Annotated in this window: 57 protein-coding genes and 1 pseudogene (2 of these 58 only partly in view); 35 read left to right on the forward strand and 23 right to left on the reverse strand. The window is 68.0% G+C overall.

Annotation, left to right across the window (positions count from 1 at the left end; translation table 11 throughout):
* Positions 1 to 108: the 5' end (the start) of a threonine ammonia-lyase gene (locus EAH84_RS06600; RefSeq protein ID WP_140869585.1), read on the reverse strand. It extends 1,134 nt beyond the left edge of the window; the window shows 108 of its 1,242 coding nt (coding positions 1–108); its start codon is at positions 106 to 108; its stop codon lies off the left edge, out of view.
* A 77-nt stretch (positions 109 to 185) separates the two neighbouring features.
* Between EAH84_RS06600 and EAH84_RS06605 the strand changes: the two genes are divergently transcribed.
* Positions 186 to 1,853 carry an amidohydrolase gene (locus EAH84_RS06605; protein ID WP_140869587.1) on the forward strand — a complete coding sequence of 556 codons (1,668 nt, stop codon included), beginning with the start codon at positions 186 to 188 and terminating at the stop codon, positions 1,851 to 1,853.
* 216 nt (positions 1,854 to 2,069) lie between these two features.
* On the opposite strand, the gene EAH84_RS06610 is transcribed toward EAH84_RS06605, so the two are convergent.
* The 4 genes from EAH84_RS06610 to EAH84_RS06625 all read right to left on the reverse strand — a co-directional run bounded on the left by EAH84_RS06610 (position 2,070) and on the right by EAH84_RS06625 (position 5,690).
* Entirely contained in the window at positions 2,070 to 2,468 is a 399-nt protein-coding gene (locus EAH84_RS06610; RefSeq protein WP_140869590.1) for a hypothetical protein, read from the reverse strand.
* A 227-nt stretch (positions 2,469 to 2,695) separates the two neighbouring features.
* Positions 2,696 to 3,391, reverse strand: coding sequence for a response regulator transcription factor CtrA (ctrA, locus tag EAH84_RS06615; RefSeq protein ID WP_140869593.1), 696 nt, complete (start codon positions 3,389 to 3,391; stop codon positions 2,696 to 2,698).
* Between the two features lie 102 nt (positions 3,392 to 3,493).
* On the reverse strand, positions 3,494 to 4,600 hold the full coding sequence (locus EAH84_RS06620) for an AI-2E family transporter (RefSeq protein WP_140869596.1): 1,107 nt from the start codon (positions 4,598 to 4,600) through the stop codon (positions 3,494 to 3,496).
* Between the two features lie 190 nt (positions 4,601 to 4,790).
* Entirely contained in the window at positions 4,791 to 5,690 is a 900-nt protein-coding gene (locus EAH84_RS06625) for a LysR family transcriptional regulator (RefSeq protein WP_140869599.1), read from the reverse strand.
* 115 nt (positions 5,691 to 5,805) lie between these two features.
* On the opposite strand from EAH84_RS06625, the gene EAH84_RS06630 reads away from it, so the two are divergent.
* Both EAH84_RS06630 and wrbA read left to right on the forward strand, forming a co-directional pair.
* Positions 5,806 to 6,522, forward strand: coding sequence for a pirin family protein (locus EAH84_RS06630; protein ID WP_140869602.1), 717 nt, complete (start codon positions 5,806 to 5,808; stop codon positions 6,520 to 6,522).
* 39 nt (positions 6,523 to 6,561) lie between these two features.
* On the forward strand, positions 6,562 to 7,164 hold the full coding sequence (gene wrbA / locus EAH84_RS06635; RefSeq protein WP_140869605.1) for an NAD(P)H:quinone oxidoreductase: 603 nt from the start codon (positions 6,562 to 6,564) through the stop codon (positions 7,162 to 7,164).
* Between the two features lie 29 nt (positions 7,165 to 7,193).
* On the opposite strand, the gene EAH84_RS06640 is transcribed toward wrbA, so the two are convergent.
* Positions 7,194 to 7,967 carry a M15 family metallopeptidase gene (locus EAH84_RS06640; protein ID WP_140869608.1) on the reverse strand — a complete coding sequence of 258 codons (774 nt, stop codon included), beginning with the start codon at positions 7,965 to 7,967 and terminating at the stop codon, positions 7,194 to 7,196.
* Between the two features lie 49 nt (positions 7,968 to 8,016).
* On the opposite strand from EAH84_RS06640, the gene EAH84_RS06645 reads away from it, so the two are divergent.
* From EAH84_RS06645 to EAH84_RS06660, 4 genes are all read left to right on the forward strand, one after another.
* Positions 8,017 to 8,700 carry an RluA family pseudouridine synthase gene (locus EAH84_RS06645; RefSeq protein WP_140869611.1) on the forward strand — a complete coding sequence of 228 codons (684 nt, stop codon included), beginning with the start codon at positions 8,017 to 8,019 and terminating at the stop codon, positions 8,698 to 8,700.
* Positions 8,697 to 9,122 (forward strand): alternative ribosome rescue aminoacyl-tRNA hydrolase ArfB, encoded by a 426-nt coding sequence (gene arfB / locus EAH84_RS06650; protein WP_140869614.1) that lies wholly within the window; start codon positions 8,697 to 8,699, stop codon positions 9,120 to 9,122. The genes EAH84_RS06645 and arfB overlap by 4 nt, the downstream gene beginning before the upstream one ends.
* A gap of 195 nt (positions 9,123 to 9,317) precedes the next feature.
* Positions 9,318 to 9,800: a GAF domain-containing protein gene (locus tag EAH84_RS06655; RefSeq protein ID WP_140869617.1), complete on the forward strand. Its 483-nt coding sequence runs from the start codon at positions 9,318 to 9,320 to the stop codon at positions 9,798 to 9,800.
* A gap of 127 nt (positions 9,801 to 9,927) precedes the next feature.
* Positions 9,928 to 11,076: an RcnB family protein gene (locus EAH84_RS06660; RefSeq protein ID WP_241656494.1), complete on the forward strand. Its 1,149-nt coding sequence runs from the start codon at positions 9,928 to 9,930 to the stop codon at positions 11,074 to 11,076.
* A gap of 198 nt (positions 11,077 to 11,274) precedes the next feature.
* Here EAH84_RS06660 and EAH84_RS06665 read toward each other — a convergent pair whose 3' ends face one another.
* Together EAH84_RS06665 and EAH84_RS06670 are read right to left on the reverse strand one after the other, a co-directional pair.
* The gene (locus EAH84_RS06665) at positions 11,275 to 12,561 is read right to left on the reverse strand and encodes a M20/M25/M40 family metallo-hydrolase (RefSeq protein ID WP_140869620.1); all 1,287 of its coding nucleotides are present in this window, start codon (positions 12,559 to 12,561) and stop codon (positions 11,275 to 11,277) included.
* Positions 12,562 to 12,668: 107 nt separating this feature from the next.
* Positions 12,669 to 13,253 (reverse strand): hypothetical protein, encoded by a 585-nt coding sequence (locus EAH84_RS06670; RefSeq protein WP_140869623.1) that lies wholly within the window; start codon positions 13,251 to 13,253, stop codon positions 12,669 to 12,671.
* A gap of 273 nt (positions 13,254 to 13,526) precedes the next feature.
* Here EAH84_RS06670 and aat point away from each other — a divergent pair, with 273 nt between their 5' ends.
* Positions 13,527 to 14,261, forward strand: a complete 735-nt coding sequence (gene aat, locus EAH84_RS06675) for a leucyl/phenylalanyl-tRNA--protein transferase (RefSeq protein ID WP_140870035.1) — start codon at positions 13,527 to 13,529, stop codon at positions 14,259 to 14,261.
* A 35-nt stretch (positions 14,262 to 14,296) separates the two neighbouring features.
* Here the strand turns inward: aat and EAH84_RS16585 are convergent.
* The 5 genes and pseudogenes from EAH84_RS16585 to EAH84_RS06700 all read right to left on the reverse strand — a co-directional run.
* A pseudogene (locus tag EAH84_RS16585) lies at positions 14,297 to 14,734 on the reverse strand (DUF2155 domain-containing protein); the annotation flags it as partial.
* Positions 14,731 to 15,126, reverse strand: a complete 396-nt coding sequence (locus tag EAH84_RS06685; RefSeq protein WP_140869626.1) for an NADH:ubiquinone oxidoreductase subunit NDUFA12 — start codon at positions 15,124 to 15,126, stop codon at positions 14,731 to 14,733. The gene EAH84_RS06685 and the pseudogene EAH84_RS16585, both read right to left, overlap by 4 nt.
* A gap of 57 nt (positions 15,127 to 15,183) precedes the next feature.
* Entirely contained in the window at positions 15,184 to 15,711 is a 528-nt protein-coding gene (locus EAH84_RS06690; RefSeq protein WP_140869629.1) for a DUF192 domain-containing protein, read from the reverse strand.
* Positions 15,708 to 16,322, reverse strand: coding sequence for a cold-shock protein (locus EAH84_RS06695; protein WP_140869632.1), 615 nt, complete (start codon positions 16,320 to 16,322; stop codon positions 15,708 to 15,710). Before EAH84_RS06695 ends, EAH84_RS06690 begins: the two co-directional genes overlap by 4 nt.
* Before the next feature lie 64 nt (positions 16,323 to 16,386).
* Complete coding sequence (locus EAH84_RS06700; RefSeq protein WP_140869635.1) at positions 16,387 to 16,926, reverse strand: RecX family transcriptional regulator; 540 nt, start codon at positions 16,924 to 16,926, stop codon at positions 16,387 to 16,389.
* 97 nt (positions 16,927 to 17,023) lie between these two features.
* Between EAH84_RS06700 and EAH84_RS06705 the strand changes: the two genes are divergently transcribed.
* A complete protein-coding gene (locus EAH84_RS06705) occupies positions 17,024 to 18,763 on the forward strand; it encodes a fatty acyl-AMP ligase (RefSeq protein ID WP_140869638.1) in 1,740 nt (579 codons plus the stop codon).
* A gap of 121 nt (positions 18,764 to 18,884) precedes the next feature.
* Entirely contained in the window at positions 18,885 to 21,215 is a 2,331-nt protein-coding gene (locus EAH84_RS06710) for a putative bifunctional diguanylate cyclase/phosphodiesterase (protein WP_140869641.1), read from the forward strand.
* A 25-nt stretch (positions 21,216 to 21,240) separates the two neighbouring features.
* On the opposite strand, the gene EAH84_RS06715 is transcribed toward EAH84_RS06710, so the two are convergent.
* Positions 21,241 to 21,708, reverse strand: coding sequence for an MAPEG family protein (locus EAH84_RS06715; protein WP_161978347.1), 468 nt, complete (start codon positions 21,706 to 21,708; stop codon positions 21,241 to 21,243).
* A gap of 56 nt (positions 21,709 to 21,764) precedes the next feature.
* Between EAH84_RS06715 and EAH84_RS06720 the strand changes: the two genes are divergently transcribed.
* The gene (locus EAH84_RS06720) at positions 21,765 to 22,217 is read left to right on the forward strand and encodes a GFA family protein (protein WP_140869647.1); all 453 of its coding nucleotides are present in this window, start codon (positions 21,765 to 21,767) and stop codon (positions 22,215 to 22,217) included.
* Positions 22,218 to 22,318: 101 nt separating this feature from the next.
* Here EAH84_RS06720 and EAH84_RS06725 read toward each other — a convergent pair whose 3' ends face one another.
* From EAH84_RS06725 to EAH84_RS06745, 5 genes are all read right to left on the reverse strand, one after another.
* Positions 22,319 to 22,804 carry a hypothetical protein gene (locus EAH84_RS06725; protein WP_140869650.1) on the reverse strand — a complete coding sequence of 162 codons (486 nt, stop codon included), beginning with the start codon at positions 22,802 to 22,804 and terminating at the stop codon, positions 22,319 to 22,321.
* A gap of 260 nt (positions 22,805 to 23,064) precedes the next feature.
* Positions 23,065 to 24,474, reverse strand: a complete 1,410-nt coding sequence (gene lpdA, locus EAH84_RS06730; protein WP_140869653.1) for a dihydrolipoyl dehydrogenase — start codon at positions 24,472 to 24,474, stop codon at positions 23,065 to 23,067.
* A gap of 237 nt (positions 24,475 to 24,711) precedes the next feature.
* The gene (locus EAH84_RS06735; protein ID WP_140869656.1) at positions 24,712 to 25,095 is read right to left on the reverse strand and encodes an acyl-CoA thioesterase; all 384 of its coding nucleotides are present in this window, start codon (positions 25,093 to 25,095) and stop codon (positions 24,712 to 24,714) included.
* Complete coding sequence (locus tag EAH84_RS06740; RefSeq protein ID WP_140869659.1) at positions 25,092 to 25,289, reverse strand: hypothetical protein; 198 nt, start codon at positions 25,287 to 25,289, stop codon at positions 25,092 to 25,094. The genes EAH84_RS06735 and EAH84_RS06740 overlap by 4 nt, the downstream gene beginning before the upstream one ends.
* A 4-nt stretch (positions 25,290 to 25,293) precedes the next feature.
* Complete coding sequence (locus EAH84_RS06745; protein ID WP_140869661.1) at positions 25,294 to 26,628, reverse strand: pyruvate dehydrogenase complex dihydrolipoamide acetyltransferase; 1,335 nt, start codon at positions 26,626 to 26,628, stop codon at positions 25,294 to 25,296.
* A 122-nt stretch (positions 26,629 to 26,750) separates the two neighbouring features.
* Here EAH84_RS06745 and EAH84_RS06750 point away from each other — a divergent pair, with 122 nt between their 5' ends.
* Positions 26,751 to 27,206, forward strand: coding sequence for a universal stress protein (locus EAH84_RS06750; RefSeq protein ID WP_140869664.1), 456 nt, complete (start codon positions 26,751 to 26,753; stop codon positions 27,204 to 27,206).
* 106 nt (positions 27,207 to 27,312) lie between these two features.
* Here EAH84_RS06750 and EAH84_RS06755 read toward each other — a convergent pair whose 3' ends face one another.
* The 3 genes from EAH84_RS06755 to EAH84_RS15895 form a co-directional block, all read right to left on the reverse strand.
* Positions 27,313 to 27,696, reverse strand: coding sequence for a hypothetical protein (locus EAH84_RS06755; protein ID WP_140869667.1), 384 nt, complete (start codon positions 27,694 to 27,696; stop codon positions 27,313 to 27,315).
* A 146-nt stretch (positions 27,697 to 27,842) separates the two neighbouring features.
* A complete protein-coding gene (locus tag EAH84_RS06760) occupies positions 27,843 to 28,331 on the reverse strand; it encodes a DNA-deoxyinosine glycosylase (RefSeq protein ID WP_140869670.1) in 489 nt (162 codons plus the stop codon).
* On the reverse strand, positions 28,331 to 28,468 hold the full coding sequence (locus EAH84_RS15895) for a hypothetical protein (protein WP_161978348.1): 138 nt from the start codon (positions 28,466 to 28,468) through the stop codon (positions 28,331 to 28,333). Before EAH84_RS15895 ends, EAH84_RS06760 begins: the two co-directional genes overlap by 1 nt.
* Before the next feature lie 46 nt (positions 28,469 to 28,514).
* On the opposite strand from EAH84_RS15895, the gene EAH84_RS06765 reads away from it, so the two are divergent.
* From EAH84_RS06765 to EAH84_RS06865, 21 genes are all read left to right on the forward strand, one after another.
* Entirely contained in the window at positions 28,515 to 29,483 is a 969-nt protein-coding gene (locus EAH84_RS06765; protein WP_140869673.1) for a cysteine synthase A, read from the forward strand.
* Positions 29,484 to 29,528: 45 nt separating this feature from the next.
* On the forward strand, positions 29,529 to 29,816 hold the full coding sequence (locus tag EAH84_RS06770; RefSeq protein WP_140869676.1) for a hypothetical protein: 288 nt from the start codon (positions 29,529 to 29,531) through the stop codon (positions 29,814 to 29,816).
* 294 nt (positions 29,817 to 30,110) lie between these two features.
* Positions 30,111 to 30,611: a division/cell wall cluster transcriptional repressor MraZ gene (locus EAH84_RS06775; RefSeq protein WP_140869679.1), complete on the forward strand. Its 501-nt coding sequence runs from the start codon at positions 30,111 to 30,113 to the stop codon at positions 30,609 to 30,611.
* Positions 30,608 to 31,564: a 16S rRNA (cytosine(1402)-N(4))-methyltransferase RsmH gene (gene rsmH, locus EAH84_RS06780; protein WP_140869682.1), complete on the forward strand. Its 957-nt coding sequence runs from the start codon at positions 30,608 to 30,610 to the stop codon at positions 31,562 to 31,564. The genes EAH84_RS06775 and rsmH overlap by 4 nt, the downstream gene beginning before the upstream one ends.
* A complete protein-coding gene (locus tag EAH84_RS06785; RefSeq protein ID WP_140869685.1) occupies positions 31,561 to 32,190 on the forward strand; it encodes a hypothetical protein in 630 nt (209 codons plus the stop codon). The genes rsmH and EAH84_RS06785 overlap by 4 nt, the downstream gene beginning before the upstream one ends.
* A complete protein-coding gene (locus EAH84_RS06790; RefSeq protein ID WP_140869688.1) occupies positions 32,187 to 33,902 on the forward strand; it encodes a peptidoglycan D,D-transpeptidase FtsI family protein in 1,716 nt (571 codons plus the stop codon). The genes EAH84_RS06785 and EAH84_RS06790 overlap by 4 nt, the downstream gene beginning before the upstream one ends.
* A 25-nt stretch (positions 33,903 to 33,927) precedes the next feature.
* Complete coding sequence (locus EAH84_RS06795; RefSeq protein WP_140869691.1) at positions 33,928 to 35,343, forward strand: UDP-N-acetylmuramoyl-L-alanyl-D-glutamate--2,6-diaminopimelate ligase; 1,416 nt, start codon at positions 33,928 to 33,930, stop codon at positions 35,341 to 35,343.
* 142 nt (positions 35,344 to 35,485) lie between these two features.
* On the forward strand, positions 35,486 to 36,856 hold the full coding sequence (locus tag EAH84_RS06800; RefSeq protein ID WP_140869693.1) for a UDP-N-acetylmuramoyl-tripeptide--D-alanyl-D-alanine ligase: 1,371 nt from the start codon (positions 35,486 to 35,488) through the stop codon (positions 36,854 to 36,856).
* Entirely contained in the window at positions 36,857 to 37,927 is a 1,071-nt protein-coding gene (gene mraY / locus EAH84_RS06805; RefSeq protein WP_140869695.1) for a phospho-N-acetylmuramoyl-pentapeptide-transferase, read from the forward strand. It abuts the gene before it with no gap.
* Positions 37,924 to 39,300, forward strand: a complete 1,377-nt coding sequence (gene murD / locus EAH84_RS06810; RefSeq protein WP_140869698.1) for a UDP-N-acetylmuramoyl-L-alanine--D-glutamate ligase — start codon at positions 37,924 to 37,926, stop codon at positions 39,298 to 39,300. Before mraY ends, murD begins: the two co-directional genes overlap by 4 nt.
* Positions 39,297 to 40,514 carry an FtsW/RodA/SpoVE family cell cycle protein gene (locus EAH84_RS06815; protein WP_140869701.1) on the forward strand — a complete coding sequence of 406 codons (1,218 nt, stop codon included), beginning with the start codon at positions 39,297 to 39,299 and terminating at the stop codon, positions 40,512 to 40,514. The genes murD and EAH84_RS06815 overlap by 4 nt, the downstream gene beginning before the upstream one ends.
* 41 nt (positions 40,515 to 40,555) lie before the next feature.
* Positions 40,556 to 41,653, forward strand: coding sequence for an undecaprenyldiphospho-muramoylpentapeptide beta-N-acetylglucosaminyltransferase (gene murG / locus EAH84_RS06820; protein WP_425326444.1), 1,098 nt, complete (start codon positions 40,556 to 40,558; stop codon positions 41,651 to 41,653).
* The gene (gene murC, locus EAH84_RS06825; RefSeq protein ID WP_140869707.1) at positions 41,650 to 43,068 is read left to right on the forward strand and encodes a UDP-N-acetylmuramate--L-alanine ligase; all 1,419 of its coding nucleotides are present in this window, start codon (positions 41,650 to 41,652) and stop codon (positions 43,066 to 43,068) included. The genes murG and murC overlap by 4 nt, the downstream gene beginning before the upstream one ends.
* Positions 43,065 to 43,262 carry a hypothetical protein gene (locus tag EAH84_RS06830; protein ID WP_170209845.1) on the forward strand — a complete coding sequence of 66 codons (198 nt, stop codon included), beginning with the start codon at positions 43,065 to 43,067 and terminating at the stop codon, positions 43,260 to 43,262. Before murC ends, EAH84_RS06830 begins: the two co-directional genes overlap by 4 nt.
* The gene (gene murB / locus EAH84_RS06835) at positions 43,259 to 44,290 is read left to right on the forward strand and encodes a UDP-N-acetylmuramate dehydrogenase (RefSeq protein ID WP_425326446.1); all 1,032 of its coding nucleotides are present in this window, start codon (positions 43,259 to 43,261) and stop codon (positions 44,288 to 44,290) included. Before EAH84_RS06830 ends, murB begins: the two co-directional genes overlap by 4 nt.
* Positions 44,287 to 45,222 carry a D-alanine--D-alanine ligase gene (locus EAH84_RS06840; RefSeq protein WP_170209846.1) on the forward strand — a complete coding sequence of 312 codons (936 nt, stop codon included), beginning with the start codon at positions 44,287 to 44,289 and terminating at the stop codon, positions 45,220 to 45,222. The genes murB and EAH84_RS06840 overlap by 4 nt, the downstream gene beginning before the upstream one ends.
* Positions 45,219 to 46,148 carry a cell division protein FtsQ/DivIB gene (locus tag EAH84_RS06845; RefSeq protein ID WP_241656495.1) on the forward strand — a complete coding sequence of 310 codons (930 nt, stop codon included), beginning with the start codon at positions 45,219 to 45,221 and terminating at the stop codon, positions 46,146 to 46,148. Before EAH84_RS06840 ends, EAH84_RS06845 begins: the two co-directional genes overlap by 4 nt.
* Positions 46,148 to 47,410 (forward strand): cell division protein FtsA, encoded by a 1,263-nt coding sequence (gene ftsA, locus EAH84_RS06850; protein WP_140869715.1) that lies wholly within the window; start codon positions 46,148 to 46,150, stop codon positions 47,408 to 47,410. The genes EAH84_RS06845 and ftsA overlap by 1 nt, the downstream gene beginning before the upstream one ends.
* A gap of 107 nt (positions 47,411 to 47,517) precedes the next feature.
* Positions 47,518 to 49,077, forward strand: coding sequence for a cell division protein FtsZ (ftsZ, locus tag EAH84_RS06855; RefSeq protein ID WP_140869718.1), 1,560 nt, complete (start codon positions 47,518 to 47,520; stop codon positions 49,075 to 49,077).
* A 106-nt stretch (positions 49,078 to 49,183) separates the two neighbouring features.
* Complete coding sequence (locus EAH84_RS06860; RefSeq protein WP_140869721.1) at positions 49,184 to 51,511, forward strand: SPOR domain-containing protein; 2,328 nt, start codon at positions 49,184 to 49,186, stop codon at positions 51,509 to 51,511.
* Positions 51,508 to 52,686 carry a deoxyguanosinetriphosphate triphosphohydrolase gene (locus tag EAH84_RS06865; RefSeq protein WP_140869724.1) on the forward strand — a complete coding sequence of 393 codons (1,179 nt, stop codon included), beginning with the start codon at positions 51,508 to 51,510 and terminating at the stop codon, positions 52,684 to 52,686. The genes EAH84_RS06860 and EAH84_RS06865 overlap by 4 nt, the downstream gene beginning before the upstream one ends.
* 22 nt (positions 52,687 to 52,708) lie before the next feature.
* Here the strand turns inward: EAH84_RS06865 and EAH84_RS06870 are convergent, their stop codons facing one another.
* Positions 52,709 to 53,008 carry a hypothetical protein gene (locus EAH84_RS06870; RefSeq protein ID WP_140869727.1) on the reverse strand — a complete coding sequence of 100 codons (300 nt, stop codon included), beginning with the start codon at positions 53,006 to 53,008 and terminating at the stop codon, positions 52,709 to 52,711.
* A gap of 216 nt (positions 53,009 to 53,224) precedes the next feature.
* On the opposite strand from EAH84_RS06870, the gene EAH84_RS06875 reads away from it, so the two are divergent.
* On the forward strand, positions 53,225 to 54,712 hold the full coding sequence (locus tag EAH84_RS06875) for a DUF1800 domain-containing protein (RefSeq protein WP_194150368.1): 1,488 nt from the start codon (positions 53,225 to 53,227) through the stop codon (positions 54,710 to 54,712).
* A 3-nt stretch (positions 54,713 to 54,715) separates the two neighbouring features.
* Positions 54,716 to 55,745, forward strand: partial view of a DUF1501 domain-containing protein gene (locus tag EAH84_RS06880; protein ID WP_140869729.1) — the 5' portion only. Its footprint extends 122 nt past the window's final position; 1,030 of the gene's 1,152 nt are visible here — the first part of the coding sequence; its start codon is at positions 54,716 to 54,718; its stop codon lies beyond the right edge, outside the window.

The raw sequence follows: 55,745 nt of genomic DNA on the forward strand, positions 1-55,745 counted from the left end.
GATCAGCGTCGGAGTGCGGACGATCGCGTCGCGGATGCGGTCGTGCGCGGCGCGAATGTCGTCGATCGAGACGGGCAGGGCGGACGGTTCAGCGGTTCGGGTAGCCATCGATGCCCCCTAGACCGTCTGGCGCGCCTGCGAAACACCGCTTATGCCGACCGCAAGTCGTCGCTTTGGAGTATCCTATGGTTGGCCCCTTCCGCGCGCTAGCGCGCGGCATTTACGCGTCGGTCCTCGCGCTGGCGCTCGCTTCCCCCGCGCTCGCCGACGGGTTGGTCGACAACGTCACCGGGGTGACGCTCGACAAGGACGGGCGCGTCGTGCGCTTCACGGGCGTGTTGGTGACACTCGACGGCAAGGTCACGCGGCTGCTGTCGGCAAAGGACAAGCGGCCCGATAAGCTCGACTGGCGGGCCGATATGAAGGGCCGGGTGATGCTGCCCGGGATGATCGATGCGCACGGGCATGTGATGGAATTGGGGTTCCGCGCGCTCGAACTCGACCTGTCGGACACGCATTCGCTCGCCGAGGCGCAGGCGAAGATCGCCGCTTATGCCGCCGCGAATCCCGAGCGGCGGTGGATTCTGGGTGGCGGCTGGAACCAGGAGGTGTGGGGACTCGGCCGGTTCCCGACCGCGGCCGAGCTCGATGTGGCGGTGGGCGATCGCCCGGTGTGGCTGTCGCGCGCCGACGGGCATGCGAGCTGGGGCAATAGCGCCGCGTTGAAGGCCGCCGGAGTCACCGCCAAATCGGTGGCGCCTGCGGGCGGGCGGATCGAGAAAAGCGGCATCCAGCCGTCGGGTGTGTTCGTCGATGCCGCGCAGGAACTGGTCGGCAAAGTGGTGCCCACTCCGCTCGGCAAGGATCGGGGCGCGGCGTTCCTGAAGGCGCAATCGATCCTGCTCGGCTATGGCGTCACCGCGATCGCGGACATGGGCACCAGCCTCGACGATTGGCTCACCTTTCGCCGGATCGGCGACGCCGGGGGGCTGAGGGTCAGGATCATGAGCTATGGCCTGGGGGTCGATACCGCGGTCAGGATCGGCGGGGTCGGGCCGACGCCGTGGCTGTACGACGACAAGCTGCGGATGGCGGGCGTCAAGCTCTACGCCGACGGCGCGCTAGGGTCGCGCGGCGCGTGGCTGAAGGCGCCGTATAGCGATGCGCCGGGGCAGTCGGGCGCGGGGTTCATGTCCGACGACGTGATCCGCAATTTGATGAGCCGTGCGGCGATGGACGGATACCAGGTTGCGGTCCACGCGATCGGCGACAAGGCCAATGCGCAGGTGCTGTCGGCGATCGAGGAATTGTCGGAAACCTACCAGGGCGACCGGCGCTGGCGGATCGAGCACGCGCAGATCGTCGATCCGGTCGATCTTCCGCGGTTCGGCAAGCATGGCATCATCGCCTCGATGCAGCCGACCCACCAGACCAGCGATCGAACGATGGCGGAGGCAAGGCTCGGGCCGCAGCGATTGGCGGGGGCCTATGCGTGGGCGTCGATGCTCAGGAACGGATCGCGTGTGGCATTCGGCAGCGATTTTCCGGTCGAGCGCCCTGATCCCTGGGCCGGATGGGCGGCGGCGTTCACCCGCCAGGATGCGAACGGCCAGCCGTTCGGTGGCTGGCGTCCCGAGGAGGCGATGACGCGCGAACAGGCGTGGTGGGCCTATACCGGCGGCGCGGCCCATGCGGGATTCGCCGAGGACAAGTTCGGGCGGCTCGCCCCCGGGCAGCGCGCGGACTTCATTATCGTCGATCGCGATCCCCTGCTCGCCAGCCCGACCGAGCTGCGCGCAACCAAGGTCGAGGAAACGTGGGTCGGGGGACAGAAGGTATACGAGCGGAAGTAGGGGCTATGCCAACTTTGGTGGAAAGCGGCCTGACCGCTTTCGGGAAGGCCGGTGGCGATCGCCGACATTGCGCGGCGCAACCGCCTTTCCCGAAAAGAATGGTAGAAGGGCGAAGGAGTTCCAGCATTGGCAGGTCGGCACGTCATAGACCGCCAGACCCTCCCCCGAATCCGCCACGCGGGCGACACCATTTATCGATGACACCCTGACAGAGCTTTAATCGGCTGGCGCTGCCAACCATTCTCGTGCCTCACCGCTGGATAGGAACATGCGCACTCTCTCGTGGACGAGCGTCCGTTCAGCCTGCAGCTTGTTCAGCTGGCTACCCACGACGACGGCGGCTCGTCCCGTGGTCAGTGCCATGGCCCCTTGCATAATCGCAGTAAGGAGGTTGGCCACGTCCATCGCCTGAACAGGAAATTCAAGGGATTCCACACAGGCGTCAAAATCCTGACGAATGCCTCTGGCTGCATTGGCCTTTGAGCCGACTTCGCTTGCGAGGAGTGCGACGTCCTCCGGTTTCCAGAAACCCTTGACCACAACGTTGAGACAGTTGTTATCTTTATCGTAGTTAACGGCGAACATTTTTTGGATCCGGGTGGCGGTCACGCGCACAAACTGCGCGCTGCCATATTTTTCCTACGTCACAGCGTCTTTTACCGCATCTGGTTTTTTTGTGGCCGTCCGCAATTGGGCAATAGCGTTGGTTTCGAGCTGAGAAATAGCGCGCCTTTTCTTCCATCACAATCCCGGCGCTTAGGACAGCAAAAAAGGCCGCGGCACCCCCCGATGCCGCGGCCTTCGTTGTTCCCGGTGACGGGAAGGGTGACTGGTGATCCGGGTTACGCGACCGCGACGACCTCTTCGGGTTCACGCAGGACATAGCCGCGGCCCCAGACGGTCTCGATGTAATTCTCGCCGTCGCATGCGAGGCTGAGCTTCTTGCGGAGCTTGCAGATGAAGACGTCGATGATCTTGAGTTCGGGTTCGTCCATCCCGCCATACAGGTGGTTGAGGAACATTTCCTTGGTCAGCGTGGTGCCCTTGCGCAGCGACAGCAGCTCGAGCATCGCATATTCCTTGCCCGTCAGGTGGACGCGCGCGGTGTCGACTTCGACGGTCTTGGCGTCGAGGTTCACCGCTAGTTTTCCAGTGCGGATAACCGACTGGCTGTGACCCTTCGAGCGGCGGACGACGGCGTGGATGCGCGCGACCAGCTCTTCGCGGTGGAACGGCTTCGTGACGTAATCGTCGGCGCCGAAGCCGAAGCTGCGGACCTTGCTGTCCATTTCGTTGATCCCCGACAGGATCAGCACCGGGGTCGCGATCCGCGCCACCCGAAGCTTCTTCAGGACATCATAGCCGTGCATGTCGGGCAGGTTCAGGTCGAGCAGGATGATGTCGTAATCATACAGCTTGCCGAGATCCAACCCCTCTTCGCCGAGGTCGGTCGTGTAGACGTTGAAGCCCTCGGTATTGAGCATGAGCTCGATGGCCTTGGCCGTGGTCGGCTCGTCCTCGATCAGCAGCACCCGCATCGCATCGTCCCCCGTTGGCTTCGCCGCGCAGCACCCCTGCTGTGTGGTCGGCCTGAGATTTATTAACCAAAGAACATCTGAAGGCAAAAGGTTAATTTCGAATTAATCTAGCGTTTCCGGCGAGTCGCCTTGCGGGGCCGAGGGGGTGAGGTCGGCATCGAGCAGCGTTTCGTGGCCGGTGCGCGCGATATCCTCGCCCAGCACCTCGCGCAGATACAGGCTGCGGACGAGGGTGAAGATCACCACCAGCAGCGCGGCGGAGAAGAACAGCCCGAAGACACCGAAGATCACGCCGATGCCGATGATCGCGAAGACCGTGATCGCGGGGGGAATCGAAATGACCTTGTTCTGGACATAAGGCGTGATGAAATTGGTCTGGATCAGCCGCACGACCGCATAGGTCGCCAGCGCACCGACGACCGGGCCGGTGCCGACCGTCGCGGCGAGGCCCAGCGCGGGGATCATCGCCGCGGTCGGGCCGATATAGGGGATGAATTCGCTGAGGCCCGCGAGCAGCCCGAGCGCGGCGGCGGAGGGGACGCCCGAGATCCACAGGCCGATGCCGATCAACACGCCCATGCTGGTCATCAGGATCAGCGACGAGCGCAGCCACAGCTTCAGCGTCGAGCCGACGTCGAACAGCGCATCCTCGACCGCGGGGCGTTTCGAGGCCGGGATGAGATAGAGGAAGCCGCGTTCATACACGCCCGGATCGGCGGCGAAGAACAGCGCGCCGATGAGCAGCAGCAGGCAGTTGAGGATGAGTTCGCCCGCGCCGCGGACGAGGCCGCCGATATCGCTCGCGACCTTCGACCCGGCATAGGCCTGGCGGACCGCGTCGACGATCTTGGCGCCAACCGGGCTGTGCGACAGGTACGCCGCGAGCTGGTCGATCAGGCCGGGCAGCGCGACGACGAGTTCGTTGACCTGCTGGCGGAACTGGACGCCGAACAGCCAGACGAGGAACGCGACGACGCCTAGCACGGTCGCCATGCCGAGGCCGAGCGCGAGCTTCGGCGGCGCGCGGGCATAGCGTTCGTAAAGTTCGGCAATCGCGTGGATGACGATCGCGCCGAGCATCGACCCGAACGCGAGGATCAGCAGGTCGCCCGCGCGTAGCAACGCCGCGCCGACCGCGACGATGACGACGATATACAGAATGCGGCGGATGAACCGCGCGTCGTCCGCGTCGGGTGCGAGCCGGTTCATACGGAGAGGCCGATCGCGGGGTGACATTGACGAAGTTTACACGGAATCGCGTTTTTGACGGCGTCGTGGATGGCGGGGCGGACGGGCGGAAAAACATGCAGGCGGCGGGGTTTGATCATGACGGATTGTTGGCAGATCGGACGACTGTAGGACAGTGGGTATGCACATCCTCCCCCTGGCGGGGGAGGTGTTAGGAAGCGCACGGGTCTTTGAGATTGGCGGCGAGGAAGGCGATCAGTGCCTCGACGCGCGCGGGGCGGAGCGGGCTCGGGGGTGTCAGCAGGTGGAGCCCGACGGGGGCGGGGTTCCAGTCGGCGAGGATTTCGACCACCGCGCCGCTGGCGAGCTGCGCGCCGACGATGAAGCCGGGGAGGCGCGCGATGCCGAGTCCCGCAACCAGCGCGGGGACGAGCGCCTCGCCGCTGTTGGCGGTGAGCGGCCCGCGCGGCTTGACCGATACCTCGGTACCGTCGCGCCCGCGGAAGCGCCACGGGCCGACGATGTTCGAATAGCCGAGCAGCCGGTGATCGCCGAGTTCGCCCGCATGGCTCGGGGTGCCATGCGCCGCGAGATAGGCGGGCGCGGCGACGAGGTGCGCCGCGATCGAACACAGGCGGCGCGCGCGTAGCGTGCTGTCGGGCAGGTCGGCGATCCGGAGCGCGATGTCGAACCCCTCGGCGACGATGTCGACCCGCGCGTCGGACAGGCTGAGGTCGATTTCGATGCCCGGATGATCGGCGAGGAACGCGGCGAGGAGCGGGGCGACGCTGGTGACGCCGAAGCTCATCGGTGCGGCGAGGCGGATGCGCCCGGTCGGCGCGGTGGCGGCATCGCTCGCGGCGTCCTCGGCAGCGCGCGCCGCGGCGACGATGCGCTGGGCATGGTCGGCGAGGTCCTGGCCCGCCTCGGTCAGCGCGAGGCGGCGCGAGGTGCGGTGGAACAGCGACTGGCCAAGCTGCGCCTCGAGCCGGGTCACCGCCTTCGACACGGTGCCCTTGCTGAGGCCGATCGCAGCGGCGGCGGCGCTGAACGAGCGGTGTTCGACGACGCTGGCGAAGATCGCCCAGGCTTCGAGATCGGGTAGCTTCATCTGACATTCCTTCCCCGGAACCGGGAGGAGTAGAATGAGAAACGATCGGTTTCCATCGTTTCTATTTTCATGGCCAAGCGGAACCCTATCTTGGCGTCAACCGATGGAGGATTCGATGACCGACACCAAAACCAAGATCGACCGCCGCCCCTTTGCCAGCCTGGGCCATGCCAACCACGGCTGGCTCGATGCGCGGCATCATTTCAGCTTCGCGAACTATCACGATCCGGCGCGGATGGGCTGGGGCGCGATCCGGGTCTGGAACGACGATGCGATCCAGGCGCAGAACGGGTTTCCGCCGCATCCGCACAGCGACATGGAGATCATCACCTATGTCCGCTCGGGCGCGATCACGCACCAGGATTCGATGGGCAACAAGGGCCGCACCGAAGCGGGCGACGTCCAAGTGATGAGCGCGGGCGACGGCGTGCGGCACGCCGAATATAACCTCGAGGACGAGACGACGACGCTGTTCCAGATCTGGATCGAGCCGACCCGCAAGGGCGGGAGCCCGAGCTGGGGTGCGAAGCCGTTTCCCAAGGGTGAGCGGTCGGGGCAGTTCGTGACGCTGGCGAGCGGGTTCGCCGAGGATACCGACGCGCTGCCGATCCGCGCCGCGGCACGGGTGATGGCGGCGACGCTGAAGGCGGGCGACACCGCGACCCACGCGATCGGCGAGGGGCGCCATGTCTATCTGGTCCCCGCAACCGGACGGATCACGATCGACGGCGCGCCGTTCGAGGCGCGTGACGGGGCCGCGCTGTCGGGCGGACAGACGGTCACGATCACCGCGATCGAGGATGCCGAGATCGTGCTCGTGGATTCGGAATAAGCCCTTCCCTTTTTGTCCAACGTTCAGAAGGAACACGTCATGACCAAGGTTCTCGTCCTCTATTATTCCTCCTACGGCCATATCGAACAGCTGGCCGATGCGGTCGCCGAGGGCGCGCGCGCGGGCGGGGCCGAGGTGGACATCCGCCGCGTTGCCGAAACCGCGCCGCCAGCGATCGTCGCGGCGGCGCATTTCAAGACCGACACCAAACACCCGGAGATCGAGGGCGTCGATAAACTCGCCGACTATGACGCGATCATCGTCGGCGCGCCGACCCGCTTTGGCCGGATGCCGAGCCAGATGGCGGCGTTCTGGGACATGACCGGGCCGCTGTGGATGAAGGGCGCGCTGATCGGCAAGATCGGCGGCGCATTCACCTCGACCGCGAGCCAGCATGGCGGGCAGGAAACGACCTTGTTCTCGATCCTGACCAATTTGCTCCACCAGGGGATGACGATCGTCGGGCTCGACTATGGGTTCCAGGCGCAGATGGGGGTCGACCAGATCCGTGGCGGTTCGCCCTATGGCGCGACCACGATCGCGGGCGGCGACGGCAGCCGCCAGCCCGGCGAGGAGGAACTCGACGGCGCGCGCTATCAGGGCAAGCGGATCGCGGAGCTCGCGGCGAAGGTGGCGGGGTGAGCTAATTCCTCCCCGCTGGCGGGGAGGAATTATTTGCACTTCTTCTTCTTGCAGACCGGGAACGGCGGTGCGTTCACCACGGTCGGCCAGATCGGCACGTTGCGCAGGATCGTCACGCCGTCGACCGCGGGGTGCGCGGGGAACCGCGCGCGGGCGGCAGCGAAGATGAAGCGCGCGCGTGCGGCGCCGGGTGCGGCCGCCGCGGTGCCGACCCAGCGCCAGTGCCACGGTTCCCATTTCACGTTCTGGCCATTGCCGCCGGGGAACGACATTTCGAACCCGTAGCGCGGCGCGTTCGCGAGCAGCCAGCGCGCCATCGGGGTCGCGGCCATGCAGCCTTCCGCATCGGGGCAGCCGTGGGCGGGGCGGACCGCGAAGTCGATCGCATAGCCGGTGGTGTGTTCGCTGTGCCCCGCGGGCGCGACCGAGATCGCGCGGGTCGCGGCGTCGGCATCGGCGCGCGGGCGGCAGAAGACGTCGCCCTGGCGGATGATGCCGCGGTGGCACGACAGCGCGCGCAGCTGGCCGCGGAGCGCGGGATCGCCGTTGGCGGCGGCGACGAGCCGGGAGAGGTCAGGCAGCATCTCGCGGCGGACCATGCAGGTGTTGAGCGCAAAGCCCGGCGGGGCGCTGACCAGTTCGTCGCCGGGGACGTCGCCATAGGGGAAATGGCCGAGCAGGCGACCGTCGGCGGTCGGGGTCGCGGTGTCGCCGCACAGCTGCGCCCAAGCCGGGGGGGCGACGGCGGGGCAGACCAACAGCGCGAGCGCAAGACCAAGCCGGGGGATGACGCGGTGCAACATCTTGGGCGTGGCTCTGGCATGACGACGCATCCGGTGGCAAGGGCGGTGGATGCATGGCGACCGCGTACTCTTCCTCGACGGCGAGGCCCTGGTCATCGACAAGCCCGCAGGCTTGCCGGTCGACCGCCCGCGCGATGGCTCGCTGAGCCTCGAAAACCACTTGGTGGGCCTGAAATTCGGGTTCCAGCGGGTGCCGCACGCGGTCCACCGGCTCGATCGCGACACCAGCGGGTGCCTGTTGCTGTCGCGCAATCCCAAGGCGCACGCGCGGCTGCAGCAGGCGTTCGAGCGCGGCGAGGTGCAGAAACGCTATCTCGCGGTGCTCGACGGGATGCCCGAGGGCGAGGACGGCACAATCGACCTGCCGCTCGCCAAGACCAGCACCAAGGAAGACGGCTGGCGGATGGTGCCCGATGCCGAGGGCAAGTCCGCGCTGACCCACTGGCGGCTGCTCGGCAGCCATGAGGGGCGCGCCTATGTCGAATTCCGCCCCGAAACCGGGCGGACCCACCAGATCCGCGTCCATGCCGCCGCGGGGCTCGGCATCGCGGTGCTCGGCGACCCGGTCTATGGCCGCGCCGACAAGCGGGGGATGATGCTCCACGCCGCCGAACTGATCGTGCCGCGCGCGAACAAGCCGCCGGTGACGGCCGAGGCGCCGCTGCCCGAGCGGTTCGCGGGGCTGATCGATCCCGCGTATACTCCGATGACGGCGGAAATCGCGATCCCGTGACCGCGATCCCGGTCACCCGTTCGATCGCGATCGACAGTGACGAGATCGAGGAATCGGCGACCCGATCGGGGGGCGCGGGCGGACAGCACGTCAACACCACCGACAGCGCGGTGATCCTGCGGTTCGACGTCGCGCAGTCGCCCAACCTGCCCGACGCGGTGAAGCGGCGGCTGGCGGCGATCGCGGGATCGCGGCTGACGCGCGAGGGGGTGCTCGTCCTGCGGAGCGAGGGCTCGCGGTCGCAGCATCTCAACCGGCAGGAGGCGCGCGAGCGGCTGATCGGGATGATCCAGGAGGCGACGATCGTCCCCAAGAAGCGCCGCCCGACCCGCCCGACGAAAGCCTCGCAGACGCGGCGGGTCGACGGGAAGGTGAAGCGCGCCGGGGTGAAGGCGGGGCGGGGGCGGGTGCGGGAGGATTGACGCTGTCTTTCCCCCGATCCACGTCTTTCCCCGATCCACGTCAAACCAGCCGGCGAAGGCCGGGGTCCAGTTGCGACGTTAGAGGTAACGAAACGCAGCGCTGATCACGTCTGCGCGCCAACTGGGCCCCGGCGTTCGCCGGGGTGGTAGATAGAAGCGGTTGCGCCGGGTCGTCAGGCCCTCCATCTGGCGCGGATGTACCAGTTCGACATTTCGACCGGCTCAAAGGCCGAGCTTTACCGCGACCTGCTCGCCGCGATCGATGCGGTGACCGCCGACGAGCCCGACGGCATCGCCAACATGGCCAATGTCGCGGCGCTGGTGTGGCAGTATCTGCCCGACCTCAACTGGGCGGGGTTCTATCGGACGATCGGCGACGAGCTCGTGCTGGGGCCGTTCCAGGGCAAGGTGGCGTGTATCCGGATCGCGATCTGCGCGGGGGTGTGTGGCGCGGCGGCGGCGACCGGGGCGACCCAGCTGGTCGAGGATGTCCACGCGTTTCCAGGGCATATCGCGTGCGATGCGGCGAGCCGGTCCGAACTCGTCGTCCCGATCGTGGTCGATGGACGCGTCGCCGCGCTGCTCGACCTCGACAGCCCGCATCCGGCGCGGTTCGATGCGGCGGATGCCGAAGGGTGCGAGGCGATCGCGCGGCTGATCGCGGCACGGATCGGTTAACCGCGGCTACTAACCCTGCGGTGCTCCAAAGCGGGACGGGGTGCGCGCTGGCGACTCGCGGGGCCGACTGGTAAGGTTTCGTCAACCATAGGTGGCGAGCGGCGGGTCGCTCGACAGGGAGATGACGATGCGGACCTTGATGATCGCGAGTGCGGGGCTGGCGCTGATGACGGCGAGCGGCGCGGAGGCGGGACAGATGACGCCAGCGGCGGGCGCGACCGGCGGCGGCCACATGGGCGGCATGATGCACGGCGGGGGCATGAAGGGCGGCGGGATGTCGCACGGCATGCCGGGTGCCCACATGGGCGGATCGCGCTGGGGCAGCAAGGTCGGTGGACATTGGTGGGGCGGGATGAACGCGCCGGGGGGGTGGAACGCGTATCGCCGCCCGACCCGTGGCTATGCGCTGCCGGGCTATTGGGTCAACCCGCGGTTCTACATCAACGACTGGTCGGGCTATGGCCTGACCCAGCCGAGCTATGGCTATAATTGGGTGCGCTATTACGACGACGCGGTGCTGGTCGATGCGCGCGGATCGGTGTCCGACGTCTATGACGGGATCGACTGGGACGGTTACGGCAGCGCCTATGGCGTCGACGATAGCTATGCGGGGGGCGACCGGGGTGGCTATGCCCAGGGTGGTTATGACCAGGGTGGCTATTACGCGAACCGCGGTGCGGTGGGCGGGGGCTATGCCCCGGTCGCGCCGGGCTATGACGATCGCGGCGGGGGGCGCGGCGACCGCCGCAGCGATGGCGTCGCAGGAGCGGTCGTCGGCGGCGTCGTCGGCGGAGTCGCGGGCAATGTGATCGCGGGCCGGGGTAACCGGCTCGGCGGGACGCTGATCGGCGCGGGCGTCGGCGCGGCGGCGGGCTATGCGATCGACCGCGCGTCGAACGCTGGGTCGCGTCGCGACGTGCCGGGGGCCGGCTATGGCGCGCCCTATGCCGCACCCTATCGCGGCGGCGGCTATGCCGAGCGAGGTTATGATGCGCGGGGCTATGGCGCGCAGGGCTATGGCGGGGGCGATCGCGGCACGACGATCACGCGCAACGGCGGCACCACGGTGACGACGACCGCGACCGGCGGCTATGCGGCGGGGGGCTATTATTTCCCCGCGGGCTCGACGACGACGGTGGTCGTGCGGGCGGCCCCGGTGGTGACCACCACGACCACCGAGGTGTACGAAGACCGGGTCACCTATGCGCGCCAACGCGCGCACCGGACCAAGATCGTCAAGCGGTGGCGCGCGCCGGCGACGTGTTCGTGCCGCTGAGCAGAGGCTAGCAGCGCGTCATGCGTCGCGACGTGAGATCGACGGTGCGATAATCCCCCCCCGCCAGGGGGAGGTGGCAGCGAAGCTGACGGAGGGGGCGGGAAGCCGACCCACTATCGTGCCGTACCCTCCCCCTCCGACCCGCTACGCGGCCCACCTCCCCCTGGCGGGGGAGGACTTGAGGGACTCCGCTCCGCCTTAACGCCGGGTCGCGCGGCCGCCGAAGGTGACGAGGCTTTCCGTACCGTCTTTCGCCAATGCCGACACGCCGATGAAATGATCGTCGACCGGCACCTGTTTCAGCGTCGTCGCGGTGGCGGTGACGTCGAGCGCCTTGGTCCAGTCGCCCGTGCCGTCGTTGCGGCGCCAGTGGACGCGATAGCCCGCCGCGCCGGGCACCGCGTCCCACGAAACCTTGGTATCGCGCGACAGGTCGCCGACCAGCGAGACCTCGGCGGGGGCGGCGGGGGCGGCGGCGAGGCGGTCGATCGTCGCGACGTTGATCGCGGCGACGTGCGCGAGATAGGCTAAGTCCATCCGGTCGATCGTGTCGCCATAGACGGTGCGGTTTTCGGTGCGCAGGTCCTGGTGCTGCGCGTCCCAATTTTCCGCGCCGACCGAAAAGCGGACCGCGGGATAGCCCAATTTCAGGAACGGTTCGTGGTCACCGCCGCGCCCGAACCGGTCGGGGCGCTGGTCGAGCACGACGTCGAAATTGCCGGGCAGCGTCGCGGCGACGCCGTCGATCGCCTTTGCCAGCGCGCGGCTGGGGCCGTCGTCCTCGCCGCCTTCGCCGCGGCGGCGCAGTTGCTCGACCATGTCCTCGGAGGCGCGAATGCCTTCGGAAAACACGCGGACGCGGTTGGCATCCTTGACGCCGCCCTGGCCGATCGAATTGCCGACGATGTCGTTGTTGAGCATCGCGGTGACGCGCCAGCCGCGCGCCTTGGCGGTGTCGGCGAGCAGCGCGCCGCCGAACAGCCCCTGTTCCTCGCCCGAAAACACCGCATAGACGATCGTCGCGTCGAATTTTTTCTTCGAGAGCAGCCGTGCCGCCTCGAGCACGACCGCGACGCCCGAGGCGTCGTCGTTGGCGCCGGGCGCGTCGCTGGTCGAATCCATGATGTCGGTGACGCGGCTGTCGATATGCCCGCCGATGATGACGACGCGGTTGGGATCGCGCCCCGGCTGGATGCCGAGCACGTCCTCGATTCGAACGCCGTCGGGCGCGCGCGCGCCGGTGACCGTGCGGCTGATCCGTTCGACCGTGATGCAGCCGCCGCAGTCCTTGCCGATCCGTTCGAACTCCCCCGCGGCCCAGGTGCGCGCCGCGCCGATCCCGCGTTTGGGGTCGGTGGTGGTCGACAGCGTGTGGCGGGTGCCGAAGCCGACGAGCGCCGAAACGGTCGTCTTCAGCCGTTCTGGGCTGGGGGCGGGGGGGGGAGCGGCGGCGGTGGCGGCGGCGAGGAGGGCAAGTGCGATCATCCGCGCACCGTGGCGGATTATGGGGCCGGGCTCAAGGCGTGCGGTGGAGTGGAGGGGGTGGCTGGTATCGCCCAGAAACGGAAATCGCCGCCCGCATCGTCGAGTGGTTAGCGGGGGTTGGTCGGCACCCAGTCGTCGGGCAGCTCATGCCACGGCTGGTCCGTGAAACGCGCCGCCATCTCTTCCTTGATCCGCCGCTCCCGCCAGATTGGGCCACCAACATGCCACTCGGCTTCTTCCTCGCCGAACTCTGCGGTCAGCCGCGCCGGGATGTGCTCGGCTGCACCCCAAACCGCCGTCAACTCCATGTTCTGGATGGCAGGGTCTTCCACGCGCGTATCGTAATCCGGACCATCTCCGTTCCACACGGTGACTGTAAGTGTGCCGACTGGCCATTGAACGGACGGTTGGGGGGCGACAAGTTCGCCGACGACCGGAAACCTGCCCAATTTCTCCCACTTCCCGGTTCGCATCGCCCGTGTAATGGACGGGTATGCAACAGTGGTCAGGACCATGACCGGAGTGGCGAGGACCTCGTCTGCCGGAGCCGGTTTTCGATCCCGTCGACGAAAGAAGCCGACCTTTTTCTCGGGCGTGACCTGCCCATAGTAAATCCACCCGGCTTCACCGCTGACCGCGTAAAGTGTTCCGGCGGCCATGTCGGCGCGAGCGGTAGGCTTTGCTTCGAACATCTTCAGATCGTGGTCGGGCGAGACGGTTCGGTCAACTGCCTCGCAGCGAAGCGAAAGCTGCCATTCCGTTTTCCACCACAATCAGACAATAACCAACTAGCTCAGTCGGTCGATCGCTTCGCGGTCGGCGGCAGGATGCCCGCGGTGGTGCCCGCGAAATCGCTGACCGAGCTGCCCGGCGCGCCGCTCGCCTCCGCCGCCGGTCTTCACCGCGCGACTCGACCGCCAGTGCGCTCTTGCCTCGCTCCCGTGCGGTCGCCACGTTCGACGGCGATGGAATTGCTCGATCCGCAACTCGTGCTCGGCGCCTATGCGGTCGGGGTCTTTCCGATGGCGGATGATCGCGATGCCGATCATGTCTATTGGGTCGAACCGCGGCGGCGCGCGATCATGCCGCTTGATGGCTTTCAACTGTCGCGATCGCTCCGGAAAACGATCGCCGCCGATCGGTTCCGCGTCACCGCGGATCGCGATTTCGCCGGTGTCCTCGCGCTCTGCGCCGAAAGCGTCGACGGGCGCCGCGACACGTGGATCAACCGCGGCATCGAACAGGTGTTCGGGGTGCTCCATGCGATGGGTTTCGCGCACTCGATCGAATGCTGGGAGGGGGACGAGCTGGTCGGTGGCCTGTACGGGCTGGCGCTCGGCACCGCGTTCTTCGGCGAATCGATGGTCAGCCGCCGGACCGATGCATCGAAGGTCGCGCTCGCCTGGCTCGTCGCGCGGCTGCGGGTCGGCGGCTTCACGCTGCTCGATTGCCAGTTCCAGACCGATCATCTCGCGCGGCTCGGCGCGATCGAGATCGATCGGGCGGATTACGTCGCGTTGCTGACGACCGCGGTGTCGGGGGTGGTCGGTGCGGTCGTGCCGGTGGCGGGCGCCGATTTCGGCGCGCTCGATCGACCCGTCGCGGGGGTCGACGCGTCCGATCCGGGCGCACCCAGCACCGTCGTATCGGGGCCGCGATCGGGCCAGGACATCGTGCAGCTCTTGGCCCAGACATCGTAGATCGGGTGCTGGACGACGTTGAGCCCGGGGCGTTCCTTGTAGAGCCACCCCGAGAATGTCCGCCGCCAATGCCGGTCGATGCCGCGCACGTCTACCTGGACGAACGCGCCGGTCAGCTTGTCCTGCTCCCAGGGCGCGGTCTGTTCGCATGCGCGCAGCCGGATGACGACATCGCCAAGCCGCGTCGCCTGCCCGGGCTTGAGCGTCACTTCGCGGCTGACGCCGTTACGCTTGTTGAGCAGCCCGACCACCGCGACCCGATCCTTCATCGGGGTGCCCCCGGTCGGCAATCCATCGGCTTCGGTCGCGACGGTCTCGATCGTCTCGGTCGCGCTGGTATCCGCGGGCGGCAGGATCTGCTCGGTTCCCGCGGACACGCGGCCCGTCTGCCCGTAATAGGTGCGGTAGCCCAGGAATCCTGCGATCCCCACCACCACCACCAGCACCACGGCGGCGATCCACCGCCGCGTCATCCCTCCGGCGTCCAGGCTTCGTAATCGCCCGTCGCGGCGGCGCGATGCCCGCCCTTTTCGAGCGCGCCCGCGGGGCGATAGGCGAGCGCGGTGCCGGTCAGATTGGCGAGTGCGGGCTTCTGCCAGGCGCGCGGCGGGGGCAGCGCGCGATCGGGAATGTCGTCGATCTGGTGATGGAGCCAGCTGAACCACGCGGGCGGCACCCGGCTGGCGTCGTTCGCGCCGACATAGATTACCCAGCGGCGCGGGCGACCCGCGGTATCGCTGCCGCCCTCCCAATAGGCGTTGCCCATGGCGTCCTCGCCGACCTTCGTCTTGCCGCGCAGGCCGTAGAGGACGGTGCCCCACGACGCGCCGTTCCACCAGGTAAAGGGATTGAGGTTGATGCCCATGGACGAGCGCTTACAAGCGCGGGGCCGCGCCAGCAACCGCGATCGTCGCCAACCCGGTCACGACGTGGGCGCCGGGGATGATGTCGATCCGTGGGGCCAGGTCACCGTATCGCCCTCCGCGATGCCCAGCGCGGCGGCCCGCCCGCCGACCAGTTCGAGCACCGCGGCGACCGGCTCGCCCGAGGGAATCGGGGTTTCCGAAAAGGGGATCGTATTCTCCGCGATCCGCGCGATCGTGCCGTCCGCCCGGATGAACAGGATGTCGAGCGGGGTCGGGGTGTTCTTCATCCAGAAATTCGCGTCCTGCGGCGCGCCGCCCCCCGCGGGATAGGGCCAGAACAGCATCCCGCCATCGGGGGCGAGGTCGGTGCGGAACATCAGCCCCTGTTCCTGCTCGGCGGCGGTGGTCGCGCGCTCGACCGACAGGCAATGCCGCGTCGTCGTCCCCTTGATCGCGACCGGCAGCCTGCCGGTCGGCGCGGTCGAGCAATAGCCGGTCGGCGTCACGCGCCGCCCGTCCTTGCACCCCGCCAGCGCCAGTGCCACGCCGAGCGTCGCCGCCGCGAGCCGCCACGACGCGGTCATGCTGGCTCGACGACGACCGCGAGCGGCCCCTTGCGGCCATCGACGATCCGCGCGGCCAGCCGCTGATCGGGCTCGATCGCCGCGATGTCCGCGCGGCGCAGCGTTTCCATATGGACGAACACGTCGCTGCCATCGGCGTCGCGGACCAGAAAGCCATAGCCTTTCAGCCGGTTGAACCATTTCACGCTGACGCCCTCGAACGGCCCCGCGGTGTCGATCAGCGTCGTCGGGTCGATCCGGTCGCTCTGCCGCGGCGTCCGGACCGGCTCCTCGACCGCATCGGTCAGATCGATCGAGACGATGTCGCGCGCCTGATAGCCGCGCCCGCGCTGGACTGCGCGCGCCTCGATCCGCGCGCCCTCGGGCAGGCTGCGGCGGCCATGGTCGTTAAGGACCGAGAAATGCACCAGGACATCGCCGATCGCCGGATCGTCCGCGACCGCGAAGCCGAACCCGCGGGTGACATCGAACCATTTGATCGTGCCGGTGATCGCGATCGCGTCGGGATCGTCCGCGCCCGCGCCCGCGCCCGCGCCCGCGCCTGGGCCACCGACGCCGCCCGTCCCTTCTCCGCTCCTGTCGCCCCGATCGGGACCCGGCTCGATACGCATCGCAACAACCCCTGTCGCAGCGACGCTAGCATGTCGTGCCGCTTCCGCAACATCTCGGCGTGCGTCACATCAGGTCGTCGGGGCCGATCTCGCGCTCCGAATCCACGATTCGGCGCGAAAGATCGAAACCGTGTCCCGCGCGCAACATCGCGCCGATCTGCTTTTCGCGCAGTGCACGATCGATCGCTACCCCCCCGAACGGCCCCAACCGACGCCGCCGCGCGAAGGTCAGCGCCGATTCGATCGCGCGATCCGCGACCATCGGTGCGATCTCCTCGGCGTCGGTCGCGCCGACATGCGCCTGGCGCAGCGCCAGCGCGACGCGCCGTCCCCCGAGCCCCCGCCGCCCCATCGCTGTCGCCTTCGCCTCGGCGTACGCCAGGTCGTCGACATAGCCGAGATCCGCCATCCGCTGCGCCAGCGCGGGCGGGTCCGCGGCAGGCCCCTCCCAGCCGCGCTCGCGGACCTTGCGGCGGAGATAATCGGCGAGTCGCCCCCGGGTCGTCGCGAAGCGTTCGACATAGCGCAGCGCCAGCCGTTCGAGCGCCGCGGCATCGAGCGGCGGAATCGGTCGCTTGGCGTGTTCGGTCCGGGCTGTTCGCATACGCCATGATTGTGCCACAGTCGGAACCGATTTTGAACGCCTCGCCGCGCCACAGCAGCATGGTGGAGCCGCGGGTCGGCCGGAACGGGATGGATAGATGACTGAGCCGTTACGCTCGACGCCGACCTTGGACGATCTGCCCCGGCGCTTTGCCGATTTCGCGACGCTGGGCGATGCGCTCGATTATGCCGCGAGCGGGGTGCGCGGGCTCAATTTCCACGATGCGCGCGGCGCGCTGACCCGCGCCTATCCGTTTGCCGAACTCCGCACCGACGCGCTCGCCGCCGCGCACCGGTTGATCGCGGCGGGAGCGAAGCCCGAAGACCGGATCGCGCTCGTCGCCGAAACCGGGCCCGAATTCGCGGCGCTGTTCTTCGGCGCGGTCTATGCGGGCGCCTGGCCGGTGCCGTTGCCGCTGCCGACCAGCTTCGGCGGCCGCGATTCGTATGTCGAACAGCTCCGGGTCCAGCTGTCGAGCTGCGATCCCACAATGCTGATCTATCCGCCCGAACTCGCCGATATGGCCGCCGAAGCCGCGCGGCTTGCCGATGTCGCAGGGATCGACTGGTCCGAATTCGCGACCCGCGACGCTGCACCGGCTACGTTGCCTGAGCCCGATGGCAAGGCGATCGCGTACCTCCAATATTCCAGCGGCTCGACCCGCTTTCCGCACGGCGTCGCGATCACCCATCACGCCCTGCTCAACAACCTCGCCGCGCACAGCCATGGCATGGAGGTCGTCGACACCGATCGCTGCATTAGCTGGCTGCCCTGGTATCACGACATGGGGCTGGTCGGCTGTTTCCTGTCGCCGGTCGCCAACCAGGTCTCGACCGATTATCTCAAGACCGAGGATTTCGCGCGCCGCCCGCTCGCGTGGCTCGATCTCATCAGCCGCCACGACGGCACGACGCTCAGCTATTCGCCGACCTTCGGCTACGACATCTGCGCGCGCCGGATTTCCTCGCAGATCAAGCCGTCGGAGCGGTTCGACCTGTCGCGCTGGCGCGTCGCGGGCAATGGCGCCGACATGATCCGCCCCGACGTGATGCAGGCGTTCGTCGACGCCTTCGCCGAGACGGGATTCAAGGCGTCTGCATTCCTACCGAGCTACGGCCTGGCCGAAGCCACGCTCGCGGTGTCGCTGATGCCACCCGGCGAAGGTATCCGCGTCGAATTGGTTGAGGAAACCCAGCTGTCGGGCGACGACGGGTCGGGCACGCGCCAGCCGCGCCCCCAGCGGTTCCGCGCGATCGTCAATTGCGGCAAGCCGGTTCGCGACATGACGATCGAGGTCCGCGAGGAGGACGGCACCCCGCTTCCCGACGGCGCAATCGGCAAGGTCTGGTGCAAGGGCCCCAGCGTCATGGTCGGCTATTTTCGTGACCCCGATGCGACCGCGGCGTGCATGGCCGACGGCTGGCTCGACACCGGCGACATGGGTTATATGTCAGATGGTTACATCTACATCGTCGGCCGCGCCAAGGACATGATCATCGTCAACGGCCGCAACCATTGGCCGCAGGATATCGAATGGGCGGTCGAACAGCTGCCCGGTTTCAAGGCGGGCGACATCGCCGCCTTCGCGATCACGACTCCGGGGGGCGAAGAGACCCCCGCGGTCCTCGTCCAGTGCCGCAGTTCGGACGAAACCGAACGCCAGCGGCTGCGCGAGGAAATCCGCGAACGCGTCCGGTCGGTGACGGGAATGAACTGCGTGATCGAACTGATCCCGCCGCGCACGCTGCCACGCACCTCGTCGGGAAAATTGAGCCGCGCCAAGGCACGCAACCTCTATCTCAGCGGCGATATCAAGCCCTACGACATCGCGGCATGATACGGATGCGGCAGCGAAATACCGGATGCAATAGTGGCGAAATCCGCGCGCGCGAAACTATCTGATAACCTCCCGCTGCTAATAATGCGGGGTGAAAAACGATAAGCTTCCCGCGATCGATATGACCGAGGTTCGCCTGGCAACGCTGCTGGGTCTCCGCGACGATGGCGACCCTGCGCAATGGGCGCGAATTCGGGCGACCCAGTTATACGCCGGTCGTCGGCTCGCGCTGTTCCTGCTCGCCGCCAATCTGATCGCCGCCGCAGCGACCGCGTCGCTGTTCGCGGGCCAGGTCGCACTCGGCCAGCTTGCCGCCTGGGGCGCCTTCGCCACCGTCACCGCGGTCGCGGTCGCGGTCCGGCGGCTGGCGACTCCCCATCGCACCGAAGGGTGTTTCGCCAGCGTCCAGGATCTGCGTGGGACCATCGGCGACGGCATTGCACTTGGCATGGTGTGGGCGATCCCGCCGCTGTTCTTTCAGCAGGGCATCGAAACCGGCGATGCTTATGTGCTCTGGATGATCCTGTCGGTGTTGATGACCGCGGTGGCGTTGGCGATGGCGCCGCTCGCGCTCGCGACGATCGCATTCGTCGGCAGCCTGGGGCTCGCGGTCTCGACGACGCTGGCGATCTCCGGTGCCTACGCCGCCGCCGGCGCGACGATGCTGTTCACGACAATGCTGCTGCTCGCCAGTCTCAACCGCGCGAAATCGCTGGTCGTGATCCGCGCCAGCCAGATGGCGCTCACCGAGCGCAACGACACCGTCAGCCTGCTGTTGCGCGAATTCGAGGACAATGGTGCCGACTGGCTGTGGGAGACCGATGCCAGCCGCCGGGTGATGCGCGCGTCGCCGCGCTTCGCCTATGCCTGCGGGATCGACCCGGTCACGATCGAGGGGATGCCGTTCCTCCAGGTGCTCGCCGGACCGACGTGGGAGAGCGGCAACTTCTCAGCGGGGCTGCGCAATCTCGCCAACAAGCTCAAGAGCCGCGAGAGCTTCCGCGACCTGCGGCTGCCTGTGATGGTCGGCGAAGAGGAACGCTGGTGGGAACTCGCCGCCAGCCCGCGCTTCGACGAATCGGGCGGCTTCTGCGGATTCCGCGGAGTCGGTTCCGACGTCACCGAACAGCGCGCGTCGGCCGACAAGATCAACCGGATGGCGCGCTACGACACGCTGACCGGGCTGCCCAACCGGCTGATGGTCAACGAAACCCTCGCGCGCGCGATGGCCGATGCCGAAAAATGGTCGGGCCGCTGCGGGTTCATGATGATCGATCTCGATCGGTTCAAGGCGGTCAACGACACGCTCGGCCATCCGATCGGCGACCGCCTGCTCAGCCGTGTGTCCGAACGCCTGGCGCAGCTGATGGACGACAATGCGATGTGCGGGCGGCTCGGCGGCGACGAATTCGCGATCGTCGTGCGCGATGCGAGCGACCCGCGCGCGCTCGAGCGCCTGGCGCACAGCATCATCGAAGCGCTGTCGCGTCCCTATGAGGTCGATGCGCACACGCTGCACGTCGGGGCCTCGGTCGGCCTCGCGGTCGGCCCGCGCGATGGCCGCACCGCCGAGATGCTGATCCGCTCCGCGGATCTCGCGCTCTATCGCGCCAAGGATGCGGGCCGCGGCGTGTTCCACGCCTACGAACCCGCGCTCCATGTCCAGGCCGAGGAACGCCGCGTGCTCGAAGTCGCGCTCCGCGGCGCGCTCGAAAAAGGCGAGATGCACCTCAATTACCAGCCCGTCGTCGATGCGGGCACGGGCGTGCTCAAGGGCTTCGAGGCGCTGGTCCGCTGGAACAGTCCCGACTTCGGCAGCGTCTCGCCGGTCAAGTTCATCCCGCTCGCCGAAGAGGCGCGGCTGATCGCGCCGATCGGCGAATGGGTGCTGCGGACGGCGTGTGACGAAGCGGCGCGCTGGCCGTCCGAAGTCCGCATCGCGGTCAACGTGTCCGCCGATCAGCTCCAGAACCCGGGTTTCGTCGCGGTCGTCGCCTCCGCGCTCGCCTCGTCGGGCCTCCCCGCCGGGCGGCTCGAGCTCGAAGTCACCGAAAGCGTGTTCATGCACGAAGGCCTCGGCGCGACCAAGACGCTCGAGCGCATCCTCGACCTCGGCGTCCGGCTCAGCCTCGACGATTTCGGGACCGGCTATTCGTCGCTGGGCTATCTCAGCCGCACTCGCTTCTCGTCGATCAAGATCGATCGCAGCTTCGTCCAGGGCGCCTCTAAGGGGGTCAAGGAAGCGATCGCGATCATCCGCGCGGTCGTGGCGCTCGCGCAGAGCCTGGGCATGGCGACCACCGCGGAAGGCGTCGAGACCGAGGCGGAGCACGAGATGGTCCAGGAGCTCGGCTGCACCAAGGTCCAGGGCTATTATTTCGGACGCCCGCTTCCCGTGACCGAGGCGCGCGAGCTCGCGATCCGCAGCTGGGGGGCGACCCGCGCCGCCTGACGAGCCGGGCGTGGCGTGAGGGAGGTCAGGCGGGGGCCAGCGCCACGATCGCGTGGCTGTACGCATAGGCCTGCCAGACCATGTCGACGAAGAACCCGACCCACATCGCGACGAGCACGATCGTCGACAGCAGATAGACGATGAAGCGCGCCTGCACCTTCTTCGGCCCGATATGAATGATACTGTGCCCGACGCGCAGCAGCACGAACGCCCAGGCGAGCAGCACCTGGAGCCCGTCGATGCTTCCGGTGATCAGCAGCAGCGGAACCAGCGCGAAATAGAGCACGGGTAGCTCGAACAGATTGGCCAGATTGTTCGCGGGCATCTCGACCGGCCTGAAATAGCGCATCGCTGCGTCGCCATCGGCAAAGTCGGTTGCGGTCGGCGGGGTTCGCTTCATGTGCGCGAACCGCTGGACAAAGAGCGTCATCCAGACTGCGAAGACAAGCCCGACCAGCGCGAAGGTCGGCCAGAAAATGTTGACGAGCACCATCGTGTTTCCCCTTATTCGGCTGCGCTCCAACATGACGCGCGCTCGGGAGGAAAGCCATGCCCCATATCGAATTGCCGCAGGACGGCGCGTGCCGGTGCGGGCGGGTCCGGTTGCGGATCACCGCCGCGCCGTTGCTGACGATGGCGTGTCATTACCGCGGCTGCCAGCGGATGACCGCAAGCGCCTTTTCGCTCAGCGTCGCAGTGCCGATCGACGGCTTCGCGGTGATCGCCGGCGATACCGAGCCCGGTGGCTGTCACGCCGCGGGCCAGGACCACCGGCATTGCGGCTGGTGCAAGAGCTGGCTGTTCACCCTCATCCCGCTCCAGTTCGGCTTCGTCAACGTCCGCAGCACGATGTTCGACGACACGAGTTGGTCAGCCCCCTTCGTCGAAACCTGCACCTGTGCGGCGTTACCCTGGGTCACCACCGGCGCGGCGCACAGCTATGCGGGGTTTCCCGCGGTAGAGGAGTATCCGAGGCTGATCGGGGCCTACGCCGCCAGCTGATCCCTTTCGACCGATAAAATAAAGAGGTCACGATCCACCTGACTCGTTGCGCTTGAGTGTCGTGCAGGCTTTGAACGGCGTATCGTGGTGGACAGCGGACGTTAGCGTAGGCAAGATGGAGGCAACGCGCTTAGTTCGGATTCGTTCTTCCAGTCTGCCTTCTCCGGCGACCTTCGACAGACAAACCACCGAGACGAAATACCCTGATCGGGATAATCCTTGTCGGCTATAGCGAACGCTTGGTAACGACTTCCAATTTTCAGAGGCAGCCGATTAGTCTCTTCTACGAAGCCGCTTGGGACGTGCCCGGTGTCGATACCGGTCAAAGTCACGCAGCCTGCGGATGCTTTGATTTGCCAGGAAACTTGCTCGTGACCGCTCGGGCCGACTAACTCGTAAACAGTCAACTCTTTCAGGCAGGTGGCCTGCGGTACTGACTGAAGCAAATTATCGTTGTGAAATTCGAGACGTATGTTTGGGCCAAATCCCGAAAACTCGATTTCAAAGAAGCTCGAACAAGAGCCGAGCAAAACTGCCGAAACCCCCACTATGCCGGCTGCGGCCATCGAGCGGAGCTTGCGGTTCATTTGGCAAGCCTATCAGACTCGCCAACGTCCGCAACTGGGCGATAGCCGAACGACCGGTTGATGGAATACCGCGATGCGAGCCGCAGACGGATCGAAGCTCATCATTTGCTTGTCACCCCGGACTTGTTCCGGGGTCCATCCCACCGCGAATCCGGAGTCGACCCACTATTCCTATCGAAAGCCGCTTGATGGACCCCGGAACAAGTCGGGGTGACGGTGCGGAAAGCAAACTGCACGCCAACAGCTGAACGGCTATCTGTCTAGATATGGATCGCCTGCCCATAAGCCCCAAGCACGCTCTCATGCATCATTTCGCTGAGCGTCGGGTGCGCGAACACCGTTTCCATCAGTTCGGCCTCGGTTGTCTCGAGCTGGCGCGCGATGACATAGCCCTGGATCAGCTCGGTCACCTCCGCGCCGACCATGTGCGCGCCGAGCAGCTCGCCCGATTTGGCATCGAACACCGTCTTGACGAACCCCTCCGCCTCACCGAGCGCGATCGCCTTGCCGTTGCCGATGAACGGGAATTTGCCGACCTTCAGCTCATGCCCCGCCTCCTTGGCCTTCGCCTCGGTCATCCCCACGCTCGCCACCTGCGGGCGCGAATAGGTGCAGCCGGGGATATTCCACGTCGCAAACGGATGCGGGTTCAGCCCCGCGATCTGCTCGACGCAGACGATCCCCTCGTGGCTCGCCTTGTGCGCGAGCCACGGCGCGCCGGTGACGTCGCCGATCGCATAGATGCCCTCGACATTGGTCCGCGCAAACCCGTCGACCGTGATCTGCCCGCGCTCGGTCGCGACACCGAGCGTCTCGAGCCCGATGTCCTCGGTATTGGGCACGATCCCGATCGCGACGATGACATGGCTGAACTCGGTCGTGGTGACCTTGCCGTCCCCCTCTGCAGTCTTTGGGCCCTTGATGCTGGCCGTCACGCCCTTGGCCGACGTCTCGATCTTCTCGACCCCCGCTTCGGTGACGATCGCGATCCCCTGTTTGCGGAGCGCTTTGTCCATGAACGCGGACACCTCCGCATCCTCGACCGGCAGGATCCGCGGCAGCATCTCGACGATCGTCACCTCGGCGCCCATGTCGTTGTAGAAGCTGGCGAACTCCACCCCGATCGCGCCCGATCCGACGACCAGCAGCTTGGTCGGCATCTCGGCGGGCACCATCGCGTGGCGATAGGTCCAGATCCGCTTGCCGTCGGCCTTGGCGAACGGCAGGTCGCGCGCGCGCGCGCCGGTCGCGACGATGATGTGCTTGGTGGCGAGCTCGACGGCCTTGTCGCCCTGCTTGACGCTGAGCTTGCCCTTCCCGGTCAGCGCACCGACCCCCTCGTACACCTGCACCTTGTGCTTCTTCATCAGCCCTTTGACGCCCGCGTTGAGCTGCCCCGCCACTTTGCGGCTACGCTCGACGACCTTGTCGAGATCGAACCCGACATTGTCGGCCGTCAGGCCATAGTCCGCGGCGTGGGTCATATAATGATAGACCTCGCTCGTCCGCAGCAGCGCCTTGGTCGGGATACACCCCCAGTTGAGGCAAATTCCCCCCAGCCGCTCGCGCTCGATGATCGCGACCTTGAGCCCCAATTGGCTCGCGCGGATCGCGGCGACATAGCCGCCGGGACCGGAGCCCAGGATGATGAGATCGAATTGGTCAGCCACAGTCTGCCTCTCGGTAAAATAGATTGAAACGATGGCAGCAGCGAGGGCACCCAGCCCGCCAAACAGGCCAACCAACCACCAACCTCGCGATCAAGCCAACGACACCGATGATCGCGCCGAACGAGCGTGAGATGTCATGGGCATGGCCGCGGTTCGCGACCATAAACATGCCCGTTCCAGCAACTGTCACCACAGGCACCGCCATCAGGGACGCGAGCGCTGCTGCCATGCCTCTCTTCACACCGCCGCATCCACCGCCCTGGGCTTCCGCTCGTCGTCGATCGCGACGAAGATGAAGTCGGCTTGCGTCACTTTACGCGCTTCCTCGCCGTGGCGATCACGCGCCCAGCTTTCGACTGCGATCGTCATCGAGGTCCGCCCGACGGTGGCAATACTGGCATAGACCGACACTTCATCGCCGACATGCACCGGTGCATGAAACTGCATGCCGTTCATCGCGATCGTCACCGCGCGACCCTTGGCGCGGCGCGCGGCGACAAGGCCAGCGGCCGAATCCATCAGACTCATCAGCCAGCCGCCGAAGATGTCGCCATAGGCATTGGCGTCGGCGGGCATCGCGGTGACGCGGATCGTGGGCGCGGTGTCGGGCAGTTGCGTCATGCCGCTCCCCGATCGATCCGCCACGCACGACGTAATGGTCCGATGCCCATCAGCATCGTCGCCGCCGCCGCGCCCGCGCCGCAATACCAGATTACCGCGCGCCCCAGCGGATACGACCACGCCGCCGCCGCGGTCAGCGCGATCGTGACCGCCAGCCCGAGCAGGATATAGAGCAGTTCGATTGCCACGCGCATCGCGTCAGGCCAGCATCGCCAGCGGCCGTTCGACGAGGTTCTTGAACGTCCGCATCAATTTGGCACCGTCCGCGCCGTCGATCGCGCGGTGATCGAAGCTGCCGGTCGCGCTCATCACCGTCGCGATCGCGAGCGCATCGTCGACCACAAAGGGCCGCTTCTCGCCCGCGCCGACCGCCAGGATCATCCCCTGCGGCGGGTTGATCACCGCGTCGAACTGCGTGATCCCGTACATCCCCATGTTGCTGATCGACGCGGTGCCGCCGGTATATTGTTCGGGTTTCAGCTTGCCGTCGCGCGCGAGCCCGGCGAGTTCCTTCACCTCCGCCGAAATCGCGGACAGCGACTTGGTGTCCGCGCCGACGACGACGGGGGTGATCAATCCGGTCGGGGTCGACACCGCGACCGAGATATCGGCGCGGGTGAAACTGATCAACTGGTCGGGGGTGAACATCACGTTGCACGCCGGCACCTCGATCAACGCGACCGCCAGCGCCTTCACGAGCAGGTCGTTGACCGACAGCTTCACGCCGCGCGCCTCGAGCCCCTTGTTGAGGTCGGCGCGCAGTTTCAGCAGCGCGTCGAGCCGGACGTCGACCGTCAGATAGATGTGCGGCACATTCTGCTTCGATTCGGTCAGGCGACGCGCGATCGTCTTGCGGATGTTGCTGAGCTTGGTCGCTTCGTGCGGGATGTCGGGAACCGCTGCGGGCTTGGCGGGCGCGGGCGCCGCCGCCGCGGGTGCCGCTGCGACATCGGCGGTGGGCGCCGTGGCTCCCGCCTTTGCGCCCTCGATGTCGGCCTTGACGATCCGGCCGTTCGGCCCCGATCCGCTGACGGCACCGAGGTCGACCCCCTTGTCCGCCGCCATTCGCCGCGCGAGCGGGCTCGCCTTCACGCGCTTACCGTCGGTGTTGGGCGCGGCGGGTGCGATCGGCTTGCCGTGATCCTCCGCGTGCTCCGCGGTACGCGCCGCAGGCTTTGACTCGCTGCCGGTCCGGTTGGGATCGGCGGGGTCGGGCTTGGGGTCCGACGCCGCGGCCGCGGGCTTGGGCGTGTCGCTCGTCGTGGGCGCTTCGACCGCCGACGCGTCCTCGCCTTCTTCCGCCAGGATCGCGATCACCGCGCCGACCGCGACGTTGTCGCTGCCTTCGGCTACCAGGATCTTCGCGATGACGCCTTCGTCGACCGCCTCGAACTCCATCGTCGCTTTGTCGGTCTCGATCTCGGCCATGATGTCGCCGGACTTGACGCTATCGCCCTCCTTGACGAGCCATTTGGCCAGCGTGCCTTCCTCCATCGTCGGCGACAATGCGGGCATCTTGATCTCGATCGACATTCGGGTCCTCTTCGCCTGGGGAAGCGGACTAGCTCTTCGCGCCAGCCCCGCGCCGGGTCAACCCTGGCGACACTTGCGCGCGCCGCGAACCCGCGCCACCTTGGCGCCCGGGGGGAACCAGCATGCGTACCTATCTCGTCGTGATCGACGATTCACCGGAGGCCGAGATCGCGCTGCGCTTTGCGGCGCGCCGCGCGGTGAAGACCGGCGGCGGCGTCGAGATCCTCGCGCTGATCCCGCCGCAGGAATTCATCGCGTTCGGCGGCGTCCAGGCGACGATCGAGGACGACATGCGCCGCCACGCCGAAGGGCTCGTCGCGGGCGCGGCGGGGACGCTGATCGAGGAATCGGGGCTGCGCCCGTCGATCACGGTGCGGGAGGGCGACGGCCCCAAGATCATCCGCGAGATCATCGCGGGCGATCCCGACATCGCCGCGTTGGTGCTGGGCGCGGCGGCGAGCGGCGCGCCGGGCAGCCTCGTCACTCATTTCGCGGGGACCGACGCGGGCATCCTGCCGGTCCCGGTGATGATCATCCCAGGCAGCCTCGACCGCGAAGCGATCGACCGGCTGAGCTAGCGATGATCGAACGGCGGTGGCGTTCGGACGATGCGCCGTCAGCCATCGCCATGAAAAAGGCCGGCGTGGTGAGCGCCGGCCTGGAAGATGTGAAGTCAGAAAACGATCAGCCCTTGCAGGTAAAATCGCCCTTGCCGGGGACGCTGATCGTCGCGCTGTTGGGGGTGCCGGTCAGCTTCCAGCCGCCCGGCGCGGTGAACGGATCGCCCGCGGTTTCGGCGGTCAGGCGGTTGATCGCGCCGCCCTTTTCGGTCCGGACATAGACCAGCTTATTTTCGTTGAAGAAGGTGACGTAGAGCAGGATATTGCCCGGCTGGCAGCGCATCGACTTGTCGGCGCTGATCGCGGGCGGCAATTCGACGGGCGCGCGGTTTGCGAGTTCGGCGGCCATCGGATCGGGATTGGTGTCCACGACCTCGGGCGGCTTGGAGTTGCAGGCGGCCAGCGCGAACAGCGCGGCGGGGGCGGCGAGGAGGAGGGGGCTCTTCATGGCGCGGCGACGCTTTGCCGATGCGGCATGGAGCGTCAAGCCGAATTGGTGATGACGGTACGCATTCCGTCGTTTTTGCATGAGCGAGGACCGTGTTGCGATGCGATCATCGGAGGCGATGTGCCTCCCACCATGTCCTCGCCGGGTCAGAGATAGTGCCGCAACGCCAGCCACGCGGGCAGTTTGGCGGCGAGGCCGACGGTGTGGAGCGGACTCGACGAGGGGAGCGCGACGCGGGCGACATGCGGGACCGCGCCCGCGAGCGCACGCGTACCGATCGCGAGGCTCTTGCCGCCGTTGAACGCGATCGCGCCGAGCGCGGGGAGGCGGCGCGTCAGGCCGATGAGGTCGTTGGTCGCCAGATCGCGGATCGCGGCGTCGGTACTGCCGGGACGGTGCGCGGTGGCGACGACGTCCCACAGGCCGACGCCGGCGGCCAGCAGCAGCGCGAGGCGATCGGAATAGTCGAGCGCCGCCAGGTCGCGGTCGAACACCGACCCGATCAGCCGCCAGAACTGGTTTTGCGGGTGCGCGTAATAGCGTCGTTCGGCGAGGCTGCGGTCGCCGGGCAGGCTGCCGAGCACGAGGACACGGGTGGCGGGATCAACGACCGGGGCGAAGGAGCGTTTGAGCATCAGCCGACGGGCCATGGCAGGACGGGCGCGGCGGTCGGGATCATCGCGGCAAAACTAGGCGGGGTTCCGGCGGTCGGCAACCGTGCGATGGGGTGCGCTTGCGCGGGGCCAAGCCGGATGCGCTTGCGCGGGGTCAAGCTAAGCTCGCTTGCCCCGCCCGGTCTGTGCCGCCATCTATTGGCGATGCAGACCTATCCCGACACGCTATCGCTCATCGGCCACACTCCGCTCGTCCGGCTGAAGGGGCCGAGCGAGGCGAGTGGCGGCGAAATCTACGGCAAGTGCGAATTCGCCAATCCGGGCGCCAGCGTGAAGGATCGCGCGGCGCTGTTCATCGTCGAGGACGCCGAGGCGCGCGGGGTGCTCGAACCCGGCGGGACGATCGTCGAGGGGACCGCGGGCAACACCGGGATCGGGATCGCGCTGGTCGCCAATGCCAAGGGGTACAAGACGATCATCGTCATGCCCGACACCCAGTCGAAGGAGAAGATGGACACGCTGCGCGCGCTGGGTGCCGAGCTGGTGCTGGTGCCCGCCGCGCCGTTTTCGTCGCCATGTCATTTCGTCCACACCTCGCGCCGGATCGCGGAGGAGACGCCGGGCGCGGTCTGGGCCAACCAGTTCGACAACATCGCCAACCGCCGCGCGCATATCGTCGGGACGGCGGAAGAGATCTGGGAGCAGATGGAGGGCCGGATCGACGGCTTCACCTGCGCGGTCGGCACCGGCGGCACGTTGGCGGGGGTCGGCATGGGGCTGAAGGCGCACGACGAGCGGGTGTCCATCGCGCTGAGCGATCCGCACGGCGCCGCGCTGTACGATTATTATGCGCATGGCGAATTGAAGTCCGAAGGGTCGTCGGTCGCGGAAGGGATCGGGCAGGGGCGGATCACCGCCAATCTGGAAGGCGCGCCGATCGATACGCAGTTCAGGATTTCGGACCAGGAGGGCTGGGATTGGGTCAAGCGGCTGCTCGACGAGGAGGGGCTGTGCCTCGGGCTGTCGTCGGGGATCAACGTCGCGGGGGCGGTGCGGCTGGCGCGCGAGCTGGGGCCGGGTAGCCGGGTCGCGACGATCCTGTGCGACACCGGATTTCGCTATCTGTCGTCGCTCCACGACCCCGAATGGCGCGAGTCCAAGGGGTTGCGCTAGGGCCGGATCGACAATCACCGACGACCGGGCTATCACAGCGCCAGGATGAAGATTGCGCCATCCCCCACCACGACCGCATCCTCGACGTCGCAGCGCGTCAAGGTCGGGCTGATCGGCCTCGCCGCGATCGTGCTGCTGATCGTGGTTGCAAGCGCGATCATCGGCACCGCGAGCCGGGAACGCCCGATCGATACCGCCGGTGCCGCGCAGCCTGCGGTCGTCGCGAACATGGCGGTCATCAACGAGGCGACGCCGTCGGCCGAGCCGATGGCCGAACTCGGCGTCGCGCCCCCCACCACCAACACCGCGGCGGCATCGCCCCGCACCGAATGAATCCCGGGCGCGGGGAATGGCGGGGATAGGTGCGGTGTCGCTTGCGATTGGCGGATTTGATTGGTCGAGCGGGGAGGCCGTCGGGGTGCCGTAACGCACCGTTTCGGGTGCGGTCGTTGGAATTAGGGTCGATTTCCCCGTCTATCCCCAAAAATCCCGTTGCGTCCCCGTCGTCGCCTTGATAGTCATTCATTTCAACGGGGCCAGTTTTACCCTTTGCATGGGCAAGTTCGGGGCGTGTCGAGGGACGCGTTTCGAAGCGGTGGAGCTGTGCGCGCCGTTGATGAGGGTGGCGTGGCGGAACGGGCGGATTATCAGGGGAGTGGACTTGCTCTTGTCGACGACAAGGGCCGCGTCGCGATCCCCAACGCCATGCGATCGGCCCTGGCCGCCAATTCGCCGCGCGCCGACGGCAAGGACGGCGGCACCATCATCATCGCCGCGCACGAAGATCAGCCCTGCCTCGTCGCCTATGACCCCGCCTATCGCGACACGCTGAAGGCCGAACTCGCGCGGCGACTCGAACTGTCGCGTGGCGCGGACGGCAAGGTCGACCAGAATATCCGGCGCAGCTTCGCCAACGGCGAAGAGGCGCCGTTCGACGGGTCGGGTCGGTTCGTGATGTCGATGCTGTCGCAGCATCTCGGCGGGATCGAGCAGCACGCGTTTTTCTACGGGATGCTCGACACGATCGAGATCTGGAACCCCAAGACGCTGATCGAGACCCCGGGAATCGATCCCAAGGTCGTCCAGACCTGTCGCTTCTATGCGCAGGAAAAGGGGATCGCGCTGTGACGCCCGCCCCGACCGCGACTCAACCCCATGTCCCCGTGCTGCTCGCCGAGGTCGTCGCCGCGCTTGCCCCCGCGCCCGGCGAGACGATGGTCGATGCGACCTTCGGTGCGGGCGGCTACACCCGCGCGCTGCTCGCCACCGGCGCGCGCGTGATCGCGTTCGACCGCGATCCCGATGCGATCGCGGCGGGGCGCGCAGCGAATGACGACGGCCTGACGCTGATCGAGGCCGAATTCTCGCGGCTCGACAGCGAAATCGGCGAGCCGGTCGACGGCGTCACCTTCGACATCGGGGTGTCGTCGATGCAGCTCGACCAGGCGGCGCGCGGCTTTTCGTTCCAGGCGGACGGGCCGCTCGACATGCGGATGGCGCAGGCGGGGATGACCGCGGCGGAGTTCGTCAACGAGGCCGACGAGGATGCAATCGCGAACGTGCTCTATCACTATGGCGACGAGCCCAAGAGCCGCCGGGTCGCGCGCGCGATCGTCGCGGCGCGCCCGCTGACGCGGACGTCGGAACTCGCGCAGGTGGTGCGCAAGGCGCTCGGTCATCGCGCACACGACAAGAAGGACCCCGCGACCCGCGCGTTTCAGGCGATCCGCATCCATGTGAACCGCGAACTCGGCGAACTGGCCGACGGGCTGGCGGCGGCGGAGCGTGCGCTGAAACCCGGCGGGCGGCTGGCGGTGGTGACCTTCCACAGCCTCGAGGATCGGATGGTGAAACGGTTCCTGCGCGATCGATCGGGCAACACCCCCGGCGGATCGCGCCATGCGCCGATCGTCGCGGACGCCGCGACGGCGCCGAGTTTCGAGGATGTCGGTCGCGCGGTGCGCGCGGGCGAGGACGAGGTCGCGCGCAACCCGCGCGCGCGATCGGCGACGTTGCGGACGGCGAAGCGGACGGCGGCCCCGGCGTGGGATCGCCCGGTATTTGAGGAGTTGAGCGTATGACGGCGGCGTATCGGTTGAAGGGCGTGGGCTGGTTCGGCGGCTGCGTGGCGATCGTGCTGGGATTCTACCTGGTGTCGCTGCAGGTCGCCGCCGAGCGCAAGAAGCTCGATGGCGTCAACGGCCGGATCGAGGCAGCGCAGCGCGACATCCGCGCGCTCGAGACCGAGTTCGAAACGCGGGCGAACCTCGCCCAGCTCGAAAAATGGAACGGCGACACGCTGGCGCTGGCATCGCCCACCGCGGGGCAGTTCCTGCCCGACGAGGCCGCGCTCGCCGCGTTCGACGTCAACCAGGTGGGCGCGACGATCCAGACTGCGGCGCTCGTCGTGCCATCGCTGCCGACCGCGCTGCCCGCGGTGCCGACGACGCGTGCCGCCGCCGCCGCGGCCCCCGCGGTTGCGCAGGTCGCCAGCGCGATCCGGACCGCCGAGAAGACCGTGATCAGGCCAGCTCCGGTCGCCAAGAGCGCGCCGATGCTGGCGAAGCTGACCGACACCGCGCGCGCCGCGGTCGCGGTAGCGAAGGTGCGCCCGGAGGCGGTCGCGATGCTCGACCGGAAGCTGTTGTCCGACGATACGCTGGGCACGATCCTGCGGAGCGCGCGCGCGGAATCGCACCTGCGTTGACCGTCCTGGTCGCCCGGCCCGTCGCGGCACGCGTCAGCAGCGGCCAGCGACATGCGCTGGTCGCGACCGCGCACATGCGGCTGATGATGTTGATGCTGCTGTTCGCCGCCGCTATTCTGGTGGTGATCGCACGGCTGGCGATGCTGGCGGCGTTCGCGGGGTCGGATGCCGAAACGCGGGTTGCGACGCTGGCGGCTCGCGGCGACATCGTCGATCGCAACGGCGCGCCGCTCGCGCGGACGATCGACGCCTGGACGATCGCGGTTCACCCCCGCGAGGTGCTCGGCGACAAGATGGATATCGCCGCCAAGCTCGCGGCGCTGATGCCCGATCGCGGCGACCGCGCGTGGTTCTATGGCCGGCTGACCAAGGATGTGAGCTTCACCTATCTCCAGCGGCGGGCCTCGCCCGCGCTGGTCGAACAGGTCAACGCGATCGGAGAACCCGCGATCGTGTTCGCGCGCGAAACCCAGCGGCTCTATCCGCAATCGACGCTAGGCGCACATGCGCTCGGCTACCTGACCCGCGAAGGGCATGGCATGGCGGGGATGGAGCGCGTGCTCGACGAGCGGTTGCTCGACCCCGCCAGCAACGGCGCGCCGGTCGCGCTGTCGATCGACACCCGCGTCCAGGCCGCGATCGAAAGCGAACTCGGGCGCGCGATGACGACCTTTTCGGCGCGTGGCGCGGGCGGGATCGTGCTGGACGTGCGGACCGGCGAAGTGATCGCGATGGCGTCGCTCCCGACCTTCAATCCCAATCGCGTCGGCATGTCGAGCCCCGAGGAACTGCGCAACGTCACCACCCAGAGCGTGTTCGAGCTGGGGTCGACCTTCAAGCCGATCGCGATGGCGACGGCGCTCGATACCGGCGTGGTCGCCAGTCCGGCGCGGCGCTGGGACGCGACCCATCCGCTGAAGGTCGGCAGGTTCACGATCCACGACGAACGCGGCGATCCGAAACGCTGGCTCACGATGCCCGAAATCCTGATCTATTCGTCCAACGTCGCGACCGCGCGCGTCGCCGACGAAATCGGGCCGGAGCGGATGCAGGCGATGTTCCGCAAACTGGGCTTCGACACCAAGCCCGATATCGAGCTGCGCGAAAAGGGACGCCCGCTGTGGCCGACCTATTGGGCGCGGACCACGACGATGACGACGGCGTTTGGCCACGGCATCGCGATCACGCCGTTGCAGCTGGCGAGCGCCTATGCCGCGCTGGTCAACGGCGGGATATGGCGGCCCGCGACGCTGCTGAAGGTCGCCCCAGGGCACGCTGCGGCCGGGCGGCGGGTGATCAGCGGCGCGACCAGCAACCAGATTCGCGAAATGTTGCGGCTCGTGGTGATGCGCGGCACCGGGCGCAAGGGCGATGCGCCGGGGTATCGCGTCGGTGGCAAGACCGGCACCGCCGAAGCCGCGAGTGGCGGCGGCTATGATCGCAGCCGCAACGTCGCGACCTTCGTCGCGGCATTTCCGATGGAGGCGCCGCGCTATGTGGTGCTGGCGATGCTCGATTCGCCGCAGGGGACCAAGGAAACCGGGGGATGGAAGACCGCCGCCTATAACGCCGCCCCGGTGGTCGGACGCACCATCGCGCGAACCGGCGCGCTGTTGGGAGTCATTCCCGATATGAGCCGCGACATCAACATCGACGAGATGTTGCCGATGCTGTGGCAGGACCCCGCGCACAAGCCGGTGACGGGCCAATGAGCGTCCCACCAGCCAGGCTCGGCGCATGAAGCTGGGGGCGCTGACCGGCGGGGCCGAGACGGCGCAGGTCACCGGGTTCGCGATCGACCACCGCAAGGTGGCGCCGGGCACCGTCTTCGGCGCGTTCGAGGGCGCGCGCGTCAATGGCGAGGACTATATTGCCGACGCGGTGCGATCGGGTGCGGTCGCGATCGTCGCGCGCCCCGGCGTCGCGGTCGACGGCGCGGTACTGATCGCGGACGCCAATCCGCGCGAACGCTTCGCCCGCGCTGCCGCGCGCTTCTTCGCGCCGTTCCCCGCGACCAGCGTCGCGATCACCGGGACCAACGGCAAGACGAGCTGTGTCGAGATGACGCGCCAGCTGTGGCGGATGGCGGGGCATCATGCCGCCTCGATCGGGACATTGGGGGTGACCACCGCCGACGAGCGCGTGACGACCGGCCTGACCACCCCCGACATCGTCACCTTTTTGTCGAACGTCGCGGGGCTGGCGCGCGAAGGCGTGACGCACCTGGCGTTCGAGGCATCGAGCCACGGACTGACGCAATATCGCACCGAGGGGCTGCCCGTGGCGGCGGCGGCGTTCACCAATCTCAGCCGCGACCACCTCGACTATCATGGCGACATGGCGGCGTATCTCACCGCGAAGCTGCGGCTGTTCGCGGAGGTGCTGAGCGTCGATGGTACCGCGGTGGTGTGGGCCGACGATATCGAGAGCGCACGGGTGATCGACCTGGCGCGCGCGCGCGGCATCGCGCTGGTCACGGTGGGAACGCATGGCGAGACGCTGCGGCTGGTCGGGCGCGACCCGACGCTGTTGGGGCAGGGGCTGACGATCGAAGCCGAGGGACGGACCCATCGGGTCACGCTGCCGCTGATCGGTGCCTATCAGGCGGCGAACGCGCTGGTATCGGCGGGGCTGGTGATCGCGACCGGCGGGGATGTCGCGCAGACCTTGGCGAACCTGTCGCGGTTGCAGCCGGTGCGCGGGCGGCTGGAACGCGCGGTCATCACCCGGACGGGCGCGCCGGTCTACGTCGATTACGCGCATACCCCCGATGCGCTGGAGGCGGCGATCGCGGCGCTGAAACCGCATGCTGGCGGGCGGTTGATCGTGGTGTTCGGCGCGGGCGGGGATCGCGACCAGGGCAAGCGCGAGGCGATGGGGCAGGTCGCGGTGAGCCAGGCGGATGCCGTCATCGTGACCGACGACAACCCGCGCACCGAGGACGCCGCCGCGATCCGGCGCGACGTGCTGAAGGGTGCCAAGGGCGCGACCGAGATCGGTGACCGGCGCGGTGCGATCGCCGCCGCGGTCCACGACGCGGGCGCGGAGGATATCGTGCTGATCGCGGGCAAGGGCCACGAACAGGGGCAGATCGTCGGCGATCTGGTGTTGCCGTTCGACGACGTCGCGGTCGCACGCGAGTGCGCGGCGTGAGGGGGGCATTCGACTGCCCTCTCCCCTTGTGGGAGAGGGAGGGAGCGACGCAGTCGCGGAAGGGGGAGGGGGACTTCGGTTTCGAGTTAAACGCCCCCTCATCCGGCCTTGCGGGCCACCTTCTCCCACAGGGGGAGAAGGAATGAGCCTCTGGACTTCTACCGAAATCGCTACCGCCACCGCCGGCGTCGCGTCCGCCGATTTTGAGGTGACTGGCGTCGCGTTCGACAGTCGCGAGGTCGGGCCGGGCGACCTGTTCGTCGCGCTGAGCGGAGAGACGACCGACGGGCATCGCTTCCTCGATCAGGCGTTCGCGCAGGGCGCGGCGGGGGCGATCGTCAGCGCGCCGACCGATCATCCCCATGTTCGCGTCGCGGACAGCTTCGCCGCGTTGAACGACCTTGCGCGGGCGAGCCGGGCTCGGACGGACGCGACGATCGTCGGGGTAACCGGGTCGGTCGGCAAGACTAGCGCCAAGGAGGCGCTGTTCGCGGCGCTCGATCGTTCGATGCCGGGCCGCGTGCACCGGTCGGTCAAGAGCTACAACAATCATACCGGCGTCCCGCTGAGCCTCGCGCGGATGCCGCGCGACGCGCGAATCGGCGTGTTCGAGATGGGGATGAACCACGCCGGCGAACTCGCCGCGCTGACCCGGATCGTCCGTCCCGACGTCGCGATCGTGACGACGGTGGCGTCGGTGCATATCGAATTTTTCGCCGACGAAGCTGGAATCGCGGATGCCAAGGCCGAGATCTTCGAGGGGCTGGAGCCGGGCGGCGTCGCGATCGTGCCGTTCGACAACCCGCATCGCGACCGGCTCGTCGCGGTGGCCCGCGCGCACGCGGGACGGGTCGTCACCACTGGCACGGGCGAGGGCGCCGATGCGCGCGCGGTCGAGGTGATGCGGGTCGCGACCGGGGGCAGCTTCGTCACCGCGCGGATCGGCGACAGCGAAGTGAGCTTCACGCTGGCGCAGCCCGGCGCACACTGGGTCTCGAATGCGCTGACGGTGCTCGCTGCGGTGGATGCGGTCGGGGCCGATCTGGCGCAGGCGGCGCTCGCGCTGGCGGAGATGGGCGGGCTGCCCGGGCGCGGCGCGCGGTTCGTAGCGAAGATCGCGGGCGGCGAGGCGCTGGTGATGGACGAGAGCTACAACGCCAGCCCGCTGTCGATGCGCGCGACGTTGACGGTCCTCGCCGACGAGCTGGGGCGGCACGTCGCGATCCTTGGCGAGATGGGCGAGCTGGGCGATGCCACCGCGACCTATCATCGCGACCTTGCCGATCCGATTCGTGGCGCGCGGGTCGACACGGTGCTGCTGGTCGGTGAATCGATGCGGGTACTGGCGGAAGCCCTTGAGGGAACAACCAATGTCGTCCATGTGCGCGACGTTGCGGCGGCGCTCGACCGGCTCGACACGGTGCTGGCACCGGGCGACACCGTGCTCGTCAAGGGCTCCAACCGGGTGGGCCTGTCGCGGGTGATCGCGCGGCTAAAGGGCGGAACAACGTAGATGCTGTATTGGCTGGCCGAACACCTGGGCTTCACCGGGATTTTGAATCTCATCCGCTACCAGTCGTTCCGGACCGGGGCGGCGGTGGCGACCGCGCTGGCGATCGGGCTGTTGATCGGTCCCAAGTTCATCGGCTGGCTGCGGGTCCGCCAGGGCAAGGGGCAGCCGATCCGGGCCGACGGGCCGCAGACCCACCTCGCCAAGCGCGGCACGCCGACGATGGGCGGGCTGATGATCCTGACCAGCATGGCGCTGGCGATCCTGATGTGGATGGACCTCAGCAATCCGTATGTCTGGGCGTGCCTGTTCGTGACCTTCGGGTTCGGCGCGATCGGATTCATGGATGATTACGACAAGGTCACCAAGGCGAGCGCGGCGGGGATTTCGGGACGGACGCGGCTGTTGCTCGAATTCGTGATCGCGGGCGTCGCGGCGACGATCATCATGACCCAGAACGGGCCGCACCTCTATTTTCCCTTCACCCAGGGGGTGTATCTCGATCTGGGCTGGTTCTTCCCGGTGTTCGCGGCATTCACGATCGTCGCGTTCGGCAATGCGGTGAACCTGACCGACGGGCTCGACGGGCTGGCGACGATGCCGGTGATCATCGCGAGCGTCGCGTTCATGATCATCGTCTACCTGGCGGGGAACGTGAAGTTCGCGGATTATCTCGGCATCCCGCACGTGCCGCGCGCGGGCGAACTCGCGATCTTCTGCGGCGCGGTGGTCGGTGCGGGGCTGGGTTTCCTGTGGTATAATGCCCCGCCTGCGGCGGTGTTCATGGGCGATACCGGCAGCCTCGCGCTCGGCGGCGCGCTCGGCACGATCGCGGTGGTGGCGCATCACGAGATCGTGCTCGGGATCATCGGCGGGCTGTTCGTCGTCGAGGCGCTGAGCGTCATCATCCAGGTGTTCTGGTACAAGCGGACCGGCAAGCGGGTGTTCCGGATGGCGCCGATCCACCATCATTTCGAGCAGCTTGGCTGGAGCGAGCCGACCGTGGTGATCCGGTTCTGGATCATCGCGCTGGTGCTGGCGCTGGCGGGCCTGTCGACGTTGAAGTTGCGGTGATCACCAGCGCCGCCTGGGCGGGTAAGCGCTATGCGATGCTCGGGCTTGCGCGGTCGGGCGCGGCGACGGTGGGGGCGTTGCTGGCGGCGGGCGCGCGCGTGACGGCGTGGGATAGCGATGAGGCGAAACGTAGCACTCTTACTCCCTCTCCCCTTTGGGGAGAGGGTTGGGGAGAGGGGCAGTCAAGCAGTGCTGTGGCTGGAACTGCCCCTCTCCCAACCCTCTCCCCGCCGGGGAGAGGGTATTTGTGCGTCGCGCCGCTCGACGACCTCACCGGGTTCGACGCGCTCGTCGTGTCGCCGGGGGTGCCGCTCAACACGCATCCGATTGCTGCGAGGGCGCGCGCGGCGGGGGTGCCGATCATCGGCGACATCGAATTGTTCGCGCAGGCACGCGGCCAATTGCCGCCGCACAAAGTCGTCGGGATCACCGGGACCAACGGCAAATCGACCACCACCGCGCTCGTCCACCATATCCTCCAGACCGCGGGCGTGCCGACACTGATGGGCGGCAATATCGGGTTGCCGATCCTGGCGCAGGAACCGTTGCCCGCCGGCGGCGTCTATGTTCTCGAACTGTCGAGCTATCAGATCGATTTGACCGCCAGCCTCGATTGCGACGTCGCGGTGCTGCTCAACATCACCCCCGACCATCTCGATCGCTATGACGGGTTCGACGGCTATGCAGCGTCGAAGGCGCGGTTGTTCGCGATGCAGTCGCCTGGCCACGAGGCGGTGATCGGGATCGGCGATGCGGCGTCGGCGGCGATCGCGCGGTCGCTGTCGGCACGTGGCGAGCATCTGACCAAGATCGCGCCGGGGGTGTGCCTGTTCCAGGGCAAATGGCCCGCGCTCCAGGGGCCGCACAACGCGCAGAACGCGCTGGTCGCGATCGCGACGTGCCAGGCGTTGGGTGTTGCGGAGGCCGATATCGATCGCGGATTGGAGACGTTCGGCGGTCTGCCGCACCGGATGGAGCGCGTGCGCGAGGTCGCTGGCGTCACCTATGTCGACGACAGCAAGGCGACCAACCCCGACAGCACCGCGCCCGCGCTGGCGGCGTTCGACCGGGTCCACTGGATCGTCGGGGGGCGTGCCAAGGGCGACGACCTCGATGCCTGCGTGCCGCATTTCGGGTCGGTCGCGCGCGCCTATACGATCGGCGAGGCGGGGCCGCGCTTCGCCGCGATCCTGGCGCCCGTCATGCCCGTCGAACAATGCGGCACGCTGGAGGCCGCGGTCGGCGCGGCGGCTGCCGGGGCGCGACCGGGGGAGACGGTGTTGTTGTCGCCCGCCTGTGCTAGTTTCGACCAGTTCCGCGATTACGAGGAGCGCGGCGACGCGTTCCGTGCGGCAGTGGAGGCGCTATCGTGACCGATGTCCGCGCAGAAGGGCTGATCGCCAAGGTGAAGCAGCGCGGCGGGCGCGGCGACCGGTCGCCGCTCGGCACGTGGTTCTGGGACATCGACCGGATGCTGTTGTTGCTGACGCTGTTCCTGATCGCGATCGGGCTGGTCGCGGTCGCGGCGGCGAGTCCGGCGACTGCGGTCCGCTATTCGGGGGAGCATCGCAAGCTCGCCCCGCTGTATTATTTCTGGCGCCAGCTGCTGTGGGTCGGGGTGTCGTTACCGGTGCTGTTCGGGGTGTCGATGATGCCCGTCGCGATGGCGCGGCGGATGGCGCTGACCGGCGCGGCGATCCTGATCGTGCTGCTCGCGGCGACGCCGTTCGTCGGGGTCAGCGTCAACGGCGCGCGCCGTTGGATCGGCTATGGATTCGCGCAGTTCCAGCCGTCCGAATTCCTCAAACCCTTCTTCATCGTGTCGACCGCATGGCTGCTGTCGCTGAAGGCGAAGGATCCCGAATTGCCGACCGTCGTCATCACCGGCGCACTGACCGCGGCGATCGCGGGGCTGCTCATGTTGCAACCCGATTTCGGGCAGACCGTGATCTTCTGCGCGGTGTGGCTGGCGCTGCTGATGATCGCGGGAACGCCCGCCAAGGTGCTCGGCACGATCATCGGGATGGTGCCGGTCGGGCTGGTCGCGGCGTATCTATTCTACGGCACCGCACGCAACCGGATCGACGCGTTCCTGTTCCCCGGCGTCGAGGGCGAGGGCGCGGCGGATCATTTCCAGGTCAACGCCGCGCACGCGACGCTGACCGCGGGGGGGTGGACCGGGACCGGGCCGGGCGCGGGGCAGGCGAAGTTCGGGCTCCCCGAAGCGCATACCGATTACATCTTCTCGGTCGTCGGCGAGGAATTCGGGCTGATCGCGTGCATGATCATCGGACTTGTGTTCCTGGCGATCGTGGTGCGCGTATTCGTGAAGCTGCTCGACGAACAGGATGAGTTCAAATTGCTCGCCGCATCGGGGCTCGCGGTGCAGTTCGGCGCGCAGGCGCTGGTCAGCATGGCGGTCAACACCGGCCTGGCGCCGTCGAAGGGAATGACCTTGCCGTTTATCAGCTATGGCGGATCGTCGATGATCGCGCTGTCGATCGGGATGGGGCTGTTGCTCGCCTTCACCCGGCGCAATCCATTCCTGACGCGCAGCCCCTATGTCGTGAAATGGGGTGGAAATTGAGCAAGCATTTCGTTCTCGCTGCGGGGGGCACAGGGGGGCACATGGTCCCGGCCGCCGCGCTTGCCGAGGAGTTGACCAAGCGTGGCCACCGCGTCGCGCTGGTCAGCGATGCGCGCGGGGTGCGGTTCCCGGGGCTGTTCGACGACATTCAGACGCACGTGATCCCGGCAGGCCGGTTTCAGGTCAGAAAGCCATTGGGCTGGCCGGGCGCGATTCGCGAGATGTGGCGGGGGCGCGCGATGGCGCGCCAACTCTACAGAACCTTCAAGCCCGCCGCGGTGATCGGTTTCGGTGGCTATCCCGCGCTGCCCGCGCTGCTCGCGGCGTTCGTGAACCACATCCCGACCGCGGTGCACGAACAGAATGCGGTGCTGGGGCGGGTCAACCGGCTGGTCGCGGGGCGGGTCGATGCGATCGCGACGTCGTACGATCGCACCGCGCGGTTAGCGGCGAAATATGAGGGCAAGACCCATCTCGTCGGCAACCCGGTGCGCGAGGCGGTGCTGGCGCTGCGGACCCGGCCCTATCCGTTGCTGGAGGAGGACGGCATCTTCCGGGTACTCGTCACCGGCGGGTCGCAGGGCGCGAGCATCCTCAGCCGCGTCGTTCCCGATGGGCTTGCGATGCTGCCGGTCACCTTCCGCCGCCGCCTCCAGGTGACCCATCAGGCGCGAATCGAGGATATCGATGCGGTGCGCGCCAAATATGCCGAGCACCAGATTCCCGCCGAGCTGGCGACCTACCTGCCCGACATGCCCGCGCAACTGGCCTGGGCGCATCTCGTCATCGCGCGCGCGGGCGCGTCGACGATCGCGGAACTGACGGTGGCGGGGCGGCCCGCGATCCTGGTGCCGCTGCCGTCGGCGACCGACGACCACCAGACCGCCAATGCGCGCGAGATCACGCAGGCGGGCGGCGCGCGGACGATCCCGCAGGGCGACTTTACCGCGAAGGAACTCGCCAAGCAGATGCAGCGGCTCGGGCTCGATCCCGCCGCGCTCGAAAACGCCGCCGGGCGCGCGAAGAGCGTCGGTCGCCCCAATGCGGTGAGCGATCTTGCCGATCTGGTCGAGAGCCTCGATGCGCCGGTCGCGCGGTTGCCGGTCGGGGTGTCCCGCCCGAAGCAGGCGTTCGCGTGACCGGCGTGCCGACCGATATCGGCCCGATCCACTTCGTCGGGATCGGCGGGATCGGCATGTCGGGAATCGCCGAGGTGATGAAGAACCTGGGGTATGACGTCCAGGGCTCCGACATCGCCGAGGGCTATGCGGTCGAGGGGCTGCGCGCGAAGGGTATCCGCGTTGCGATCGGGCACCAGCCGGAAAATGTCGACGGCGCGGCGGTGGTCGTCGTGTCGACCGCGATCGTGCGGTCGAACCCCGAGGTGGAGGCCGCGCTCGCCGCGCGCATTCCGGTGGTGCGGCGCGCCGAAATGCTCGCCGAATTGATGCGGTTGAAATCCACCGTCGCGGTCGCGGGGACGCACGGCAAGACGACGACGACGAGCATGATCGCGGCGCTCCTTGATGCGGGCGGGATCGATCCGACCGTGATCAACGGCGGGATCATCAACAGCTACGGCTCGAATGCGCGGCTCGGCGCGAGCGACTGGATGGTCGTCGAGGCGGACGAGAGCGACGGCAGCTTCCTGCGCCTCGACGGCACGATCGCGGTCGTCACCAACATCGATCCCGAACATCTCGATCACTATGGATCGTTCGAGGCGGTGAAGGATGCGTTCGTCGAATTCGTCGAAAACGTCCCCTTCTATGGTGCGGCGTTGCTGTGCCTCGACCATCCCGAGGTCCAGAACGTCCTGCCGCGCGTTCGCGACCGGCGGGTCGTGACCTATGGCTTTGCGGCGCAGGCCGATGTCAGGGGCGTTAACGTCACCCCGATCCCCGGCGGCAACCGGTTCGAGGTAATCATCCGCCATCGCGACGGCACGACCCGATCGATCGAGCATGTCGAATTGCCGATGCCCGGGCGTCACAACGTCCAGAACGCGCTCGCCGCGATCGGCGTGGCGCTCGAGATGGGGATCGACGATGCGACGATCCAACAGGGTTTCGCCAAGTTCGGCGGGGTCAAGCGGCGCTTCACCAAGGTCGGTGAGGTCGGTTTTGCGGATGGCGGGAAGGCGACGATCATCGACGATTACGGCCATCACCCGGTCGAGATCCGCGCGGTACTCGCCGCCGCGCGCGAAGGGGTCGCGGGGCGGGTGATCGCGGTGGTCCAGCCGCATCGCTATTCGCGGCTCGGCAATTTGATGGAGGAATTCCAGACCGCGTTCAACGACGCCGATCGTGTGCTCGTGACCCCGGTCTATGCCGCGGGCGAACCCCCGGTCGAGGGCGTCGATGCCGCGGCGCTGGTCGACGGACTGACCCGCCGCGGGCATCGCCACGCCGCGGTCGTCGCCGACGCCGATGCGCTTGCCGACGACCTCGCGGCGACGCTCGCCGCAGATGACATGGTGGTGTGCCTCGGCGCGGGCGACATCACTAAATGGGCGGCAGGGCTCGCCGAAGCGATCGAGGCACGGCGATGACCGACTGGATGAAGGCCTCGCTCGACCTCCAGCAGCAGATGCTCGACGCCGGTCGGCAGGCGATCGAGGCGGGACAGCCGTCCGTCGAGGCGGGCGACGCGGTCGTGAAGGTGCAGGAGGCATCGCAGCAGGCGATCGACGCGAATGTGAAGGCGTGGAGTGCGTGGATGAACCTGTGGGGCGGGGCGTGGTGACGCTCGCAGCACCGTTCCAGACCCAGGGGCTCGACCTGTCGCGGGTCAGGGGGCGCGTCGAGCGGGGCGGATCGCTGGCCGATTTCATCTGGTTCCGCACCGGTGGCCCCGCCGAATGGCTGGTGCGGCCCGCCGATGTCGACGATCTCGCCGCGCTGCTCGCCGATCTCGATCCCGCGATCCCGGTGTTGCCGGTCGGCGTCGGATCGAACCTGATCGTTCGCGACGGCGGGGTACCCGGTGTCGTGGTACGGTTGCCCAAGGCGATGGCGCGCGTGACGATCGACGATGGTCGGGTCCGTGCGGGCGCGGCGGCGATGGGGATCACGGTCGCGAGCGCGGCGCGCGACGCGGGGATCGCGGGCCTGGAATTCCTGCGCGGGATTCCGGGGACGGTCGGCGGCGCGGTGCGGATGAACGCGGGCGCCTATGGCCGTGACGTCAGCGACATCCTGGTCGAGGCGACGATCGTGACGCGCGCGGGGACGATCGAGACATGGTCGGCGGACCGGCTCGGCTATACCTATCGCCATTCCGCGGTTCCGGCGGGCGCGGTTGTCGTCGCGGCGCTGTTCGACGGCGTTCCCGGCGATCCCGCGACGATCGGTGCCGAGATGGATCGGATCGCCGCCGAGCGCGAGGCGTCGCAGCCGCTGCGCAGCCGGACGGGGGGGTCGACCTTCAAGAACCCGCCCCCCGAAACGGCTGGGGGCCACAAGGCCTGGGCGTTGATCGATGCCGCCGGATGCCGGGGCTTGCGCCGCGGCGATGCGCAGGTATCGGACAAGCATTGCAATTTCCTGCTCAACCTGGGGTCCGCGACCGCCGCGGAGATCGAGGCGCTGGGCGAAGAGGTCAGGGACAGGGTGAACGCGCAGTCGGGGGTGATGCTGGAATGGGAAATCCAGCGTGTGGGGTTATTCCCCTCCCGCCTGCGGGAGGGGTTAGGGGAGGGCGTGGTCATGCACGACCCCGCTTCCGGACACGCCCTCCCCCGACCCCTCCCGCGGGCGGGAGGGGAGAAGTGACGGCACCGCTCCACATCGTTGTCCTGATGGGTGGCTGGTCCGCCGAGCGCGCGGTGTCGTTGATGTCGGGCGCGGGGGTCGCCGACGCGCTCGAAGGGCTGGGGCATCGCGTCACGCGGATCGATATGGATCGCGACGTTGCCGCGCGGCTCGCCGAAGCCAAACCCGACATCGTCTTCAACGCGCTCCACGGCACGCCGGGGGAAGACGGCAGCGTCCAGGGGCTGATGGACCTGATGGGACTGACCTATACGCACAGCGGGCTCGCCGCGTCGGTGATCTCGATCGACAAGGTGCTGACCAAGCAGGCGTTGGTACCGCATGGCGTGCCGATGCCGGGCGGGCGCGTCGTCAAATCCGCCGAAATCTTCGCCGCCGATCCGCTCCAGCGGCCCTATGTGCTGAAGCCCGTCAACGAAGGCTCCTCGGTCGGGATTGCGATCGTCACCGCTGAGGGCAATTATGGCAATCCGATCGGGCGCGATGTCGCGGGGCCGTGGCAGGACTTCGACGAGCTGCTCGCCGAACCTTATGTCCGCGGGCGCGAACTGACGACCGCGGTGCTCGGAACCCGCGCGCTCGGCGTCACCGAGTTGCGGCCGAAGAGCGGGTTCTACGATTACGACGCCAAATATACCGAGGGGATGACCGACCATATCTTCCCCGCCGACATCCCCGACGAGATCGCGGCCGCGTGCAAGGCGCTGGCGCTGGAATCGCACCGGCTGCTGGGGTGCAAGGGGTGCAGCCGCGCCGATTTCCGCTGGGACGACGAGCGCGGGGTCGATGGCTTGTTCCTGCTCGAGGTGAATACCCAGCCGGGGATGACGCCGCTCAGCCTCGTCCCCGAACAGGCGCGGCATTGCGGCATCTCCTATCCCGAGCTCGTCCAGGCGATCGTCGACGAAGCGGTGGGGACGACCGAGCGATGAGCCGGACGATCAAGCGCGGCCCGCCGCCCCGCCGCCCCGCGCCGCGGCGCAAGCAGCCGGTGCGCAAGGTATCGCGGATGGACCGGCTGGTCGGCGCGTTGCCGGTGAGTGAGCCGACGCTGCGCCGCGCGGCGACCTGGGTCGTCACCGGCGGGGTCGTCGCGATCGGGCTGGTGGTCGCGACCGCGCTGGGGCTCCCCGGCATGATCGGCGACGCGATCGGCGAAGGCGCGGGCCGCGCGGGCTTCCGCGTCACCGGGGTCGAGATCGTCGGCCAGCATCATATGGACAGCAACACGATCCGCGCGGTCGCGCTCGATCAGCCCTCACTCGCGATGCCGCTGGTCGACCTTGCCCATATCCGCGAACGGCTGCTCGCCTATGGCTGGGTCGAGGATGCGGCGGTGTCGCGGCGGTTGCCCGATACGCTGCTCGTCACGATCAAGGAACGCACGCCCGCCGCGATCTGGCAGGATAACGGCCAGCTGACGCTGATCGACGCGACCGGTGCGCTGCTCGATCCGGTCGACCGCAACGCGATGCCCGATTTGCCGCTGGTGATCGGCCCCGGCGCCGACCGGCAGGAGGCGGGGTATCAGAAGCTGCTCGCCGCGGCGCCCGCGCTGAAACCGCGCGTCACTGCCGCGACCTGGGTCGGCAACCGGCGCTGGGACCTGTTGTTCGACAGCGGCGAAACGCTCAAGCTGCCCGAAACGGATGCCGCTGACGCGCTCGTCACCTTCGCGGAAAAGGACGGCGCGCACCCGTTGCTGGGGCGCGGCTGGCTGAGCTTCGACATGCGCGATGCGTCGAAGCTGGTCGCGCGCAAGCCCGGGGCGAACGTCGCGCATGCGATTCCCGACGACGAGACGTCGACCGCGCCGGCCGGCCTTGCGGCGGATATTCAAATGGGGGCTGATACATAATGGCGAAGGCTGCACCGGAAGGATTGATCACCGCGCTCGATATCGGATCGTCGAAGGTGTCGGCGATGATCGCGCAGAAGGGCGATGGCGGCGAGTTGATCGTGCTCGGCACCGGGCAGCGTGAAAGCCGCGGGGTCAAGCGCGGCTATATCGCCGACATGGCCGCGACCGAGGCCGCGGTGCGCGAGGCGGTCGAGCAGGCCGAGCGGATCGCGGGGATCAACATCGAGAATGTCTGGGTCGGCTTTTCGGCGGGCGGGCTGGTCAGCGATGTCGCGGAGGTCGAATTCGAACTCGGCGGACACCGCGTCGAACAGGCCGATATCGATGCACTGCTGGCAGCGGGGCGCAATTCGATCGATCCGCAGGGGCGGATGGTGCTCCACGCGCAGCCCGCGCTCTACACGCTCGACGGGCTGACCGGGGTGAAGAAGCCATTGGGGCTCCACGCCGACCGGCTGGGCGTCCACATCCATGTCGTCGCGGCGGACGGATCGCCGGTCCGGAACCTCGATCTGTGCGTTCGTTCGGCGCATCTTGAGGTGAAATCGATCATAGCCAGCCCGGTCGCGACCGGCCTGGCGTGCCTGAGCGACGAGGAGCGCGAGCTTGGCGTCGCGCTGGTCGAACTGGGGGCGGGGATCACCAACGTGTCGCTGTTCGCGGGCGGGATGCTGGTCGGCCTGTGCTCGATCCCGATGGGCGCAGCGGACATCACCGACGACATCGCCTCGGCGTTCGGGACGCGGCGGCAACAGGCCGAACGGATGAAATGCTTCCACGGCTCCGCCAACGCCTCGCCGCGTGACAATCACGAGATGATCCCGGTCGTGCCGATCGCCGCGGAGGACGGCGGCGAGGACGCGGTGCAGATCACCAAGGCGCAGTTGATCGGCGTCGTCCGCCAGCGGCTGGAACACCAGATGGGCGAGATCAGGAATGCGCTTGCGCGGCTAAAGTTCGAAGGGCCAGTCGGGCGGCAGGTGGTGCTGACCGGCGGTGGCGCTGAGCTGAAGGGGATCGCCGATTACGCGCAACAGGCGCTCGGGCGGTCGGTTCGCGTCGGGCGGCCGCGCGGGCTGATCGCGCTGCCCGAGGCGCATGGTGGCCCGGCGTTCGCGACCCTGGCGGGGCTCGCGTTCTACGCCGCGAGCGATCCGATCGACCTGCGCGGGCTGTCGCCGCAGCAGACGACGGTGCATCGGCAGAAGGGCATGGGCGTGGTGCGCAAGCTAATTCAGGCAGCGCGCGCGAATTATTGAGCAATTATGACGCGCTGGACGGAATTCGGTGGCACCGCGCGAATCGTTAGGGCAAAAGGTTAACCACGGGGCCCCGGATGTTTACCGGGCAGGGCGGAGAGAATCTCATGAGTATCGAATTCATCACTCCCGAGGTCGACGAACTCACCCCGCGGATCGCGGTGATCGGGGTCGGCGGCGCGGGCGGCAACGCGATCGCGAACATGATGCGCGCCGAGGTGCAGGGGGTCGACTTCCTGGTCGCCAACACCGACGCGCAGGCGCTGAAGCAATCGATCGCGCCACGGCGGATCCAGCTCGGCGTCAAGATCACCCAGGGGCTCGGCGCGGGCAGCCGCCCCGAAATCGGGCGCGCCGCGGCGGAGGAGACGATCGACGCGCTCGCCAAGCAGCTCGAGGGTATGCACATGGTGTTCATCGCCGCGGGGATGGGCGGGGGCACCGGCACGGGTGCAGCCCCGGTCATCGCCAAGGCGGCGCGCGACATGGGCATCCTGACCGTCGGCGTGGTGACGAAACCGTTCAGCTTCGAGGGTAACCGCCGCGCCAAGAGCGCCGAGGGCGGGATCGAGGAATTGCAGAAATTCGTCGATACGCTGATCGTCATTCCCAACCAAAATCTGTTCCTGATCGCCAACGCCAACACGACCTTCAAACAGGCGTTCGAGATGGCCGACGAAGTGCTCCAGCAGGGCGTTCGCGGGATTACCGATTTGATGGTGATGCCGGGCCTGATCAACCTCGATTTCGCCGACGTCCGTTCCGTCATGCAGGAAATGGGCAAGGCGATGATGGGCACCGGCGAGGCCGAGGGCGACAACCGCGCGCTCGAAGCCGCGCAGAAGGCGATCGCCAACCCGCTGCTCGACGGCGTCAGCATGAAGGGTGCCAAGGGCGTCATCATCTCGATCACCGGCGGCGACGACATGCGGCTGCTCGAAGTCGACGAGGCGGCGAACCACATCCGCGACCTGGTCGATCCCGATGCCAACATCATCTGGGGTTCGGCGTTCAACCCCGAACTCGAAGGCAAGATCCGGGTTTCGGTCGTCGCGACGGGGATCGAGGCGGATGTGAACGCGCAGGAGCGCCCCGCCGCCGAGCCGACCCGCAGCTTCAGCTTCGCCAAGAAGAGCGACGAACCCGTCTCGTTCCGCCCCGCAGCGGCCACCCCCGCGCCTGCCGCGGAACCGAGCGAGGCTGACGCCGCGCCAGTCGCCTCGTTCACCACGCCGCCTGCGCTGGATGACGAGAAGGGTGCCGACGACGATGCGCTCGACCTGTCGAGCGACGATGCGATCGCCGCCGATGCGGAGCCCGAAACCGCCGACGCCGCGAACGAAGAGCTGGTGCTGGGCGCCGAAACGATCGTGTCGCAGCCGCCCGAGGCCGACTCGACGGCGCCGTTCGGTCGCAAGGTCGAACCCGCGGCTGCGGCGGATGCCGCGCCCGCGGCTCCGGTCGAGGATGGCAGCCAGCGACGACGTTGGTTGTCGCCGGGCAGCGACAGCACCGAACCCGCCGCGCAGCCCAAGGTGAAGCTGGGCGGCACGCTGTTCGAACGGATGTCGAACGCCGCGCGCGGCGCATCGCGCGACGACAGCGATGCCGAGGATGGCGACGCGATCGACATTCCCCGGTTCCTGAATCGCCAGAACAACCAGTAACGGCTGATTCCGGCCAGTTCGTCGCCGGGAAGGCTCCGCTGGTCGCGCGTCGTCGTCACGGACATTGCGGGTTCATCGCGGCTCGGCTGTAGGCGGTAGGGATCCCATGTCTTCAGTTTCGAGTCTTTGGCGAAGCGCCGCGCTCGGCCTGGCGCTCGCAAGCGTCGCGGCCTCCGCGGCCGGTGGCGCGCAGGCGGTGGTCCAGCCGATTCCGGGGACCACCGACGCCGACAAGCTGGGCGAGCAGATGCGCGCGTTGGCGGCGAACCCGCGCGACGTGCCCGCGTTGATCCGCGCGGGGGAGCTGTCGCTGAAGCTCGACGATCTGAGCGGCGCGGCATCGCTGTTCGCGCGCGCCGAACAGATCGATCCGCACAATGCCCGGCTTAAGGCGGGGGAGGCGTCGGTGCTGGTGCGCTCCGAGCGGCCGGGGCAGGCGCTGCGCTATTTCGCGATCGCGCAGTCTTATGGGCTCGACCCGAGTGCCTTCGCGGGCGATCGCGGGCTGGCGTTCGATTTGATCGGCGAGCAGGAACGCGCGCAACGCGACTATCGTCTGGCGCTGACATCGGGTGCCAACCCCGAGGTCATGCGCCGGTACGCGCTGAGCCTGGGGATTTCGGGGAAGCGCGACGAGGCGCTGGCGGTGCTCGACCCGCTGCTGCGCGATACCGACCGCGGCGCGTGGCGCGCGCGCGCGTTCGTGCTGGCGATGGCCGGCGACGTCGCGGGGGCCGAACGAATCGCGACGACGATGATGCCGCCTGGAATGGCGGAGGGCCTCCAGCCGTTTTTCCAGCGGCTGCCGAGCTTACCCGCGGTCGATCGGGCGTTTGCGGTCCATTTCGGCGAAATCCAGCCGACCGCTGCGCGCGCGATCGACGCGCGACTGGTTCCCGCCATGCCCCCGCTGGCGCCCGATGCCGCGAGCCCGGTCATCGTCGCGCGTGCCGCTCCTGTGGCGCCGCAACCTACGCGCGACGACCGTCGTGGCCGCAAAAAGAACAAGGAGAAGCCGGGTCGCGTCGCGCTGGCGGTGACCCGCAATCCGGCCCCCGCGCTGCCGCCGCCGCCGGCCTATCGCGGGCAGCCGATTCCTACCGTCGCGCCCGCCGACCCGCGATCCGCGCCGATGAATGCCACCGCGCGCGCCAACGCGCAGGCGCTGGCGAGCTTGACGAGCACGACGCCGACGCCGTCTCCGACCCTCGCACCGACGCCGTCGCGCGAAGCCCGCCCCCGCCGCGTGACACTCGCTGCCGCGGTGCCGGTACGGATGCCCACGCCGACCCCGATCCCGACCCCGACCCCGACCCCGACCCCGACCCCGACCCCGACCCCCACTCCCACTCCCACTCCGACGCCGACATCCACTCCGACCCCAGCACCCACGCCCGCGTCGATACCCACGCCGCCGCCCGTCGTAACGCCGCCGCCGGTCGCGCCGCCCGCTGCACACGTTGCCGCGGCAGAGCGAACGGAGGCAACGCCGATGCCGACCCCGGCGGTGAATGCCGCTCGCGAGACGGCGACGTCCGCTCCCGTAGCGATTAGCGCGCCGCCTCCCGAGACGCGGGTTGCGGCGGTTGCGAGCGGACCGCCCGTGCCGGAGTCGAATGCAGCGGCAACCCCGGTGGCCGGGACAGCGTCGATACCGCCAGCCACCGAATTGGCGTCGACGTCGGTTCCCGCACCGCCCGAAGCCTCGCCCGCGCCTGGTTTCTCGACCGCCGCCGGTTCGCCGCCATTGGCGGGTACGACGGCGGTCGCGCCCCCGGGATTCTCGATCGAGCAGGCCGCGGCCGATCGGCCCGTCCCCACGGCGCTCGCATCACGCCAGGCCGATTCGGTCCTCGCACGGATCGTCGCAGGGCTGTCGATCCCGGCCTCCGAACTCGGCGTTCCCGATATGCCGGGCGCCAAGCCCGCCGCCGATCCGTCGCTGGTCGAAGAGGCCAAGGCGAAGGAAGCGCGCGATGCCGCCGCGAGCAAGCTGCTCGCCGACAAGGCCGCGGCGGAAAAGATCGCCGCCGACAAGCGCGCGGCGGATCGCAAGGCGGTCGCCGACAAGAAGGCGCTGGCGGAGAAGAAGGTCGCCGAGGCGAAGAAGGCCGCCGACGCCAAGGCCGCGGCGGACGAACGCAAGGCGGAACGCGCCAATCCCGCGCGGATCTGGGTTCAGGTCGCGGGCGGGGCGTCCGAGGCCGACTTGCCCAAGGCCTGGGCGGCGGCAAAGGCGAAGGCACCCAAGGCGTTCGCGGGCCAACAGGGTTGGTGGACGCCGCTGCGCGCGACCAACCGGGTGCTCGCGGGTCCGTTCGCGTCCGACGACGACGCCCGCGATTTCGTCAACGCGCTCGCCAAGGAAGGCGTGTCGGCATTCCCGTTCACCAGCGACAAAGGCCAGGACATCACGAGGTTGCCGACGAAATGACCGCGCTGGCGCTCTGGGCGAGTGACCCAGCGCGCAGCCACGGGCGGCTCCACGAAGAACATACCGGGGCCATCGGTGCCGCGGTGCGTGGCCCCCGCGACGATTTCCAGCGCGACCGCGACCGGATCGTCCATTCGATCAGCTTTCGCCGCCTGCGCCACAAGACCCAGGTGTTCATGGCGCCCGATGGCGATCATTTTCGCGTCCGCCTGACGCATAGCATCGAGGTCGCGCAGATCGGTCGGACGATCGCGCGCGCGTTGCGGCTCAACGAAGATCTGACCGAAGCGCTGTGCCTGGCGCACGACATCGGCCATCCGCCCTTCGGCCATGCGGGGGAGGATGCGCTGAAGGAGGCGCTGGCGGGGCAGGGCGGGTTCGATCACAACGGCCATACGCTGCGCGCGCTGACCGCGATCGAGCGGCCCTATCCGCGCTGGAACGGCCTCAACCTGTCGTGGGAGACGCTCGAAGGGTTAGCTAAGCACAATGGACCGGTGCGGCATCCCCATTGGGCGCTGGCGGCGGTCGATGCGGCATTCCCGCTCGATCTGGCGCGCTGGTCGAGCCTGGAAGCGCAGGTGGCGGCGATCGCGGACGACATCGCCTACGACAATCACGATATCGACGATGGCTTGCGCGCCGGGTTGTTGGCGCTCGACCAGCTGCTCGCGGTGCCGCTGGTGGCGCGGGGGTGGGAGGCGGCACGCGCGCGGTTTCCCGAGGTAGAGCCGATCCGGCTGACCGGCGAATTGGTGCGCAGCCAGATCGGCACGATGGTGAACGACGTGATCGAGGAAACCGGGCGGCGGATCGCATCGTGCGGAATCGCCAGCGTCGAGGATGTCCGCGCGGCAGGCGCGGCGCTGGTCGGCTTTTCGCCCGCGATGCGCGGGGAGGAGCGCGACCTCAAACGCTTCATGTACGCCAATCTCTATCACCATCCGCGGCAACTGGCGGCGGCGGACAGCGCGCGAATAATCGTGGCGGGGCTGTTCGCGGCATACCGCGACCATCCCGACACGATGTCGGCGGACTGGTGCGATGAGCTACCGACCGAGGAGCCATGGCGCAGCCGCCATATCGCGGACTTCATCGCGGGAATGACCGACCGTTACGCGATCGCGCGCTACCGAGACCGCGTGGGGCCGATCGATCTGCCCGAAGGCTTCTGACCGGCCCCGCGACGCGGCGTCGTCAGCGCGCCGCAATTTCGAGTGTGGCGCCTTTGGCGCTGGCGACGTGGAACGCCACCGGGACACCGCCCGACGTGCCCGAGACCTGGTCGCCGCGGACGACCAGATGGAAACCGGTGCCGCTCGGAAAGCGGCGCCCGTCGATGACGCGGCGGCCCCCGACGATCTTGCTCGTGTAGACATAGGTGCTGCCGTTGTGGACGAAGCGCTGCTGCGTGCTCTGATCGGCGTCGCGCGCCATGCAGACGGTCGAAGTGAGCGCAGCGGCGGCGGCGGCGAGGATGGCGATGGTCTTGGTCATGATCGTGTCTCCCGTAAGTGAGTCGATCCGTTCAGGTCCTCTCCGACCTTCATACCCTTGGCGTATGCCTCCCCGATATAAGTTGCAATTGCGAACTTAGTTGCGACGATTGCGTTGTACGCATCATCACGCGAGCCGGTCTCGCGCCGGATCGGGGATTTCGGCATATCTTTGCGACAATTGGCGTGCAGGATGGTGATGAAAGCGAGGCATCCGATGTCCGAAGCCGCCATCGCCTTGAATCGGTTCGGCCTGGGAGCTCGACCGGGCGAGGCTATACCCGCCCGGCCCAAAGCCTGGTTGGTCGATCAGTTCGCCTCCTACCAGCCGCGCCCGGCGGCACTCGCGGAGGCGCCGACGAGCGCCGCGGTTGCCGCCGATCTCGCCGAGTATCAGGATCAACGCCGTGCGATGCGACAGCAGGGAATTGCGGCTCCTGATCCGACAGCGGCCCCAGCGATGGCGGGTGGCGCGGCGAAGCCCGCCGATGCCGGCGCGGACGATGCGATGAAGCAAGCGCGCCGATTTGCGCGGCGCGAGGCGCGGGACGATTATGGCGCGCTGGTCGGCGCGCGGACGATCGCCGCGCTGACCGGCCCGGCGCCGTTCGTCGAACGGATGGTGCATTTCTGGGCGAACCATTTCGCGGTCTCCGCCGACAAGCTGACCGTCGTCGGGCTCGCCGGGACGCTGGAGATGGAGGCGATCCGGCCGCATGTGCTGGGCCATTTCGCGGATATGCTGAACGCGGTCGAGCGGCATCCCGCGATGCTGCTCTATCTCGACCAGGCGGTGTCGGTCGGCCCCGACAGCCCGCTCGGCCAGCGCGTGACGCAGCGCGCGGCGCAGAACGGCATGACGCGCAAGGTCGGCCTCAACGAAAATCTCGCGCGCGAGATATTGGAGCTCCATACGCTCGGCGTCCGCACCGGGTACACCCAGGCTGACGTCACCGAATTCGCGCGCGCGATGACCGGCTGGACCGTCGCGGGGATCGGTCGTGGTCCGGGCGCGCGCGCAGCGGGCACCGCGGGCGGCCAGCCCGGCGACTTCGTCTTTGCACCCGCGATTCACGAACCCGGCGCGCGGACGATCATGGGCCGGACCTACCCCGCCGGGGGAGAGGCGCAGGCGCAGGCGGTACTGACCGACGTAGCGATCCACCCCGCGACGGCGACGCATATCGCGACCAAGCTGACGCGGCATTTCGCGGGCGACACCCCCCCGCCCGCAATGGTCGATCGGATCAGCGCAGCGTTCCTGGCATCGAAGGGCGATCTGCCCACCATCTATCGCGCGATCATCGAGTCGCCCGAGGCATGGGTCGAGACCCCGGTGAAGTTCAAGAACCCATGGGAATGGACGATATCATCGCTCCGCGCACTTGGTACTACGCAGGTCAAGCCGCTGGTCATGGTTGGGCTGATGAATCAGCTCGGCCAGCCGGTGTGGAAGCCGGGGCAACCGGTGGGCTATGACGACATCGCCGGGAGTTGGGCAGGCCCCGATGCGCTGTTGCGCCGGGTGGAAGCCGCCGAACGCTTTGCGACCCGCGCGGAAGGGACGATCGACGCGCGTACGCTGGCGCCGCAGCTGTTTCCCGCCTCGGTGTCGGCGGCGACCGCGCAATCGCTTGCGCGCGCCGAAAGCCCTGGGCAGGCGCTCGCGTTGCTGCTCGTCGCGCCCGAAATGATGCGGAGATAAGCCATGGACCGTCGTTCCTTCATCGCGCGCGCGGGCGCGGTCGGCCTGCTCGGCAGCTTCGCGCCGCGGATGGCGTTCGCCAGGGCCGCGACGCCCAAGCGATTCGTGTTCGTCATCCAGCGCGGCGCGGCGGACGGGCTCGGCATCGTCGCCGCGATCGGCGACCCGATGTTTGCGGGCGCACGCGGCGATCTTGCCGCGGATCTCGCCGCGGGGACGAAGCTCGACGCGATGTTCGCGCTCCATCCGGCGATGGCGACGGGCGCGGCGCTCTACGGGCAGGGTCAGGCATTGTTCGCGCACGCGATCGCTTCACCGTATCGCGATCGGTCGCATTTCGATGGGCAGAATGTGCTCGAGACGGGGGGCGCGGGGCCGTATCAGGTTCGCGACGGCTGGTTGAACCGGTTGCTCGGGGTCGTCCCGACCGACGATGCCAAGGCGATTGCGGTCGCCGCGACGATACCGATGGCGCTGCGCGGACGCCATGATGTCGCCAGCTATGCGCCGAGCGCGCTGCCCGCGGCGTCCGACGATCTGCTCGCGCGGGTGACGCAGCTGTATCAAGGCGACGCGCAACTCCATGCGCTCTGGGGCGAGGCGACCGCGACGCGCGCGCTGGCCGGAGACCTGACGCAGGACGATGGCCGCAACGCCGCGGCGACCGGCGCGCTCGCGGCACGGCTGCTCGCCCCCGACAACGGCGCGCGGATCGCGATGATCGAGACCGGGGGCTGGGATACGCATGCCGGCCAGCGCGGGCGGCTCGCGGCGCAGCTGAAGGGGCTCGACGCGATGATCGGCGCGCTCCGGACGGGGCTGGGGCCGCTATGGAGCGACACGCTGGTCCTCGTCGCGACCGAATTCGGGCGGACGGTCGCGGTCAACGGCACCGGCGGCACCGATCACGGCCAGGCCTCCGCCGCGATGCTGTTCGGGGGCGGGGTCAGGGGCGGCCGCGTACTTGCCGACTGGCCGGGGCTCAAGACCGCCGATCTCTACGAAGGCCGCGACCTCAAGCCGACGACCCAGC

Source organism: Sphingomonas oligophenolica, assembly GCF_006438955.1.
Classification (GTDB): domain Bacteria; phylum Pseudomonadota; class Alphaproteobacteria; order Sphingomonadales; family Sphingomonadaceae; genus Sphingomonas; species Sphingomonas oligophenolica_A.

Coding starts and splice junctions, on each gene's coding strand:
- EAH84_RS06605 (WP_140869587.1), top strand. CDS start 186: ATGGTTGGCCCCTTCCGCGCGCTAGCGCGCGGCATTTACGCGTCGGTC.
- EAH84_RS06735 (WP_140869656.1), bottom strand. CDS start 25,095: ATGACGCAACTGCCCGACACCGCGCCCACGATCCGCGTCACCGCGATG.
- EAH84_RS06715 (WP_161978347.1), bottom strand. CDS start 21,708: ATGGTGCTCGTCAACATTTTCTGGCCGACCTTCGCGCTGGTCGGGCTT.
- EAH84_RS06685 (WP_140869626.1), bottom strand. CDS start 15,126: ATGGGCATCAACCTCAATCCCTTTACCTGGTGGAACGGCGCGTCGTGG.
- EAH84_RS06655 (WP_140869617.1), top strand. CDS start 9,318: ATGTACCAGTTCGACATTTCGACCGGCTCAAAGGCCGAGCTTTACCGC.
- EAH84_RS06750 (WP_140869664.1), top strand. CDS start 26,751: ATGCGTACCTATCTCGTCGTGATCGACGATTCACCGGAGGCCGAGATC.
- EAH84_RS06710 (WP_140869641.1), top strand. CDS start 18,885: ATGACCGAGGTTCGCCTGGCAACGCTGCTGGGTCTCCGCGACGATGGC.
- EAH84_RS06660 (WP_241656494.1), top strand. CDS start 9,928: ATGCGGACCTTGATGATCGCGAGTGCGGGGCTGGCGCTGATGACGGCG.
- EAH84_RS06785 (WP_140869685.1), top strand. CDS start 31,561: ATGACGGCGGCGTATCGGTTGAAGGGCGTGGGCTGGTTCGGCGGCTGC.
- EAH84_RS06720 (WP_140869647.1), top strand. CDS start 21,765: ATGCCCCATATCGAATTGCCGCAGGACGGCGCGTGCCGGTGCGGGCGG.
- EAH84_RS06830 (WP_170209845.1), top strand. CDS start 43,065: ATGACCGACTGGATGAAGGCCTCGCTCGACCTCCAGCAGCAGATGCTC.
- ftsA (WP_140869715.1), top strand. CDS start 46,148: ATGGCGAAGGCTGCACCGGAAGGATTGATCACCGCGCTCGATATCGGA.
- EAH84_RS06875 (WP_194150368.1), top strand. CDS start 53,225: ATGTCCGAAGCCGCCATCGCCTTGAATCGGTTCGGCCTGGGAGCTCGA.
- EAH84_RS06630 (WP_140869602.1), top strand. CDS start 5,806: ATGACCGACACCAAAACCAAGATCGACCGCCGCCCCTTTGCCAGCCTG.
- EAH84_RS06700 (WP_140869635.1), bottom strand. CDS start 16,926: ATGCGAACAGCCCGGACCGAACACGCCAAGCGACCGATTCCGCCGCTC.
- aat (WP_140870035.1), top strand. CDS start 13,527: ATGGAATTGCTCGATCCGCAACTCGTGCTCGGCGCCTATGCGGTCGGG.
- EAH84_RS06620 (WP_140869596.1), bottom strand. CDS start 4,600: ATGAACCGGCTCGCACCCGACGCGGACGACGCGCGGTTCATCCGCCGC.
- EAH84_RS06765 (WP_140869673.1), top strand. CDS start 28,515: ATGCAGACCTATCCCGACACGCTATCGCTCATCGGCCACACTCCGCTC.
- EAH84_RS06860 (WP_140869721.1), top strand. CDS start 49,184: ATGTCTTCAGTTTCGAGTCTTTGGCGAAGCGCCGCGCTCGGCCTGGCG.
- EAH84_RS06645 (WP_140869611.1), top strand. CDS start 8,017: ATGCATGGCGACCGCGTACTCTTCCTCGACGGCGAGGCCCTGGTCATC.
- EAH84_RS06865 (WP_140869724.1), top strand. CDS start 51,508: ATGACCGCGCTGGCGCTCTGGGCGAGTGACCCAGCGCGCAGCCACGGG.
- EAH84_RS06670 (WP_140869623.1), bottom strand. CDS start 13,253: ATGTTCGAAGCAAAGCCTACCGCTCGCGCCGACATGGCCGCCGGAACA.
- ftsZ (WP_140869718.1), top strand. CDS start 47,518: ATGAGTATCGAATTCATCACTCCCGAGGTCGACGAACTCACCCCGCGG.
- EAH84_RS06725 (WP_140869650.1), bottom strand. CDS start 22,804: ATGAACCGCAAGCTCCGCTCGATGGCCGCAGCCGGCATAGTGGGGGTT.
- wrbA (WP_140869605.1), top strand. CDS start 6,562: ATGACCAAGGTTCTCGTCCTCTATTATTCCTCCTACGGCCATATCGAA.
- EAH84_RS06760 (WP_140869670.1), bottom strand. CDS start 28,331: ATGCTCAAACGCTCCTTCGCCCCGGTCGTTGATCCCGCCACCCGTGTC.
- EAH84_RS06795 (WP_140869691.1), top strand. CDS start 33,928: ATGAAGCTGGGGGCGCTGACCGGCGGGGCCGAGACGGCGCAGGTCACC.
- EAH84_RS06690 (WP_140869629.1), bottom strand. CDS start 15,711: ATGACCGCGTCGTGGCGGCTCGCGGCGGCGACGCTCGGCGTGGCACTG.
- EAH84_RS06640 (WP_140869608.1), bottom strand. CDS start 7,967: ATGTTGCACCGCGTCATCCCCCGGCTTGGTCTTGCGCTCGCGCTGTTG.
- murG (WP_425326444.1), top strand. CDS start 40,556: ATGGTCCCGGCCGCCGCGCTTGCCGAGGAGTTGACCAAGCGTGGCCAC.
- EAH84_RS06705 (WP_140869638.1), top strand. CDS start 17,024: ATGACTGAGCCGTTACGCTCGACGCCGACCTTGGACGATCTGCCCCGG.
- EAH84_RS06770 (WP_140869676.1), top strand. CDS start 29,529: ATGAAGATTGCGCCATCCCCCACCACGACCGCATCCTCGACGTCGCAG.
- EAH84_RS06740 (WP_140869659.1), bottom strand. CDS start 25,289: ATGCGCGTGGCAATCGAACTGCTCTATATCCTGCTCGGGCTGGCGGTC.
- EAH84_RS06755 (WP_140869667.1), bottom strand. CDS start 27,696: ATGAAGAGCCCCCTCCTCCTCGCCGCCCCCGCCGCGCTGTTCGCGCTG.
- EAH84_RS06800 (WP_140869693.1), top strand. CDS start 35,486: ATGAGCCTCTGGACTTCTACCGAAATCGCTACCGCCACCGCCGGCGTC.
- EAH84_RS06845 (WP_241656495.1), top strand. CDS start 45,219: ATGAGCCGGACGATCAAGCGCGGCCCGCCGCCCCGCCGCCCCGCGCCG.
- EAH84_RS06745 (WP_140869661.1), bottom strand. CDS start 26,628: ATGTCGATCGAGATCAAGATGCCCGCATTGTCGCCGACGATGGAGGAA.
- EAH84_RS06625 (WP_140869599.1), bottom strand. CDS start 5,690: ATGAAGCTACCCGATCTCGAAGCCTGGGCGATCTTCGCCAGCGTCGTC.
- ctrA (WP_140869593.1), bottom strand. CDS start 3,391: ATGCGGGTGCTGCTGATCGAGGACGAGCCGACCACGGCCAAGGCCATC.
- EAH84_RS06870 (WP_140869727.1), bottom strand. CDS start 53,008: ATGACCAAGACCATCGCCATCCTCGCCGCCGCCGCCGCTGCGCTCACT.
- mraY (WP_140869695.1), top strand. CDS start 36,857: ATGCTGTATTGGCTGGCCGAACACCTGGGCTTCACCGGGATTTTGAAT.
- EAH84_RS06665 (WP_140869620.1), bottom strand. CDS start 12,561: ATGATCGCACTTGCCCTCCTCGCCGCCGCCACCGCCGCCGCTCCCCCC.
- EAH84_RS06695 (WP_140869632.1), bottom strand. CDS start 16,322: ATGCGTATCGAGCCGGGTCCCGATCGGGGCGACAGGAGCGGAGAAGGG.